Below are 57,671 nucleotides of genomic sequence, written 5' to 3' on the forward strand. Positions count from 1 at the left end.
CAGTCCAAGCATTTAACCGATTAATGACCGCACTTTCATTCTTCCGCTTGTTCTATGAGCAATTCACACTCTATCAAGCTCGGTTAAAGCGTCTTTATGGTTTTATAACAAAAATGGATGAATTAGATAAACAAAACGTTCATCATCCTTTTCATTGTTCTCATCGTGTCACCTTAAAAAACTTTGGTATTAAAGATGAACAAGGTAATGTTCTACTCAATAATTTAAATATTAATTTAGAAAATGGAGATGCCCTATTGATTCAAGGTGCATCTGGAACAGGAAAAACATCGCTGCTAAAAGCAATTGTAGGAATCTATCCCTTTGAAATCGTCGATATTGCAGAGCATCCATGTATGGGAAGTTTATTCCTGCCACAACGACCTTATATGCCACAGGGTACTTTACGAGAAGCAATTTGTTATCCAAATATCAATCCAAGTCACGCAGAATTGGAACAAACAATGAAGGATTGTACGCTTGGAAAATACATACACGCACTTAATGTAAAAAATGACTGGTAAGCGATTTTATCGCCCAGTGAACTTCAAAGAGTGGCGTTTATTCGTATTTTACTCACAAAACCAGATGTCGTATTTCTCGATGAAACGACTTCAGCATTGGATGAAACAACCGAGAATTTACTCTACCAAACAATTAAAGAGCATCTGCCCGAAATGATCATTCTCAGCGTAAGTCACCGTAGTACATTACAGCAATTTCATAACAAACAACTAAAATTAGATGTATGTTTATTATGTGAACATTAGAAGATGGCAAGTTAATATATCAGCCAAATATTTTATTTATTTTGATGATAGTCTGAAGAGCGCCTATAAAATTAAAATAAAACTATAAAAAAAGCCCTCGATATTCGAGGGCTTGATTTTTTACTATCGTAATAAAAATTAGCGACGTAAACCTAAACGAGCGATAGTGCTTTGATATAAAGCAAGATCAGTACGTTTTAAGTAGTCTAAAAGTTTACGACGACGAGAAACCATACGTAATAAACCACGACGACCATGGTGGTCTTTTTTGTGCTCAGCAAAGTGAGCTTGTAAGTGGTTGATTTGTGCAGTTAATAATGCGATTTGAACTTCAGAAGAACCAGTATCTTTCGCATCACGACCAAATTCAGCAACGATTGCTGCTTTTTTTTCAGTACTTAGAGACATTTTTTACTCCTAAAAGGTAGTGTTGTTAATACATCATTCGCCGATCTCTAACTCAGCGATGACAAGGAGCCTGCATTCTAGCGATGAATAGGCTTAAATGCAAGGTTTATTCTGATAAAACCCATCATTCTGATTTGTTTGTCTTGAATCAATTATAAAATTTGAAAGCATATAACTAGAAATTATTACCACTATAGTGAAATTCTATACATTTCATTGGCTATTTCTTTATTATAAACATGATGATCTGTTTCAATAATTTTAATAGTTTCACTCTCTGAAATTTTAATTTGTTTTAACTCATTGATAAATTGATCATACTCTGTAGTGTGAGCAAGAATAAATTTATCAATTCCCATATAACTATTTCTATCTGCTCGTCTAGTTTTGACTTCACTTTCGGAAAGCGTTAAAAGATAACACTTTGCATCTCTATGAACATATTTTGTTGCAACAGCCTCAAGATCAGCTTGTTTCCAACGTTCCCTTAATGACGTTTTAGCACTAATAGTGATGGGCGTTCTACGATTATAGAGGACAATATCAAGAATTACATTTGGTACAAAAGCAAGTTTTGCTTGAACATAAACGGGACCGATTCCTTCCCTAAGTAATGAAAGGACAAGTAATTGCTCAAATACTCCCCCATTTACCGAATTATCTTCTTTATAATCAGATTTATAAATACCCCAATAAGTAGAAATAAATTCACTTGCAGTCCACTCTTTGTTAATAGGACATCCTTCTATTATTTGTTTGATAATAGTGACAACCTTTCGTCCTTTAGTAGTCATATTATTTACCTATGTTTAATTCATTTAATATTTGTTTTGCTGTTGCTTGAATAGCTGGCACAGCAACAGAATTGCCAAATTGTTTATATGCCGAGGCATCTGCAACAGGAATTACATAACTATCAGGAAAACCTTGTAATCTGGCCCATTCTCTTGGAGTCATCTTACGAATCCCCTCTCGATTAACTTCGCCTTTAATCCGAGTTGTTGGGGTAAAATCAGTAATTCGATGATCAATAATCAAATTACGCTCTCTTCCCATGCCGCCAACAACAATTGCATTCGCTATTCCATTATCAGAAATAATTTCATATCCAAAGCCGTTACCTTTACTTTCATGACGAGCTTTATGATTCCGTAATGTATTAATATATTGGGTTGATAAATAATATTTCGTTGCAACTGGTTTATCTTCACGAATATCAATAAAACGCACTGGCTGATTGGTCGGCTTTGGATAATTAAATGAATTCACCCCTGTATCTTTATGAAATCCCACAATATAGATTCGTTCTCTATTTTGTGGCACACCGAAATCTTTAGCATTTACAATTTCAGGATCTGGTACAAAATAACCTAAATCCTCTCTCAATGTGTTTAAAATAGTTTTAAGCGTATGTCCTTTATCGTGATTAATTAATCCTTTTACATTTTCTAAAAAAAAGGCTTTCGGTTGATGACGACGAATAATCTCAGCAACATCAAAAAATAACGTTCCTCTGGTATCTTCAAATCCGCCTCTTTTCCCTGCAATAGAAAAAGCCTGACAAGGAAAGCCTGCACAAAGGATATCGAATTCTTTAGGAATTCTAGCCTTTGTTTCTTCTAAAGTAATATCACCGTAAGGAATATCTCCAAAATTTGCAGCATACGTTTTTTGAGCTTGCTCATCCCATTCACTAGAAAAAACACATTTTCCACCCAAATTTTGCATTGCTAATCTAAAGCCACCAATTCCAGCAAAAAGATCAATAAAGGTAAAACTTACTGTATTCTGCACTAGGTGCTTATTTTCTGAAAACAAATGATATTGTGCTTCAGGTTCTTCAATTATATTTTGCTGTTCTAAAATTTCAGCCATGTACATCTCTAAAAAAGTAGTATTCAGTAAAAATATGTCTAATTATATTTATATAACAACATAAAAAATCGTAGATGCAATATTTACAGAAAATTCTATTTCCTACAGTCTACTCTTTTAATGTCCTAATTTTTTCAATCACATTTGTTGTTGAACAACCATTTTCAAAGTTTAGCACTTTAACATCACCGCCGTTTGCCCAAACTTCTTTACTGCCTGCAATCTCTTCTGGTTTGTAATCGCCGCCTTTTACCAATAAATCCGGTAAAATATCGCCGATTAAACGTTGTGGTGTATCTTCAGTGAATGGCACCAACCAGTCCACGGATGCCAAACCAGCCAGTACCGCCATACGAGTTTCAAGGTTGTTAATTGGGCGACTATCACCTTTTAAGCGTTTAACTGAATCGTCGCTGTTTACTGCAACAATTAGACGATCGCCTAATTTTCGTGCATTTTCTAAATAAGAAACATGCCCTGGATGCAAAATATCGAAACAGCCATTAGTCATCACAATTTTTTCACCGCGCGCTTTAGCTTGTGTGACAGCATCTTTTAATTCAGCTTCACTCATAATGCCAAATCCTGTTTCAGGACGAGCATGAATCGCATTTTCAAGTTCCACGGTCGAAACCGTTGAAGTCCCCAATTTACCCACCACGATCCCAGCGGCCACATTGGCTAGGTAACAAGATTCTTCGAAAGAACGTCCATCTGCTAATGCAGTTGCTAATACGCTAATGACAGTGTCACCAGCTCCCGTCACATCAAATACTTCTTTTGCAACGGTTGGCAAATGATAGGGTTCTTGATTTGGGCGTAATAATGTCATCCCTTTTTCAGAACGCGTCACCAAAAGTGCAGTTAATTCAATATCAGAAATTAATTTTAAACCTTTCTCAATAATCTCCTCTTCTGTATTGCATTTGCCCACGACAGCTTCAAATTCAGACATATTTGGTGTCAATAATGTCGCACCACGATAGCGTTCAAAATCAGTTCCCTTTGGATCAATTAACACAGGCACATTCGCTTTGCGTGCAATTTGAATCATTTTCTGAACATCTTTAAGCGTGCCTTTGCCGTAATCAGAAAGAATCAAAGCACCGTAATTTTTCACCGCACTTTCTAACTTCGCTAATAAATCCTTGCAATCTACATTATTAAAATCTTCTTCAAAATCAAGGCGAAGTAACTGTTGGTGACGAGATAAAATACGTAATTTAGTAATGGTTGGATGGGTCTCTAATGCAACAAAATTACAATCGATTTTTTGTTTTTCTAATAAGAGGGAAAGTGCAGAACCTGTTTCATCTTGTCCAATCAATCCCATTAACTGAACAGGTACATTAAGTGAAGCAATATTCATCGCCACATTTGCTGCACCACCCGCGCGCTCTTCATTTTCCTGTACACGAACCACTGGTACTGGTGCTTCTGGTGAAATACGATTGGTTGCGCCGAACCAATAACGATCAAGCATCACATCGCCTAATACGAGTACTTTTGCTTGCTTAAATTCTGCTGAATATTGAGCCATTTTAAAATCTCTCTATTTGAATAACCAAAATTGTGGTGATTTTACCACAACTCAAATTTACGATAAACTACGCCCCTAACTTACGTGGAAAGAACAATGAAAAACGAAAAACTCCCTCAATTTCAACCGCACTTTTTAGCCCCAAAATACTGGCTGTTTTGGTTAGGCGTGGCAATTTGGCGAAGTATTTTATGTCTTCCCTACCCTATTTTGCGCCATATTGGTAATGGTCTCGGGTGGCTGTTTTCACATTTAAAAGTGGGTAAACGTCGAGCTGCCATTGCACGCCGTAATCTTGAACTTTGTTTCCCTGATATGCCTGAAAACGAGCGTGAGGCAATTTTGCAAGAAAATCTCCGCTCAGTAGGAATGGCAATTATCGAAACTGGCATAGCTTGGTTTTGGTCGGATTCACGTATCAAAAAATGGTCAAAAGTTGAAGGGTTACATTACCTAAAAGAAAATCAAAAAGATGGAATTGTTCTCGTCGGTGTTCATTTCCTAACGCTAGAACTTGGCGCACGCATTCTTGGTTTGCATCATCCCGGCATTGGTGTTTATCGTCCAAATGATAATCCTTTGCTTGATTGGCTACAAACACAAGGCCGTTTACGTTCTAATAAAGATATGCTTGATCGTAAAGATTTACGCGGAATGATCAAAGCTTTACGCAATGAAGAAACGATTTGGTATGCACCTGATCACGATTACGGCAGAAAAAATGCCATTTTTGTACCCTTTTTTGCGGTGCCCGATGCTTGCACAACCACTGGTAGTTATTATTTATTGAAATCCTCACCAAATAGCAAAGTAATTCCATTTGCGCCATTACGCAATAAAGATGGCTCAGGCTATACCGTGAGTATTTCAGCGCCTGTTGATTTTACAGATTTACAAGATGAAACGACGATTGCTGCGCGAATGAATCAAATCGTTGAAAAGGAAATAATGAAGGACATAACAATATACATGTGGCTACATCGCCGTTTTAAAACGCGTCCAGATGAAAATACGCCTAGTTTATACGATTAAAAGTGCGGTCGAATATCACCGCACTTTTTGATAGAATTTTCTCAAATTTAAAAAATTAACGACTTCTAACCATGACAAGCAATTATTCAGCTCAAGAAATTACCGTTCTTAAAGATCTCGAGCCGGTGCAAATTCGCCCCGGTATGTATACAGACACCACTCGTCCGAATCACCTCGCACAAGAAGTTATTGATAACAGCGTGGATGAAGCCCTCGCGGGTTTTGCCACAAAAATTGAAGTAATTTTACACCCAGATCAATCTATTGAAGTCACAGATAATGGTCGCGGTATGCCTGTGGATATTCATCCTACGGAAGGCGTTTCTGGCGTAGAAGTAATCCTGACTAAACTACATGCGGGTGGTAAATTCTCCAATAAAAATTATGAATTTGCCGGTGGTTTACACGGTGTGGGGATTTCTGTGGTGAATGCGCTTTCTGAACGCGTGGATATTCAAGTCAAACGTAATGGTGAAGTGTATAAAATTGCCTTTGAAAACGGCAATAAAGTAGAAGAATTGGAAGTTATTGGGACTTGTGGTAGACGCACAACGGGAACAACAGTTCACTTCAAACCGAATCCAAAATATTTTGACAGCGCAAAATTTTCTGTTAGCCGCCTACGCCATTTATTAAGAGCGAAAGCAGTCCTCTGCTCAGGGCTTGAAATCAAATTCATTGATAAAGTAAACAATACTCAAGATATTTGGTTATATGAAGATGGTCTTTCCGATTACCTTATCGAAGCAGTTAACGGTTTTGAAACCCTTCCGGAAAAACCATTCGTTGGTGAATTTAAAGGAACAAATGAAGCGGTTAGCTGGGCATTACTTTGGTTGCCAGAAGGTGGCGAACTGATTGGCGAAAGCTACGTAAACTTAATTCCGACTATTCAAGGTGGAACACATGTGAATGGCTTACGTCAAGGTTTACTAGATGCCATTCGAGAATTTTGCGAATTTAGAAATCTATTACCACGCGGCGTAAAACTTACCGCTGATGATATTTGGGATCGTTGTTCTTACATTCTTTCCCTTAAAATGCAAGATGCGCAATTCGCAGGGCAGACTAAAGAACGCTTATCATCACGCCAAAGTGCGGTGTTTGTCAGCGGTGTTTTAAAAGATGCGTTCAGTCTATGGCTAAATCAAAATGTACAAGATGCTGAAAAATTAGCAGAAATTGCCATTAGTTCTGCACAACGCCGATTACGCGCAGCAAAAAAAGTGGTACGAAAAAAACTCGTTAGCGGCCCTGCATTACCAGGAAAATTAGCTGATTGTGGCTCACAAGATTTAGAAAAAACAGAATTATTTTTAGTAGAGGGCGACTCTGCGGGCGGCTCAGCAAAACAAGCGCGTGATCGCGAGTATCAAGCGATTTTGCCGTTACGTGGAAAAATCTTAAATACATGGGAAGTTTCACCTGATCAAGTATTAGGTTCAACAGAAATTCACGATATCGCTGTGGCCCTAGGGATCGATCCTGACAGCAATGATTTATCACAACTTCGCTATGGTAAAGTATGTATTCTAGCGGATGCTGATTCCGATGGTCTTCACATTGCCACCCTACTCTGTGCCCTGTTCTTACGTCATTTTCCAAAATTGGTACAAGACGGTCACGTTTATGTGGCTATGCCACCACTTTATCGGATTGACTTAAATAAAGAAGTCTTCTACGCATTAGATGAAAGTGAAAAAGAGGCGATTTTAGATCGGTTGAAAAATAAAAAAGGCAAACCGAATGTTCAACGTTTTAAAGGTTTAGGTGAAATGAATCCATCACAATTACGTGAAACAACAATGGATCCTAATACTCGTCGCCTTGTTCAATTAACTTATGATTTAGAGGAAGACCAAAGCGCGGATACATTAGAACTGATGGATATGTTATTAGCGAAAAAACGTTCCGAAGACCGTAAAAATTGGTTACAAGCAAAAGGCGATCAGGTTGATTTATCTGTTTAGACTAAATTAATCTCAGTAAATCCGAATTTTAATAAATTAAGAATCTATTCAATTAACAGAAACCAAAATGACAAATATCAATTATGAAGGCATTGAGCAAATGCCTCTACGCACCTTCACAGAAAGGGCTTATCTCAACTATTCCATGTATGTCATCATGGATCGTGCGTTACCTTTTATCGGCGATGGTTTAAAACCCGTTCAACGCCGTATCGTATATGCGATGTCTGAACTTGGCTTGAATGCCACGGCAAAATACAAAAAATCTGCCCGTACCGTCGGTGATGTACTCGGTAAATTCCATCCACATGGTGATAGCGCTTGTTATGAAGCAATGGTGTTAATGGCACAACCTTTCTCTTATCGTTATCCGCTTGTAGATGGTCAAGGTAACTGGGGGGCACCAGATGATCCAAAATCCTTCGCAGCCATGCGTTATACGGAATCGCGCCTATCTAAAATCTCTGAAATCTTGTTGAGTGAACTCGGGCAAGGAACAGTAGATTACCAACCAAACTTTGATGGAACCTTGGCTGAACCGCAATATTTACCTGCTCGTTTACCTCATATTTTATTGAACGGCACAACAGGTATTGCGGTGGGGATGGCGACCGATATTCCACCACACAATATTAATGAAATTGCTGATGCGGCAGTAATGTTGCTAGATAATCCTAAAGCGGGATTAGACGATGTACTTGAAATTGTTCAAGGCCCAGATTTTCCAACAGAAGCAGAAATTATTTCGCCAAAATCAGAAATTCGTAAAATTTATGAGCAAGGCCGTGGCTCAATAAAAATGCGTGCAACTTGGAAAAAAGAAGACGGTGAAATTATTATTTCAGCGCTTCCACATCAATCTTCGCCATCCAAAGTTATTGCACAAATAGCCGAACAAATGACGGCAAAAAAACTGCCAATGCTAGAAGATATTCGAGATGAAGCCGATCACGAAAATCCAATTCGCATTGTGCTAGTTCCTCGCTCAAATCGCGTCGATACCGATGCGTTAATGGCACATTTATTTGCTACCACAGATCTTGAAAAAAGCTACCGTGTAAATATGAATATGATCGGACTTGATCATAAACCTGCGGTAAAAGGCTTATTAGAAATCTTAAATGAATGGCTTACCTTCCGTCGCACAACCGTAACTCGTCGCCTTCAATATCGCTTAGATAAAGTACTCTCTCGCTTGCATATTTTAGAAGGTTTGATGATAGCCTTTTTAAATATTGATGAGGTTATCGAAATTATACGTCATGAAGATGATCCAAAAGCAGAGCTTATGACACGCTTTAATTTAAGCGATGAACAAGCTGATGCAATTTTAAATTTACGCTTACGTCATTTAGCGAAATTAGAAGAAAACCAACTCAAAGCTGAACAAGATGAACTTGAAAAAGAGCGGTTAAATTTAGAAGCAATTTTAGGCTCAGAACGCCGTTTGAATACGCTTATCAAAAAAGAAATTCAAGAAGATGCGAAAAAATATGCCAGCCCACGGATGTCTCAACTGGTCGAACGTGAAGAAGCCAAAATGATCTCTGAAAGTGACATGACGCCAGCAGAGCCTGTCACTGTCATCTTATCAGAAATGGGCTGGGTACGTTGTGCTAAAGGACACGATATTGATCCAAAATCATTAAGCTATAAAGCAGGTGATAATTATAGAGCTCACGCTTGTGGCAAGAGTAATCAAGCTGTTGTATTCATTGATAGTACGGGGCGAAGTTATGCACTCGATCCGCTTTCATTACCTTCCGCGCGTTCGCAAGGTGAACCACTCACAGGTAAACTAAATTTACCAGCTGGTGCGACCATTGAATATGTCGTAATGGCGAGTGAACAACAAGAATTATTGATGGCTTCTGATGCGGGTTATGGTTTTATTTGTAAATTTGAAGATTTAATTGCACGCAATAAAGCAGGAAAAGCCTTGATTTCTTTACCGGAAAATGCCAAAGTGATGGAGCCTAAGACGCTGGCGAGTGCCACCGCACTTGTTGTCGCTATGACATCTGCTGGCAGAATGTTGATTTTCTCGGCAAAAGATTTACCGGCATTATCAAAAGGCAAAGGCAATAAAATTGTGACAATTCCTGCCGCAAATGCAAAAGAGCGCAGCGAATTGTTAGTGAAATTATTGCTTATTTCAGATCAAGCAAGTCTTGAATTTCATTCCGGAAAACGAAAAATTGTATTAAAACCGGAAGATCTGCAGAAGTTCCGAGCTGAACGAGGCAGAAAAGGTTCGACATTACCACGTGGATTACATACAAATGTTGAAATAGTGATAATCGAACCGCAACACAACACATAATTTAAACACAACATAGGGAGATCCAATTTATGAGTCATACATTTAGCACGTATGAAACCCTTGCACTAGCAAGCTTAGTCTTGCTCTTGGGTTATTTTCTCGTTAAACGAATCAGCATCTTAAAAACATTCAACATTCCCGAGCCGGTTGTTGGTGGTTTTATTGTTGCTATTGGTCTTTTAATTTGGAATAAAGTAGATGGTACATCCTTTAACTTCGATAAAAATTTGCAAACTACCATGATGTTAGTGTTCTTCACTTCCATTGGTTTAAGCGCAAACTTTTCCCGTTTAATTAAAGGCGGAAAACCACTTATCGTATTTTTGTTCGTCGCTGGTTTACTAATTATTTGCCAAAATATCATCGGTATCGCAGGTTCATTAGCATTAGGTATCCACCCAGCATACGGTTTATTAGCAGGTTCAGTCACATTAACTGGCGGTCATGGTACTGGTGCTGCATGGGCAGATACCTTCGTTCACCAATTTAATCTACAAGGTGCAACTGAAATTGCAATGGCATGTGCAACCTTTGGTTTAGTCTTTGGTGGTATCATCGGTGGCCCTGTTGCACGTTTCTTATTAAATCGTCAAAAACAAGGTGAAAATCCTGAAAATGATGAAGTAGATGATATTCAAGAGGCTTTTGAACATCCAACTTACAAACGTAAAATTACTTCACGTTCGTTAATTGAAACTATTGCAATGATGTCTATCTGTTTGCTTATCGGACAATATTTAGATGCACAAACAAAAGGCACCGCATTCCAATTACCAACATTCGTATGGTGTTTATTTACTGGTGTAATTATCCGCAATATTTTAACCAATATCTTCCGTTTCCAAGTGGCTGATTCAGCTATTGATGTATTAGGTAGCGTTGGTTTATCAATCTTCTTAGCTATCGCCTTAATGTCGTTAAAACTTTGGGAACTTGCAGGCTTAGCGGTAGATGTATTAATCATCCTTGCAGTACAAGTTATCTTTATGGCGATATTTGCTATCTATGTTACTTATCGCGCAATGGGTAAAGATTATGATGCGGTTGTATTAAGCTCTGGTCACTGTGGTTTCGGTTTAGGTGCAACGCCAACAGCCGTTGCAAATATGCAAGCCATTACCAGCCGTTTTGGGCCATCACACAAAGCATTTTTAATCGTTCCTATGGTCGGTGCATTCTTTATCGACTTAATCAACGCTGCGCTATTAAAAGTCTCATTTGCTGTAGTAAATATGCTCGCGTAAAGTGCGGTTGAAATTGACAATGTTTTAGAGAAATGCCTTTATCTTGAATTGATAAAGGCATTTATTTTAAGGAAGAAAAACAAAAGGAAAAACTATGCACGAATTGTCTCTTTGTCAAAATATGCTGGAAATAGTAGAACAACAATGTAAAAGTCACGATATAAAAAAAGTCACGGATCTTTGGCTGGAAATTGGCGCGCTCTCTTGTGTAGAACCTGACGCATTGGAATTTTGTTTTGATATAACCTTTCAAGGTACCGCTGCTGAAGGCTGTAAACTTCATCTCATTCCTATTGCAGCGCAAGCCTGGTGTTGGCAGTGCCAAAAATTAGTTGAGATACAAGCTCCCCATGATTCTTGCCCAAACTGTGGCAGCATACACTTGCAACGACAAAGCGGTGATGAATTGCGTATTAAAGAAATTGCCTTTGAATAAACCGCTCTTTTTAACATTTCAAATATTCTTACCAATATCATATTTCATTAGACACAAAAAAGGACAGGCATAAAGCCTGTCCTAATCATGATAAATATTATAATTAAGCCACAAGTGCGGTTTCTTTTAAGCGTGATTTAAGCTTAGTATATTCAGTTACAACATAGTGCTCAGCCCAACGTTGATCTTCAATTTTTTCGATACGCACCGCGCTGTATTTATATTCCGGAGTACGAGATCCCGGATTTAAATGTTCAGCCGTGAGTTCGTTACATTTTCCGATCCACCATTGGTAAGTCATATAACACGCACCTTTATTAGTACGAGAACTTACATCCGCACGAGATATAACTTTACCACGAGATGAAGAAATCCAAACAAGCTCATTATTCTTAATGCCTAACGCTTTCGCATCTTGGTCGTTCATTTGAACAAATCCTGGTTCGTCTGCCAACGCAGCAAGTGCACGGCAGTTACCCGTCATTGAACGGCAAGAATAATGACCAACTTCACGCACGGTAGAAAGCACTAATGGATATTCTTCAGAGACTTCTTCCATAGGTGGTTCCCAGTCGCAAGCAAAGAACTCTGCTTTACCATTTGGACGGTCAAAAATTTGACCTTTATACAAGTATGTAGTGCCTTGATCTTCAGGGCCTTCATCTGTACATGGCCATTGAATATAACCCAAGCCTTCCATTTTTTCATAAGTTGCACCTTTATAAATTGGGCAAAGCTCACGCAACTCATCCCAAATTTCTTTGGTGTTGTTGTAATGCATTGGATAACCCAAAGCTTGTGCCATAAGACTAATGATTTCCCAGTCGTCTTTCACATCACCAACAGGATCCACCGCTTTATAGAAACGTTGGAAACCACGGTCAGCCGCACTATAAACACCTTCGTGTTCTGCACAAGATGTTGCTGGTAAAATCACATCCGCTTCCGCTGCCGTTTGAGTCATAAAGATATCTTGAACAATAATAAACTCAAGATCTTTAAATGTTTGTTTCATGGCATTCAAATCAGGTTCAGTTTGTAAAGTATCTTCACCCATAATATAGAATGCTTTGAGTTTACCTTCTGCCACAGCATGTGGCACTTCACTCAATGGTACACCTGGTTTGGTTGGAATAGATGGTACGCCCCATGCTTTCGCAAATTTAGCGTTGATTTCTAGATCCGCATAGCTTTGATAACCAGGTAAAGTATTATATAAAGCCCCCATGTCACATGCGCCTTGTACGTTGTTTTGACCACGCACAGGATTTACACCAACATTTGGTTTACCTAAGTTACCAGTAAGCATTGCTAAACTTGCCAACGCACGTACAGTTTCTACACCTTGACGGAATTGGCAAACGCCCATACCCCATAAGATAGTAGCAGTTTCCGCTTTCGCATAAGTGCGGGCAATTTCTCTCAACATTTCAGGCTCAATGCCAGTGATATGTTGAGTTGATTCAGGTGTATAAGCTTTTACAGTTTCATAGAACGCATCGAAATTTTCGGTATGTTCATCAATAAATTTTTGATCTTGTAATCCTTCTTCAAGAATCACGTTCATCATTGCATTCAAAAATGCGACGTTACTACCATTGGCAAGTGGCGCATAAATATCAGCAATACGAGCGGTTTCAATTTTACGAGGGTCACAAACAATAATCTTCGCCCCTTTTGCTTTCGCGTGGTTAATACGACGCGCCACAATAGGATGAGACGTTGAGGCATTATAGCCAAAGATAAATACGCATTTAGTGTCTTCAATCTCAACGATTGAGTTAGACATCGCGCCATTACCCACTGATTTGAGCAGACCTGCTACAGATGGGCCATGTCAGACACGTGCACAACAGTCAATGTTGTTATTGCCTAATACCGCACGAGCAAATTTTTGCATAACGAAATTCACTTCGTTACCTGGTCCACGAGAAGAACCCGTTACCATAATTGACTCGTTGCCATATTTTTCTCTAATTTCTTGTAAACGTTTTGCAGAATAGGAAATTGCTTCTTCCCAGCTCACAGGCGTGAACGGCTCGCCACGTTTGTAGCGAATCATCGGTTGAGTTAGGCGAGGAGTGAGGATTTTTGTGTCATGCACGAAATCCCAGCCATAATATCCTTTCAGGCAAAGCTCCCGTTCGTTTGTTTTACCGTTTGCACCTTCAGCACCCACAATTTTGTTGTTCTCAACCAATAGATTGATCTTACAACCTGAAGCACAATACGGACAGACAGTAATCACTTTTTTAATTGCCATAGTAATGTCCTTATTTTAGATAACCAGAATGAATTACTCATTCCGAGTAATATAATACGCCTAAATAAAGAACATAGGCTTATAAATTCTGTGGATTTTTTGATATAAAACAGGTTTTAGATAATTTTTTAATATTCTGAGAAAACTCAAAGAAAAATGACCGAACTTTTGATAGTGAGGTTATTAGAAGATGTGTATAAAAATTGGTATGAATAATAAGGCTATAAAAATATCAAATTTTATTTATTTTTCTTATTCAAATGAATCTGCTTTTCAACATAATTTATCATCTGTAACGCAATATCAATCCCGCTTGTTTTTTCAATCATTTCTAAACCTGGACTTGCATTTACCTCTAAAACCAATAATCCATTTTTCGAACGAATTAAATCCACGCCAGCCACATCTAAACCGATAGCTTTTGTTGCTTGAATGGCTAGCTGCTTTTCTTCATCGCTTAGGGTAATTTTTTCGGTTTTTCCACCACGATGGCAATTCGCCCGAAACTCACCATCTTGACCAATTCTCTGCATCGTTGCTACAACTTGATCAGCAATTACAAAACAACGAATATCCGCATTGCCCGCTTCTTCAATAAAATCTTGCTGTAGCATAGATATATTGGTTTGCTTAAAAGCTTCCATAATGCTCACCGCACTTTGTGGTTTTTCAGCCAAAATCACCCCAATTCCTTGTGAACCATTTAGTGTTTTTAAAATTGTCGGCGAACTGATATGAGGTATCGTCGTCTGAGCTTGTACTTCACCGCCACTTAAAAGTGAATTGGGAACAGGAACACCAGCCTTCAGCAAAAGTTGCAAACTTTTCCACTTATCACGTGCATTTAAAAATGCCTGGGATGAATTTAAACAAAAAGTCCCTTTGCCTTCAAAATGCTGTAAGACTGAGCATCCAATTTGTGTACTTGTTGTACCAAATCGAGGCAAAACAGCATCATAATCAGGCAATAAATAAGGATCCGATTCTGAAGTTTCTTGATAAAAAATCTGAAAGTGCGGTGTATTTTGCGAGAGTTTTAAGAGGCAACGATTCGGATCTAAAATATCCATCTCATGCCCTTGATGTTCAGCAGCTTCTTTTAAGCGTTGGCAACTGTAAAGACGAGGTTCGCGGCAAAGCATTAGTAATTTCATAATATTTAACTCACTGTCTACGATGTTCCGTATATTACACGAATAAAAACACTTTATGTAGACGATAAAAATCAGGTAGAATTGCCTAGAATTTTTAACTCAAAAAAGGAAATCTTATGTTCGTTGTTATTTTTGGTCGTCCTGGCTGCCCTTACTGTGTGCGTGCAAAAAATCTTGCTGAAAAATTAAAAGGCGAAGTTGCTGATTTTGACTATCGTTATGTGGATATTCACGCAGAAGGCATTACCAAAGAAGATTTATCAAAATCTGTCGGCAAACCAGTAGAAACCGTACCACAAATCTTTATTGATGAAAAACCAATTGGTGGTTGCACTGATTTTGAAGCATTAATGAAAGAACAATTTGGTATCGTTGCTTAATTTTTCTTTTTAATTTATACAAAAAAGCCACTTTCAATTGAAAGTGGCTTTTTTTATAGAAGAGTTTTAACCGTTATAACGTTTAAAAATTAATGTCGCATTTGTACCACCAAAACCGAAGCTATTGGACATCACAGTTTGTAAGCCAGCATTTTCTTTTGTTTCAGTCACGATATTGCAACCTTCAGCTGCTTCGTCTAATGTTTCGATATTAATGCTTGGTGCAATGAAGTCATTGTGTAACATTAATAAGGTATAGATTGCTTCGTGTGCACCTGCTGCACCTAAAGAGTGACCGGTCATTGATTTGGTTGAAGAAATCGCAGGGATTTTGTCACCAAATACATTTTTGATTGCACCTAATTCTTTCACATCACCAACTGGTGTTGATGTACCGTGTACGTTGATGTAATCAATTGGAGTATCTACCGTTGCCATTGCTTGTTTCATACAACGCTCAGCACCTTCACCGCTTGGTGCTACCATGTCGTAACCATCAGAGGTTGCACCGTAGCCCACGATTTCTGCGTAGATTTTTGCACCACGTGCTAATGCGTGTTCTAATTCTTCAACCACTACAACAGCACCACCACCTGCGATAACAAAACCATCACGGTTTGCATCGTAAGCACGAGAAGCTTTTTCTGGGGTATCATTGTATTTAGTTGAAACCGCACCCATTGCATCGAATTCAGTTGCACATTCCCAAGATAATTCTTCTGCACCACCCGCAAAAACGACATCTTGTTTACCTAATTGGATTAATTCAACTGCGTGACCGATACAGTGTGCAGAGGTTGCACAAGCAGAGCTGATTGAGTAGTTCACACCACGGATTTTATAAGGGGTGGCTAAACAAGCGGAAACACTTGAAGCCATAGTTTTCGTTACTGCATAAGGTCCAATTGCTTTTACACCGCGAGGACCACGAGCCGCATCACACGCCACTAATTGATTATGTGCAGACCCCGTGCCAGCACCAATCACTAAACCAGTACGATCATTAGAAACCTGATCTTCTGTTAAACCTGCATCCTCAATCGCTTCACGCATAGAAAGATAAGCATAAGCCGCTGCATCACCCATAAAACGGAACACTTTACGATCAATGTGCTCGCTTGGGTTTAATTTGATTGTTCCGGCAACATGGCTACGCATATTCATCTCTACAAACTCAGGCACAACTTCAATACCTGATTTCCCTGCTTTTAATGAAGCCAATACTTCTTCTTTGTTGTTACCGATACTTGAAATAATCCCAAAGCCTGTAATTACAGCTCTTCTCATTGCTTCTTCCTTATTGTTTTATATGTAAAAATAACGGCTCAAAATTACTACGAAATAAAAATATTTCAAGCAATAATTCATTTGTTCGACCAGTTTAGAAAATCGCGTTATTATACGCAAATTTCATTAGGCAAGGAAGGAATAAAAAATGACCTTTAGCGTGCAACATGCTGAGATTCACTTCAATCAAAACCATATTCCCGTCTCCGATCAATTCGATGATGTCTATTTTTCTAACGAAAATGGATTGGCAGAAACAGATTATATTTTTCTACAAGGTAATCAACTTTGGGAACGTTGGATAAGCCACAACGAGGCTAATTTTGTCATCGCTGAAACAGGATTTGGTACAGGATTAAATTTCTTTGCGGTAACCAAATTGTTCCGTGAATTTCGCCAGCAACACGAGAATCATCCTTTAAAACGCCTTAATTTTATTTCCTTTGAAAAATATCCGCTAAAAATCACCGCACTTTCGCAATCGCATCTTGCCTATCCGCAGTTTGAAAATTTAAGCGCTCATTTGCAACGTTATTGGCCTTCATTGATTCTAGGTTGTCATCGTATTCATTTTGAAGAGACCACGTTAGATTTATGGCTGGGTGATGTATCAGAAAACTTGCCACAACTTGGCGATTATATGAATGAACGTATTGATGCTTGGTTTTTAGATGGCTTTGCGCCAAACAAAAATCCCGAAATGTGGAATGATGATCTATATAACTTGATGTTTCGTTTCACAAAACCCAATGGTTCTTTTGCCACCTTTACCGCAGCAAGCGCGGTCAGAAAAGGACTTGAATCCGCAGGCTTTAATGTGACAAAACGTAAAGGCTTCGGCAAAAAACGAGAATGTTTAAGTGGGCTAAAAATACAATCAAAATCTACCGCACTTTCGACACCTTGGTATCTTGCTCAGCCTGCGAAAATGGAAAAACAAGATGTCGCTATTATCGGCGGTGGTATTGCATCTCTTTGTGCTACCATTTCCTTAGTAAAACGTGGGGCAAAAGTCACCATTTATTGTGAGGATGAAGCGCTCGCACTCAATGCCTCAGGCAATAAACAAGGGGCATTTTATCCGCAACTTAGTGATGATAATGCGCTCACCGTTGATTTTTATCTACACGCTTTCAGTTACGGTCGTCAATTACTTGATTGGGCAATCGCACAAAACATAGCGTTTGAGCACGAATTTTGTGGCGTGGCACTATGTGCTTACAACGAAAAAAGTGCGGTTAAATTAACAAAGATTTCTCAACTTGGTTTACCGAACGAAATCTTCCAAATGCTGAATGCTGAACAACTCAGTGAAAAAGTGGGATTACCGCTTAATTGCGAAGGCGGTTGGATTGAACAAGGGGCTTGGCTTGCACCAAGACAATTTGTTCAAAATGCCTTTTCATTTCTTGAAAAGCAGGGGGTCGTCATTAAAACCTCACAAAAAATTACCGCACTTTCTCAACAAGAAAAAGGTTGGGAACTAGAAAATACGCAAGGTCAAAAATACCGCCATGAAGTCGTCATTCTTGCGAACGGATATAAAATTACTGATTTTGTTCAAACAAAAAAGCTACCGCTCTACCCTATCCGCGGGCAAGTCAGCCAAATTCCAACATCAGAAAACTTACTCAAACTGAAATCTGTACTTTGTTATGATGGTTATCTCACCCCAGCCGATCAATTAAAAACCTCACATTGCATCGGCGCAAGCCATGTTCGTGATAACGTTGATCGCCATTTTAGCGAACAGGAACAACAAGAAAATCAACAAAAAATCCAACAAAATATCGCCCAACCTTGGACTCAAGATGTGGATACATCAGGCAATCTTGCTCGTATAGGCATCCGCTGCTCTGTAAGAGATCTTGCCCCAATGGTTGGAAACGTACCTAATTTTGAACAGCAACAAGCGAATTATTACAATTTATTCAACCTCCGCCGCCGCAAACAACCTATTCAAAGTGCGGCAAATTTTCAGAATCTTTTTTTAACGGCAGCCTTAGGTTCTCGCGGGCTGACCTCCGCCCCACTCTTAGGCGATACCTTAGCTTCAATCATTTATGACGAGCCATTACCAATAAGCGAGGCCATATTACATAACCTTTCAGCTAATCGAGCTTGGGTGAGAAAGTGGTTGAAAGGTTCAAAAGTTGAATAAATTGATAAGATTCAATATCTTACAAAAATAACTTTGAAGTATTAAAATTAAATAAAGCGTAAATATAAGAATGAATACAAAAATGCCATGCAATCAATCAATCAATCAATCAATCAAATTATAGAATTTGTTAAAACTTGCTATAAACCAGAAAAACTGTTTGATTTTCTTAATCAACATTCCATTCCTTTTTCTTATATTGGGGGAATGACCAATCAAAATGTTCTACTTGATATTTCAGGGATGAAGTTTGTATTGCGGATCCCTAACGCTGTTAATTTATCACTTATTAATCGAGAATATGAGGCATTCAATAATGCACAGGCATATCGTGCTGGTTTAAATGTAGAAACTCCCGTATTGGATGCAAAAAGTGGGGTAAAACTGACTCGTTATTTAGACAATAGCAAGCCTTTAAGTCAAACGCAATTAAACGAACAAAGTTGTTTGTCTCTAGTTGCGAATAATTTATATCGTTTACACAACAGTGAATTTATTTTCCGCAATGTGTTTAGTGTATTTGATGAGTTTCGCCAGTATTTTTCATTGTTAGAAAACAAATCCGCTTTTTTTCAAGCAAATCCTAGAATGAATAAACTTTCAACTGTATTCTGGCAGTTTGAAAATATCAATAAAGGCTTAATTTTACGTCCATGTCATAATGATTTAGTCCCTGAAAATATGCTATTGCAAGACAACCAGTTATTTTTTATCGACTGGGAATATTCAGGCTTAAATGATCCGTTATTTGATATAGCGACGATCATTGAGGAAGGTAATTTATCAATAGAAGCTGCTGATTTTCTATTAGAAGTCTATTGCAATCATACAAATAAATACAATTCGACAGAACTTCAAACAGCCCATAACCGATTAAAAATTCATCGTTTTTGCCAAAATGTACTATGGTTTTTATGGACAAAAGTAAAAGAAGAACATGGTGAAGATTTTGGCGATTATGCAATAAAACGCTTGGATGCTGCATTTAAACTTTTAGAGGAATTACTGTGATGCACGGTTATCTATTTGGAATACTATCCGCTATATTTTGGGCATTATCTGGACTTCTGTATAACGAATTACCATTAAGTGGATTCTCTGCGCTGGGAAAAGTAATTTCATTACTCTTTTTAATTGATTTTTTTTCATTGCTTGCAATAGGCATAACATTGTGGCGAAGAGGAGCGGTTAATTTTCAAAAGATTTTTTGGTCCCCCGTATTATCGGGAGTATTCGGCGGGCCATTGGGGATGTCGGCATATTTATTAAGCATCCACTATTTAACAATATATTATGCAGCACCGCTTTCTTCTCTATTCCCAGTTTTAGCCGCACTGATGTCTTATTGGATTCTAAAAGAAAAAATTACCAAAACAGCCCAATTCGGGTTTGCTTTGGCTATTATTTCTTCTTCGTTGCTTGCTATTGAAGTAGGACAAGAAATAACCTTTAATACCATCGGTTTTATTTTTTTAATAATTTGTATATTAGGGTGGTCATCCGAAATAGTAATATCCTCCTATACAATGCGTTATCTCTCTGGACTTCAAGTGTATTTTTTAAGACTATGTGGTTCAACTATTGGTTATTTATTGATTCTATTTATTCTTTCCTTGAAAGATTTCTCACTAGATATACTTAGTTTTAATTATGTACAAATTGCTGGTGTAATAATCTTTGGTGCATTATCTTACTACTGCTATTACCAAGCGATTTATATGTTAAAACCAATCAAAGCAATGGCATTAAATATCACATATTCTGTATGGGCAATTGGACTTGGTTATCTGCTCTATAAACAGCCAATTAAGCCCATTACCTTACTACTCACCTTATTATTAAGTGCAGGAGTGATCGTTACACTTTATTACAAAGGGGAACAAAAATGAATGCAATCATTTTAGCCGCAGGCCTAGGCAGCCGCTTTAAAGAAATCACACAAACCACTCATAAAGCTCTATTAGATATTCATGGAACACCTAACTTAGAACGGACACTCACTTTTCTACGTAAAGCAAATATCGACAATATTGTCATTGTTACAGGGTATTTACATGAACAATTCAATTATCTACAAGAAAAATATAGTTGCACTCTAATTCATAATGAAAAATATAGAGAATACAATAGTATTTATTCCTTCTCTCTAGCTCGAGACTTCTTTAATGATTGTTATGTGATTGATGCGGATGTTGTACTTAATCGAAATATTTTTCTAACTAAGCCATCACACAGCAAATATTTCACGGTTATCCGTTCTAAAACGCATAATGAGTGGCTACCGATTTTAAATAGCAATGGGCAAGTAATACGTATTGATATTGGTTCACTGAATCAACCCAGTTTGTCAGGAATATCATTCTGGACTACACAGGATTGCAATACCATTCTAAATTTAATCAAAGATTACTTAAATGAAGTGCGGTTAAAAAATCCAAAACTTTATTGGGACACAATTCCAATGGAATATATAGAGAAATTGAATATCTATACGGAACAACTTAACAGTGATGATATATTTGAAATGGATAACCTTGATGATTATCGTCATATTTTACAAAAACTTACACCAAACAAGGAAAAATAATGAAAAAATTGACACTTAGAGAACAACAACTCGTTTGTCTAGACATCTTAGATTATTTCCACGCTCTGTGTGAACGATATAAAATTAGCTATTCTCTTGGTGGTGGAACATTAATCGGTGCAATACGCCACAAAGGTTTTATCCCTTGGGATGATGACATTGATGTTTATATGCACCGCGATGAATATCAAAGGTTCGTTGATGTTTGGTTTCAAGAAACTCACGAATACTACAATATTGAAACGGCAGAAGACATACTTGCTCAAAAGACTGGAGAAATGGCAAAAATCTTTGATTGTCGTACTCAAATAACCGAAATTGATGGAAAAAAAAGCGCAATGTTTATAGATATATTCATCTATGATGGGGTGCCAAATGATCCAAAGATCATCTGCTCTTTTATGAAAAAATATAGAAGAACTCATCGCCGTTTCTATTCTTGCAAGAAAAGATGGTTAAGAGAAAAAGAAAATACCTTATGGAAAGCAATACTTAATAAATTGAGCCATTTAATATTTTTCAAAATGCAAAAAAATCTAGAGCAATTTCAAATAACATATCCGATAAAACAATGCGATTATATTGGTCTTGTATTATCTGATTATGACGATTGCGGAGGATGGCAAAAATCTTATATGCCAAAGGAATATTTTAATCACGTTATTTATAAAGAATTTGAAGGACGACAATTTCAAGTAATGAATGGATATCACGAACACTTAACGCAATATTATGGAGAATATATGAAACTTCCACCAGAAGAAGAGCAAAAACCACATCATATTCAAGAAGCGTATATTTTATAAGCGAAAGGGCAGATTTAATTCTGCCCTTTTTCAATTATTACTTAACCTTCCCGCAATTCAAACAATACAAATATTGACCTTTAGGATCATTAAATTTAGTTAATACATTCAATTCTTTTTGTAATTTTTGAATTGGATCCGGCAGACCAAGCCATTTAACTAACTGCTCTTGCGCCCCTTTTTTCGTGTCGCGCAATAAAGTGCTAATTAAACTAACGTTATCATCTGTAAACCATTCCACACTAAAATCTTGCACGGCAGTATCTTGGCGTTGATTCACTAATTGTTCTGCTTTATTGACCGCTTCATTAAAAGAACCAATTTCATCCACTAAACCATTTTGGAATGCATCACTGCCTAACCAAACCTGACCTTGAGCCAGTTTATCTACTTGTGTTTTAGAAAGCTGGCGGCCTTTGCTGACAATCTCTAAAAATCTGTCATAACCATGCTCAATTTCTGTTTGATAAATATCTTGCACTGGTTTTACTAACGGAGAAAATGCGGATGTATTAGCTAATTCAGTGGTTGAAACACCGTCTGCATTCACGCCTATTTTCTTAATGCTATTTTCAAAAGTCGGGAACATCGCGAAAATACCGATAGAGCCCGTAATGGTGTTTGCATCGGCAATAATATAATCCGCAATGGATGAAATCCAATAACCACCAGATGCGGCCATAGCCCCCATAGAAACAATCACTGGCTTACCGATTTTCTGTAAATTTTCAGTCTCTTGTCGGATAATTTCTGAAGCAAAAGCACTACCGCCCGGTGAGTTGACTCGTAAAACAACGGCTTTTACTGAGTTGTCATCGTAAGCTTTACGGAGAATTCGTGCAATAGTATCACCACCAGCATTTTCTTCATCGCTTTCACCATCTACAATCGTTCCCTCAACATTCACGACTGCAATTTTATTCGGTACATTGTAATGTTCTAAACGATCAGGCAGTTGAGTCAAATAATCATCAAGTTCAATGAGATTCGCTTTCCCGTCACTCCCTTTCCCAAAAAGTGCGGTAAGTTTTTTATCTAAATCCAAACGAGTTACAACATCGGTTACTAATCCACGTTGTTGGGCATAAGCGGTACTATTGCCTTTTAATGCTTTAAGATCCGATAAATATTGTTTCGCATTCGGCAAAACGTTATCTTTCTTAATCTTACGATTTTCGCTGACGGATAAAACATAATTATTCCACATTTCACCTAACCAACGCTGCATATTTGCTTTTGCCTCAAGAGACATGTCGTTGCGTAAAAATGGTTCAACTGCTGATTTATACGTTCCCACGCGGAAAATATGTGGTGTAACGGCTAATTTGTCGAGCATTTCTTTGAAATACAAATTCTCTTGCGATAAACCGTGAATATCCACACTTCCAATTGAATTTAAATAAATTTCATCAGCAAAGCTCGCTAAATAATATTGTCCTTGAGAATAATTATCCGCATAGGCGATCACTGGTTTTCCTGCATTTTTAAACTGGCTGATAGCGCCACCAATAAAATCTAATGCGGGTAAATCTGCCCCTTCAAAATAATTAAGATAGAGTACTAATCCTTTAATTTTAGGATCATCTTCCGCTTGTTTAATGGCAAATACCACATCAAACGTCGAAATTTTTCGAGGGACGTGCTCGCCATTCAATTCGCTTAACGCATCTTGCCAACGAAGTGTTTCATTTCGGTTGTCCGCTAGATAGCCATCTAAATTCAGTAATAACGCGCCTTCCCCTGTTAATGTTGTAGATTTTTTTCCTCCGCTTGAAAAGCTAATAATCACCACTAGCAATAGTACAAAGCCTAAAAACACAACATTCATCACAAGATCACGAATGAAACATAGCGCTTTCCAACATAATTTTAATACTCGAAACATACAAATTACCTTTAAAAAATTTGCGCTAGCGTATCACAAAGCTTTGTCAAAAACTATGCTATAATGACCCGCACTTTTACTTATAAGGGATAATAAAATGGATGCGTTAACTCTTTTAACAACAAGAAAATCAAACAAAAAATTGACCGCACCTGCGCCTAATACAGAACAACTTGAACTTATTCTCCAAGCAGCAATGCACGTACCAGATCATGGGAAATTACATCCTTATCATTTTGTTGTAATGGAAAATGATGGATTAAATAAATTGGAAACGCTACTTAAAGCAGCCGTTGTGGAATTTGATTTGGGTGAAGAAAAATTAAATAAAGCTGAAAATTTAGCACATCGAGCGCCTATGGTCATTGGTGTCGTAGCAAAGATAGATCCAACTATTGCTAAAGTACCTGGATGGGAACAAATGTTGAGTGCAGGCTGTGCAACTTATGGATTACAACTGGCTGCACAATCACAAGGGTTTGATAATGTGTGGATTTCAGGGAAATGGGTTAATGGCACTGCATTACGAGAAGCTTTCGGATGTCGTGAACAAGATCGTGTGATTGCGTTAGTCATGATTGGCATAGGCATGGAAAAAGCCGAACGTGAATGTCGTGTTATCGATACAAAAGATTTTGTAACCTATCTATAAAATATTTCTTGCTTTCCTCAAGACTTAGAGGAAAGCAAAATATTGCCTACTCTTCTTCCAATTCATCCGCCATTGCCGCCAATATTTCTCGTGTAAGAAGGGCCAATGCACGATAAAAAGGCAAAGTTGCTTGATTTTCTACTTGAGTTAAAAACTTCGCTGCACAAGGTAATAAAAAAGTTTCAAAGAATTCTTGTTGAGCCACTAAAGAATCCGAATTATCTTCAAGCCAAGAAGCTGTAAGCAATAATAAGGCAAAATGATCCGCACTTTCCACCTCTGGCATATTGCGTACAAGGCGAAAATTCATAAATTCTTCAACATCAATGTCATAAGCTGAAATAGCAGTCATAACTTTACCACTGGTACCAAATAATTTTTGATACTCTTGATTCAATAAATTGAGATCAATTTTAACTTGTAAGCTATTCAGCGCTAATTCACTCTCTTTATCAGTATCTAACGCCCAAACTTGACTCAAACCTTTTTGTTGCAACCAAGTGAACGCGCCTGCAAGTACTTCATCGGTAGGAGAACGATAAAAAAGATTACCGAATAATCGACTAATTAATGAAAAATTATTAATTTGTTTTTCAGACATTACGCTTTTTCCTTTAAAAATGCGGTCAATTTTTCTTGTGTTTTTTGAGCGGCAAGTTCAATCATTGCTTTACGCGCCTCATCATCAATTAAATGAATATCACCGAATAATTCAAACTCAACATTTTCAATGCCACAGTAATTAAACAGTCCATTAATCAAACAATGATTGAGGGACTTATCTACACCAAATTCTTTATATTTATCAACATTACTGCCAATCGTAATAAATTGCTGCATTTGCTTATTTTTGAGCAATCCCACTGATTCGCCGTTTTCCGTTTTATAGGCAAAGCCATGACTTAATACGCGATCTAAATAACCTTTCAATATTGCTGGAAAGCCCATCCACCAAAGGGGATAAACCAACGTAATTAAATCCGCTTGAAGAATAAAATCATGCTCTTGCTGAATATCTTCTGGAATAATACCTTTGTTAGCATTCTGCAATTCTTCATGAGATAAAATTGGATTGAAATTCATTTCATAAAGATCACGAAAAAATACATTTACACCATTTTCTTGACTAATTTGCTCAATACGATTAGCAATCGCTCGCCCAAAACTACGCTTAGAATTAGGATGAGCAAAAATAATTAAGTGGTTCATTTTTCTTACCTATTTGTAGGGAAATAAAACGTGGCAAAAGTCTATCAAAATAGACCGCACTTTGCATATAGAATCACATAAAAAAAGCGGGCATAGCCCGCTCTTTTATTTGCATCATCATTATGCTGCGTTTTTACGTTCTTCTTCCATACATACTGCCGCAGTAAATAATACGTCAGTTGATGAGTTTAATGCGGTTTCAGTTGAGTCTTGTAAAATACCGATAATGAAACCTACACCGATCATTTGTGCTGCTACATCATCAGAAATACCAAATAAGCTACATGCTAATGGGATTAATAATAATGAACCACCTGCCACACCAGATGCACCGCAAGCACAAAGAGAAGCCACGATACTTAATAAAATCGCACTAACAAAAGATACTTCCACACCTAATGTGTGTACTGCAGCTAACGTTAAAATTGTGATCGTGATTGCAGCACCTGCCATATTGATGTTCGCACCCAATGGAATAGAAACAGAATAAGTTTCTTCATCAAGGTTTAAACGTTTTGCTAATTCAATATTTACTGGGATATTTGCCGCAGAACTACGTGTGAAGAATGCAGTTACACCACTTTCGCGTACACAAGTCCATACTAATGGGTACGGATTACGACGAATTTTCCAATAAACTAATGCTGGGTTAATAACAAAAGCAGTAAATAACATTGTACCGATTAATACTGCAAGTAATTGCACATAACCCCCTAATGCGACTAATCCTTTATCAGATAAGGTTTCAGCCACTAAACCGAATACACCAAATGGCGCAAAAGAAATAATGACGTGAACAATTTTTGATACGCCTTCAGCGAAATCAGATAATACGTTCTTAGTTGCATCAGATGCATGACGTAACGCTAAACCTAAACCGATAGACCATGCTAATACACCAATAAAGTTTGCTTTGAAAATTGCATTTAATGGATTGTCCACCACGTTTAAGATAAGGGTAAATAAAACTTGACCAACAGCTTGTGGCGCTGAGCTTGCATCTTCTTTGGTTGCAAGTACAACTTCCGTTGGGAATACGAACCCTACAATAACTGCGACAATCGCCGCTAAGAAGGTGCCTAAAAGGTAAAGCACGATGATTTCTTTCATATTGCTTTTCGTACCAATCTTACGGTTTGCAAGCGCAGCCATAACAAGGAAGAAAATCAAAATTGGCGCAACAGCACGCAATGCTTTAACAAAGATGCTACCTAAAACGCCTACTTTTTCCGCAATATTAAAACCCAAAGCACCTTCAAGTGCAGGTCCAACAAGCGCAATAATGATCCCTAGAACTAAACCAGTTGCAATTCTTTTTACTAAATTGCCCTGGAATAACAGACGAAATAAACGAGATGTGTTCATACTTTTATCTTTCTTTTCAATAAATTTAACTTCAGATTGTTACCAATCCACCTACAAGGGAATTAAAGATAGCGTAAATTCTTATCGAAAGAAAATATTTTTTGTTATTTTTTATCCAATAAGTGAACTTTTTTCTAAATTTGTTAGATATTTTCTAAAAACATACTTATAAAAAAAATTTTTATTTAACCTATTGACACCCTGTATGAAATACCAGTAAACTTTAACTGTACAAAAAAACAAGGTAAAAGGTTATTTATCCATATTATTTAACAGGAGATAAGAGAATGAGCAACCAAACTTTGACTTCACAATATGAAATGGATTTTTCTTATAATCCACTCCCTTTTTTCAGTGATATGGATGACAGCCTTAAATTCAATAAAAAACTAGACTTGAATCTTTATTGCATTAAGCGTCCAAAGCAGACCTGTTTTATTCATGTAACTAATCCAAATATGTTAGCTTGGGGAATTGAAACTGGAGATATGCTAGTCGTCGAAAAAAATGACGATCTTTATTCAGGTGATCTTGTTGTGCTAGAAGAAAATAACGAATTTCATGTCTATGAATTTATGGCGCATAGCGGCAATTACCTTTTCATGGCATTGGATTCCACTACACCAAATATAAATACAAAAGATTGGTCAAATTTACCTATTGTCGGCACAGTAACCAATACGATTCATCAAATGAAACGTCGCGATAAAATGAAATGGGCAGCGTAGTTAAAGGCGAATAAAAAAGTGCCCTAAAATGATCTGCACCTCAAAAGCAGGAGTAAACAAACCCGTAATTAAGGTGCTGATTTTATTATGGATAAACACTACACAATCGCATTTAAATAACAGTTTCTCTAACCAATAACCGTCTAAGATTTAAGTGAGATAAAATTTAATTTTACTTATTTATTACCACTTCTCTAACGCTTCTTTATCGCTTTCTCTTGCTTCAATCCAACGTTCACCTTGATGGGTTTGTTCTTTCTTCCAGAATGGGGCTTTGGATTTTAAGAAGTCCATAATGAATTCATTGGAGTGATAAGCATCACCTCGGTGAGCTGAACTGATACCAACTAAAACAATTTCATCACCAGTATGTAAAAGTCCCACACGATGAATTACAGATACTCGCTGGATATCCCAACGGACTTTCGCCTGTTCTACAATTTCACGTAAGGCTTTTTCTGTCATTGCGGGATAATGTTCCAAATATAAGCTGGATACCTCATCGCCTAAATTAAGATCGCGTACTTTACCCACGAAAATAACCGTTGCGCCAACCGAATGTTGCTCAGAAAGCCATTGGTAAACGACATTTTGATCAAAAGGTTGTTCTTGTACTGAAATTTGAATATCCGTCATTTAGCCTCCTGTTACAGGTGGGAAAAACGCAATTTCATCACCATTTTTGACCGCACTTTCTAATGGCATCAAGGTTTGATTAATGGCGACTAAAAGCTTTCCTTTTTCTAACGCTAACGCCCATCTATCACCTTTTTGAGCAAGATGTTCACGCACCGCTTCTGCTGTCGCAAAATCGCCTTCAAGCTGAATAGAATCTTCCCCGATTAATTCTCGAGTTTGAGCAAAAAATAAAACATTTAACATCTTATTTTTCCTCCGCAATAAAATGACCGGATTTTCCACCACTTTTTTCTAACAGGCGAACGTGCTCAATCACCATGTCTTTTTGTACGGCTTTACACATATCGTAAATGGTTAAGGCAGCCACACTTGCAGCGGTTAATGCTTCCATTTCTACGCCGGTTTTACCGGTTAATTTGCAAAGAGATTGAATACGAACTTGATTGGTTTCAAGTAACGGTTCTAAATTCACTTCTACTTTAGAAAGTAACAATGGATGGCAAAGCGGGATAAGTTCCCAAGTACGTTTTGCCGCTTGAATACCTGCAATACGTGCTGTAGCAAATACATCGCCTTTGTGATGTTTGCCTTCCACGATCATAGCAAGGGTTTCTTTTGACATAGTAACGATGGCTTCAGCACGAGCTTCACGAACGGTCTCTGCTTTTGCAGAAACATCCACCATATTGGCTTCGCCTTGAGAATTGATATGCGTAAATGTAGTCATAATAAAATAAAAGTGCGGTTAAAATATTGAATGTTTTACATGTGTGATGAAAGCAAAATAAGTGAACAGTAAAAGTCACCTATTTTCTTTTAGCCACCGATAGAAGCTAAATGATTTCTTACGCCACTATCACCGATATGCAAATAATGATGTTCACGTTTACCTTGCAATGCAGAAAAAATACGTGCTTGCAAAATATCTTGCTGTTCATGGGATTGCAATAAATCACGTAATTCAATGCCTTCTTCGCCGAATAAACAGAGATGAAGTTTGCCCTTCGCTGACACTCTGAGACGATTACAGCTTGCGCAGAAATTCTTCTCATAAGGCATAATTAAGCCAATTTCGCCAGCATAATCAGGATGCGTGAAGACTTTTGCAGGGCCATCTGTATGGGATTTATGCTGTAATGTCCAACCATTTTTCAACAATTTATCAGCTAAGACTTGTCCAGAAAGATGGTGTTTATCAAAGAAACTATCCATTTCACCCGTTTGCATCAGTTCGATAAAGCGCATTTGAATTGGGCGATCTTTGACCCAAACAAGGAATTGTTCAAACTCTTTGTCATTCAAATTTTTCATCAAAACTGAATTAACTTTGACTTTGTTGTAGCCCACTTCAAACGCACGATCGATACCACGCATCACGTCATCAAATTTATTGATACCCGTAATTTGGTGGAACATTTTTGGATCTAAGCTATCAACACTGACGTTAATAGACGTAATTCCTGCTTTCTTCCAATCAGCCACATCTTTTGCCATGCGATAGCCATTTGTCGTGACAGCTAATTGACGGATTCCATCAATATTAGCAATGCTTTCAGCAATAGAAATAAAATCTTTGCGTAAAGTCGGTTCGCCACCCGTTAAACGGATTTTCTCTGTGCCCATTTCAGCAAACGCTTGAGCAAGGTGGGTAATTTCTTTTAAAGTTAAGAAACTTGGTTTGTTGGCTTCGGGTTGATAACCATCAGGTAAACAATAGGTACAACGAAAGTTACACTGATCGGTAATCGACAGTCGTAGATAATAATATTGGCGTTGGAAAGGATCGACTAAGCGAGACTCTCCTACGTTCTTGATAGGAATGGATTGCATTTTACACCTTTCTAAATACGGAGAGGATAAACCGTTTCCAGCGTATCCCTGAATAACACACGGCGTTATTGGCTTGTCGCCGTATTTCTTGTGAAACTTAGGCTAAACAAGCTCGGAGTTATGCGTTAAATTTAATTTGTCGTCATTCTAAAAGATTTCACTTCATAAAAACAATCAATAATATTGATGAAAATCAGTATTTTCCTAAATTATTAAAAATCAATTATATAAAAAAATACATAATGAATTTAAAGCTGCCTCATTAGTGATAATTAATCTTATTTATGTAAATAACCATAAATTTTGACCTGATTATTATGAGGTATTTTTATTGATTTAAATCATAATTTAATCAATAAATAAATCTCTCTACTTTTCATAATCAGAAAAATATCCTACCATTTTTATCGGATTTATTTTTACTTAATCAATATAGGAGTGATTTATGTCTTTTGCCCAACAAAAACTTAGCGAACTCGCTGTTTCAATTCCAGGTGCAACTAAAATTTTTCGTGAATATGATTTAGATTTTTGCTGCGGAGGTTCTGTATTATTAGAAGTCGCAGCACAAAAAAAGAATCTTAACCTTGCTGAAATTGAAAAACATTTAACTGATTTGCAACAAAGTAAATCAGAAAATAATGATAAAGATTGGACTTCGGCATCTTATGCAGAAATGATCGATCACATTATTACTCGTTTTCATGATCGCCACCGTGAACAACTCCCTGAATTAATTACATTGGCGGAGAAAGTAGAAAATGTACATGGTGATCGTGATGACTGCCCTGTCGGCGTAGCCGCACAGTTAGAAAAAATTTATGCTGAACTTAGCCAGCATTTAATGAAAGAAGAACAAATTTTGTTCCCTATGATCAAAATGGGAAATTATGCTATGGCCTCAATGCCAATTCGTGTAATGGAAATGGAACACGATGAAGCAGGACAAGATGTGGAAGTGATCAAATCGCTTACTAATAACTGCACGCCACCTGCAGATGCTTGTTTCAGTTGGAAAGCCTTATATAGTGGTATTAATGAATTTATTGATGATTTAATGCACCATATTCATTTGGAAAATAATATTTTATTTCCACGTGTATTAAACGAAAAATAATTTAATATTCGTCAAAAAACAACCGCACTTTAATCTATTCCGAAAAATAAACTAAAGTGCGGTCATTTCCAAAAAATTTTGAGTTGGTCGATAAGCCGAGTTCTGTCGTGAACAATCATTCCTCTAGGCGACAAATTACTCTGCCGCTCAAGCAACCTACCCGAATCCTGAGCGGGCCACTCATTGGATTCCTATTTGGTCTTGCTACGAGTGGAGTTTACCCTGCTGCCAACCGTTACCGGAGGCACGGTGCGCTCTTACCGCACCCTTTCACCCTTACCGTTTACACGGCGGTCTGCTCTCTGTTGCACTGGTCGTCGGCTCACGCCGCCCGGACGTTATCCGGCACTCTGCCCTGTGTAGCTCGGACTTTCCTCTCGTTTACTTGTCCCACTAGGTCGTATAAATACGGTTAAGGGCTTCAATAAACCAGCGATTGTCTAACCAACTCGGAGCGTAGTATAGGGGCAATCATTAGTGCGGTCAATAAAATCCCCAATTTTTAGATATTGCTCGTCAATCTTATAAACAATAATGCCTCGCTCACATCGAATTTTTCATTCGTATTTTTTTATGATTCCGCTAAAATAGCGCCAATTTCAACCGGTCTTTTAGGAAGAAGAATGAACTATCTAAAAATTGCACAGGATTCCCTTTCAGTGGAAAGCAACGCACTTTTGCAACTCAGCCAACGTTTAGGCGAGGATTTTAATCAAGTCGTGGATTTAATCCTTGCTTGCGAAGGACGATTAGTCATCGGCGGGATAGGGAAATCTGGTTTAATCGGTAAAAAAATGGTGGCTACCTTTGCCTCTACGGGCACACCAAGTTTCTTTTTACATCCGACTGAAGCCTTCCACGGCGATTTAGGTATGTTGAAACCAATTGATATCGTGATGTTGGTTTCCTATAGCGGTGAAACCGATGATGTCAATAAACTGATTCCAAGTTTAAAAAATTTTGGTAATAAAATTATTGCTGTGACGAGTAACAAAAATTCCACGCTCGCACGCCATGCAGATTATGTTCTAGATATAGCTGTTGAGCGTGAAGTGTGTCCAAATAATCTCGCGCCAACAACATCCGCACTTGTAACGCTTGCACTTGGTGATGCACTCGCCGTGTCGCTCATTACGGCACGCAATTTTCAACCAGCTGACTTTGCTAAATTCCATCCAGGTGGCAGTCTTGGTCGTCGTTTATTATGTAAAGTGAAAGATCAAATGCAAACTCGCCTACCAACAATTTTACCGACCACTAATTTTACTGACTGCCTCACAGTCATGAATGAAGGGCGAATGGGCGTTGCCTTAGTAATGGAAAACGAGCAACTTAAAGGCATTATCACGGATGGCGATATTCGCCGCGCGCTTACAGCCAATGGTGCAGAAACGCTGAATAAAACAGCTAAAGATTTTATGACAAGTTCACCAAAAACTATTCATCAAGACGAATTTTTATCCAAAGCAGAAGACTTTATGAAAGCGAAAAAAATTCACTCGCTAGTCGTTGTTAATGATGAAAATCACGTGGTGGGTTTAGTAGAATTTTCAAGCTAAGGAATCCCAATGCAACAAAAATTAGAAAACATTAAATTTGTTATTACTGATGTAGACGGCGTACTCACCGATGGACAACTTCATTATGATGCCAATGGTGAAGCCATCAAAAGCTTTCATGTTCGCGATGGTTTAGGCATAAAAATGCTGATGGATGCGGGTATTCAAGTGGCAGTGCTTTCTGGTCGCGACTCCCCTATTTTACGCCGTCGCATTGCCGATCTTGGTATTAAATTATTCTTTCTTGGAAAACTTGAAAAAGAAACCGCTTGTTTTGATCTTATGAAACAAGCAGGCGTCACTGCCGAGCAGACCGCTTATATTGGCGATGATAGCGTAGATCTTCCCGCCTTTGCAGCGTGTGGAACTTCTTTTACTGTGGCTGATGCCCCTATTTATGTGAAAAATGCTGTTGATCATGTACTTTCTACCAATGGCGGAAAAGGTGCCTTCCGAGAAATGTCCGATATGATTTTACAGGCACAGGGAAAATCTTCTGTGTTTGATAGCGCCCAAGGGTTCCTAAAATCAGTGAAAAACATGGGGCAGTAATAACTCATTCGTCAATATTATTGCTCAATAAAAAATAAAGTGCGGTTAATTTTTAACGAGTTTTAAAATCTCTCAAAAATCAACCGCACTTTTATATTTATAACGCTCCCATACTCTTTAACAAGACTCTTTCCTAAAATACTCATAGAACTGCGGTAAGAGTTGCGTAATCAAATTCAATTGCTGATACGGTAAACTAAAGACAGCGCGCTCTTCTGCCGTCATCTCTTGTTTTTCTAATTCTTTTAAATGTGTTTCAATACGTTCTTGCTGTTGGTTAAAAATAGCTTCGGATATTTCTTCAATGTGTTCTAAGGTATAGATAATTTTCTTTGCCACAGGATAAAAACCGGATAAAAACTGTGCGGTCTGTTGCAAATTTTTCATTCTGTCGCGATAAGCGCCAAGGGCAGAAATATAGCTTAATAGAGAATAATTAAGCTTGAGCAAATCAAAACCTTTCTGTAAATATGCCTTATATTTCACTGGCTCATTATTCATATTAGAAAGTGTTGTACTCAGTGCGGCTGCATATTGATGCGCATTGCGACGTGCTATGCGATATTTAAGATCGTCGCTTTTACCAAATTGCAATTGGCTAATAATATGCAATAAATATACCGCATCACTACGCAATGCTTGATGACTCACTTTATCAAGCTGCAAATATTTCCAATCCGGCCATAAGTAAGATACTGCAAACCATGAAATCGCGGCACCAAGCAAAGTATCGAGTAAACGAGGCATCAACGCAGCAGCCGTATCGAATCCCATGACATCAAAACTGAGCAATACTTGTAGTGTGATGAAAAAGGTTGAAAAGCTGTAATTATTACTACGGAAGAAAAAGAACAAAGTACTTGTGAGCACCACAAGCCCCAGTTTTAATTCTAAGGTTGAATTTAAATAAGGTAATAGTGACCCCACCACTACGCCTAATATCGTGCCAATAATACGCTGACGTAAACGGACTTTAGTTGCTGAATAGTTTGGCTGACACACAAATACAGTGGTCAATAAAATCCAATAACCAAGATTAAATTGGAAAAACTCAACAATTGCACAACATAAAAATACCACAATGGATAAGCGTACCGCATGACGGAACAACGGCGACTCAAAAGTAAAATGACTAAAAATCACCGCACTTATATTTTTTAACCCTGTGATTTGTTCCGTATGAATTTGAGCTAATTGTTCTGTATCCGTCGTTTCTTGTGCCAATTGGCGAAGTTGCCAGTTGATACTTTGTAGATTATCTAACAAGGTTTGAATCTCAATCAGTTCATCTTGATCATTGAGATGTTGTGCTTTATATAGTTCAAAGGAATGCAAGGTGCCCAAAAGTGCACGTTCGACACGTTCATTAAAATGATAAGGTTTATTTTCACGTAAACTCACCGTGATTTCTTTACAGGATTGTGCTTGTAGCTCTAACAAACGTTGAACACGGAAAATCAAATCTGTATTTTTTAGTTTTTCCGTTATTTGTTGATAATCAAAATGTGTAGAATTGGCGCGCTCATGAATGTCTTGTGCGGCAAAATAGTAACGTAACATTCTCTGGGTACGAGGATGGCGATGTTGCCCTCTAATACGGTAAAAAAGTGCGGTACGCACAATATTAAACGCCGTGACAACATTCGCATTTTTCATTGCAAAATTGAGGTGTTTTTTTTCAATCTCAGCTACTTCGTCAGGATCAAAAAAACAGGATTTAGTATCTAAATATTCGCCCAACGCACAAAACGCTTTAGCGACACTTTCTTGCACGGGACGATTTGGGAAAAACAGGTAAACAATCAGAGTCACCACACTATATAGCAAGGTACCGCATAAAATCATTATGGGATTAATAAACCATACATTTCCTTCAGGCACATAAGTCAGCGTGGTATAAAGAGCAACCACTAATGAACCAAAAGCAATCGTGCTATAACGCTGCCCTACGGCGCCAATCATGGTGAAAATAAATGTCAGCACCGTCATTAACACAATATATTGGATAGGCTTACCTATATGTAACTGCACAATAAAGGATGAAATAGAAAAGGCAATGAGCGTGAAAAATACGTTTTTCAATCGTCCAGTTAAACGGTTATCCAAATCCACTAAACCACCTGCAATAATCCCTAGAATCAAAGGCATTGATTGCGAAGAAATATCAAAAGCCCATATTCCCACTGCCGCAATATTTACAGCAATAAAAACAGGAATCGCAGCGATTACTTTGGCATTTAACCGAATATTCATTTCAAATCCTTATCAAAATAGAAAAGTGAGCAACAAGGCTCACTTTTTATTGTATGAAGTGCGGTAATTATTTATGGGATTTTGCCCAATTTAAGAAACGTGTTTGAGTTTCTTTATCAGCTTGTTGGAACCAATATTGGAGCTGTTGCTCTGCAACGTTTTCACCTTGAACAACCACTTTACCTTTATTCGCTTTTGCATTACTTGCTGGAGTAGCGACCATTGGGCTAGCTGCTGTAGTTGCAGCAAATGCAGCAAATGCAGCAACAGATGCGGTTGCGCCAGACGCATTATATTCAGCAAGATCATTCACCACATTAGCACTTGGAAATAAACCTTCTTGTTTTAACACATCCACTTTTGCTGAAAGCGTATTACCAGATTTTGTTTTTACGCTAATGCTTGGCATTTCATTGAATTTATCACCTTCTGAACGACCACGAATAGCTGGTGCCGAAATAACAAGATCCTCTGCATTGCCTTGAAATGTCACGATTACTGGGTTAGATTCAAAAAGGGTTTGGCTAGATCCAGAACCAATAATTTCACTTAAACGAACAACAACCTGATGGTTTTGGGTGTCATTCACAGCAAAGGTTTTAGCATCCTTTGCAAGAGATTTAGATGCCTTTTGACCATCAATGGCTAAAAGCTCAAGGTTAGATGAAGTAGAAACCATGCCAGCAAAAGTCGCTGTGCTAGCACATAATGTTGCAAGACCTAATACAACAGCACGTAATTTCATAATTACTCCTTTTTATAAATGAAAATGAAATCGTTCCTTATGCTATGCTAAATCAGCAAAAATGAAAATAAAAAAAGTGAGAATTAGTTTAAAAAATCTTTGTTGTAATAGCACAAATAATCACAATATTTTATCATGTTGATGTCTAGACTAGTCACGACTAGTACCAAGCACAATGTAATCTATAAAATATCAATAGGAGTAACAATGTTAAACGATATTTTAACTGGCTATGGAATTTTCATTCTGGAAATTCTAACAATTTTATTACTCATTCTTGCTATTGTTGGTTTGGTGATTTCTTATCGTCAACATAACAAATCTAAAATAGGAGAATTAGAAATTAAAGACTTATCTGAAGAATTTGATCATCAAGTTCGTGTTTTACGTGATTTTAATCTTTCAGAAGAAGAGCTAAAACAGCAAGCTAAAGCAGAGAAAAAAGCTGAAAAACAAAAGGCTAAAAAACGTAAAGAAAAATTAAAAAAAGGTGAAACCTTAGATGACAAAAAGAAAAGCTATGTGTATGTCTTGGATTTTCATGGTGATATTTCAGCATCAGAAACGACCACACTTCGAGAAGAAATTTCAGCAATCTTAAATGTAGCAACACCTGAAGACGAAGTATTATTACGTTTAGAAAGCCCGGGCGGTATTGTTCATGATTATGGGTTTGCAGCCTCTCAGTTGTCTCGTTTGAAACAAAAAGGCATAAAATTAACCATCGCTGTAGATAAGGTTGCAGCAAGTGGCGGTTATATGATGGCTTGTGTAGCAGATAAAATTGTATCTGCGCCTTTTGCTGTTATTGGTTCTATCGGCGTCGTAGCACAAATTCCAAACGTTCATCGTTTATTGAAAAAATATGATGTTGATGTAGATGTTATGACTGCTGGTGAGTTTAAACGCACAGTAACCGTATTAGGTGAGAATACCGAAAAAGGCAAACAAAAATTTCAACAAGAGTTGGAAGAAACCCATCAATTATTTAAACAATTCGTCTCACAAAATCGCCCTTGTGTAGATATTGATAAAATTGCTACTGGGGAACATTGGTTTGGCCAACAAGCAATCAACTTGAAATTAGTCGATGAAATTTCAACCAGTGATGATTTAATTTTGGAAAAAATGAAAGAAAAACATGTAGTAAGTGTGAAGTATCGATTGAAAAAATCCTTGATAAAAAAATTAGGTCGTCAAGCTGAAGAAAGTGCAGTAAATATTATCCATCGTTATACTACAAAGCGAGCAAATGATTTTATACATTAAAAATAGATATCTTTACACTCCTTTACAAAAAAGAGGGATAATTCACTGATTTTATTATTTACAAGACAATTTTTTGCCTTTACTATGTACAGCGGAAGCTTTTACAGTTTTATAATATTTAATTCATGAAGTTTCATCATTCTCTTTCCGAAGAGCTATTGACAAATAAAAGGTAAAAAAAATGAAATTATCCCGCATTTTATTATCAACTGTTGCCATCGCAACTGCTGCAGCTTGTGGTAACTTGAGTAAGGTGACTGACGCTGGTAAACCAGAATATAAAGACGTAAATGGTGAACAAGTACCTCAATTAGTGTGGCCTAAAATTGATTCTGCGACATTTAACCACGATGGTAGCCAATTTGGTACCTGGCCAAATTGGGACAATGTTCGCATAATTGAAGCTGGAATGAATAAAGATCAAATTCGCCAATTAATTGGTAATCCACATTTTACTGAAGGATTGTATGGCGTGTCTGAATGGGATTATGTATTCAATTATCGTGAAAATGGCATTCATAAGATTTGTCAATATAAAGTATTATTTGACAAAAATCATAATGCGCAAAGTTTCTTCTGGTATCCAAACAGTTGTAATGGAAATTCAGCATTTAATTTGAGTGGTGACTTTTTATTTGATTTTAACAAGGATACTTTAACAGCTCAGGGTAAAAAGGTAGTTGATAATGTTGCATCTCAATTAAAATCTGCTGGTGCTAAAAAAGTTAAAGTTGCAGGTTATACAGATCGTTTAGGTTCTGAAACTTACAACTTAGAGCTTTCCCAACATCGTGCAGACAGAGTTAAAGCTCGTTTGATTGAAGATGGAATTACAGCTGAAATCACCGCTGTAGGCTATGGTAAAAACCCTCAAATAAAAGCTTGTGATGGTGTTAATGGACAAGCACTAAAAGATTGCTTACGCCCTAACCGTCGTGTTGAGATAACTGCTTCTGGTTCTGTATTAAAATTACAAGAAGGTGGTCAATCTAACGGTGGTACTCAAGGTCCAGCAAAACTATATCAAAAATAATTGATATTGAGCTTCAAAAATACTCCACTAACATAAATCAAGTAGAGTATTATTAATTTCAAGACTTGCGCATCTAATGGTTTAAATGATTAGATGCGCTTTTTATTCATCTCTCACAAAACGAGAAAATCTCAATTTTCTCTTTACCCTACCCCAAATTTTCTATTGTTATCGCGCCTATAAATGAGGATAATAGCCGACCTATACACAAGGCAGAAAGCAATGACACAATATATTTTATTAATTATCGGTACTGCACTGATTAACAACTTTGTATTGGTGAAATTCTTAGGACTTTGTCCTTTTATGGGCGTATCCAAAAAAATTGAAACCGCAGTGGGAATGGGATTAGCAACAATGTTTGTATTAACTGTCGCCTCCCTTTGCTCGTATTTAGTTGATCATTATATTCTTGTTCCCTTAAATGCTACTTTTTTACGCACATTAGTATTTATTTTGGTTATTGCCGTAGTTGTACAATTTACCGAAATGGTGATAAATAAAACTAGCCCAACACTATATCGTTTACTTGGAATTTTCTTGCCTTTGATAACCACAAACTGCGCAGTTCTCGGTGTCGCATTATTAAATGTAAATCTTGCTCATAATTTAACAGAATCTGTCATTTATGGTTTTGGTGCATCTCTTGGCTTTGCACTTGTATTAGTGCTTTTTGCTGCGCTTCGTGAACGTCTTGTAGCAGCCGATGTACCTTTAACTTTCAAAGGTTCATCTATCGCCCTTATCACCGCTGGTTTGATGTCTCTTGCTTTTATGGGATTCACAGGACTAGTGAAGTAATAAAATGATCTATCTTTTAATGGCTATTACCATTTTGATTTTATTTATTGGGTTCTCTCAGTATTTTTCAGGAAAAAGAAAGAAATAATGACCCTTTTATTCATCATAATCACTTTACTCGCTTTAATTTTCGGTGCGATTTTAGGCTTTGCTTCACTTAAACTCAAAGTTGAGGCCGATCCCATTGTGGAAAAAATCGACTCTATTTTACCACAAAGCCAATGCGGACAATGTGGTTATCCGGGATGCAAACCATACGCTGAGGCTATTTGCAATGGAGATGAAATCACAAAATGTATTCCTGGCGGTCAACCTACCATTGTAAAAATTGCAGAAATTTTAGGTGTTGATGTGCCAGCAATGGACGGTGTAGAAGAACCTATCGAGAAAGTCGCTTTTATTGATGAAAACATGTGCATTGGCTGCACAAAATGTATTCAAGCCTGTCCTGTTGATGCCATTATTGGTACAAATAAATTCATGCATACGATCATTCCAGATCTCTGTACAGGTTGTGAACTTTGCGTAGCACCCTGCCCAACAGATTGTATATCAATGATTCCCGTGAAAAAAAATATCGATAATTGGGATTGGAAGTTTGATGCAAAATTAGTCATTCCAGTAATGAATGTAAATGGCACTGAGAAAAAATTGGTTGTGGGGAAATAAATGGCGGACGTATTATCTCGTTTCAATTCTGGTAAATTATGGGATTTCAAAGGTGGCATTCATCCGCCTGAAATGAAATCACAATCTAATTCACAACCATTACGTCATCACCCTTTAGTTACGGATTTTTATATTCCTCTTAAACAGCACGCAGGAACAATGGGTAACCTTTTAGTAAAGGAAGGCGATTACGTATTAAAAGGTCAACCTTTAACACAAGGTGATGGCTTACGTATGCTACCCGTTCATGCGCCAACTTCAGGTACAATTAAATCGATTAAACCTTATGTCGCTGCACATCCGTCTGGTCTTGATGAAGCTGCAATTCATTTGCAAGCAGATGGCTTAGATCAATGGCTAGAGCGTAATCCTATTGATGATTTTTTAACACTCTCGCCAGAACAACTCATTAACAAAATCTATCAAGCTGGTGTAGCTGGCTTGGGTGGTGCAGTATTTCCGACTGCCGCTAAAATTCAATCAGCAGAGAAAAAAGTTAAACTCTTAATTATCAATGGTGCAGAATGTGAGCCTTATATTACTTGTGATGATCGTCTTATGCGTGAACGCGCCGATGAAATCATAGAAGGCATTCGTATTTTGCGTTATATCCTACGACCTGAAAACGTAGTCATCGCCATTGAAGACAACAAACCTGAAGCAATAGAGGTAATTCGTAAAGCGCTACAAGGAGCAAATGACATTAGCATTCGCGTGATTCCAACAAAATATCCTTCGGGTGCCGCAAAACAGCTTATTTATTTACTTACAGGAATGGAAGTACCAAGTGGCGTGCGTTCTTCTAGTATTGGCGTACTGATGCATAATGTTGGTACAGCCTTTGCAATTAAAAGAGCGGTTATAAATGACGAACCTTTAATTGAACGTGTCGTCACCCTTACTGGTGATAAAATTCCTAAAAAAGGTAATTATTGGGTTCGACTTGGTACACCAATTTATCAAGTATTGACGCACGCTGGTTATCAATTTGATGAACGTTATCCAGTGTTTGCCGGTGGCCCCATGATGGGATTGGAACTTTCCAACCTAAATGCACCGGTGACCAAAATTGTCAACTGCTTGCTTGCACCAGACTATTTTGAATATGCAGAACCAGAGCCTGAACAAGCTTGTATTCGCTGTTCTAGCTGTTCTGATGCCTGCCCAGTCAACTTGATGCCACAGCAACTCTACTGGTTTGCTCGTAGTGAAGATCACAAAAAATCAGAAGAATACGCCCTCAAAGATTGCATCGAGTGCGGGATTTGCGCCTATGTATGCCCAAGCCATATTCCGCTGATTCAGTATTTCCGCCAAGAAAAAGCAAAAATTTGGCAAATAAAAGAAAAACAGAAAAAATCAGATGAAGCCAAAATTCGTTTTGAAGCGAAACAAGCGCGAATGGAACGTGAAGAACAAGAGCGTAAAGCACGTTCACAACGTGCAGCAGAAGCACGTCGAGAAGAATTAGCGCAAACCAAAGGTGAAGATCCTGTTAAAGCAGCGTTAGAACGCTTGAAAGCGAAAAAAGCCAATGAAACAGAATCAATACAAGTTAAAACGATTACCTCAGAAAAAGGGGAAGTTTTACCTGATAACGCTGATTTAATGGCACAACGTAAAGCTCGTCGTCTGGCTCGTCAGCAAGCGGAATCTCAAGTCGAAAACCAAGAACAACAAACTCAACCAACCGATGCAAAAAAAGCAGCAGTTGCAGCCGCACTTGCTCGAGCAAAAGCGAAAAAACTTGCGCAAGCAAATGAAACCGCTGAATCAGTCTCAAATACTCAAACCGTAGAAAGTGCGGTAGAAAAAACAGAAGAAAATTCAACCGCACTCGATCCGAAAAAATCAGCCGTAGCCGCTGCTATTGCTCGTGCAAAAGCAAAAAAACTTGCTCAAGTGAATGGAACTACAGAATCAGTTCCAAGCACTCAAGCGATAGAAAGTGTGGTAGAAAAAACAGAAGAAAATTCAACCGCACTTGATCCGAAAAAAGCAGCCGTAGCCGCTGCTATTGCTCGTGCAAAAGCAAAAAAACTTGCGCAAGTAAATGGAACAACAGAATCAGTTCCAAGCACTCAAGCCATAGAAAGTGTGGTAGAAAAGACAGAAGAAAATTCAAGCGCACTCGATCCGAAAAAAGCAGCCGTAGCCGCTGCGATTGCTCGTGCAAAAGCAAAAAAACTTGCGCAAGTAAATGAAACCACTGAATCAGTCTCAAATACTCAAACCGTAGAAAGTGCGGTAGAAAAAACAGAAGAAAATTCAACCGCACTTGACCCGAAAAAAGCGGCGATAGCTGCGGCTATTGCTCGTGCAAAAGCGAAAAAACTGGCAAAAACACAAGCAACATTAGAAAATTATCAGGAATAAAATAATGTTTAAAATGGTTAGCTCTCCTCATACTCATTCGGGGAAACTCACAGCGCGTATTATGCTTTGGGTAATGTTGGCAATGATGCCAGCTTTTTTCACGCAAATTTATTATTTTGGATTTGGCGTGGTGTTTCAATCCGCATTAGCCATTGGTACAGCAATCATTGCGGAATTTATTGCAATAAAATTACGCGGCAAAAAGCCGTTAAATTATCTTTCAGATTTCAGCGTATCCCTGACTGCTTTAATTTTGGCAATGGCTATTCCACCTTATGCGCCTTATTGGGTCATCATCATTGGAACACTCTGTGCAGTTTTATTAGGTAAACAGATTTATGGTGGTTTAGGACAAAATCCATTCAATCCTGCGATGATTGGCTATGTAATTCTCTTGATTTCATTCCCGTTACAAATGACAACTTGGATGCCACCAATTAATTTATTACAGGAACCACCGACTTTTTTAGATGCATTTTCATTAATATTTTCAGGTTTAACCACTAATGGATTTACCCTTTCACAACTTACACATAACATTGATGGCATCACCCAAGCAACGCCTTTGGATAGCGCAAAAATTTTCTATAAAAGTCACACTCAATTAAATGATTTTTATGAATTAATTAAACTGCCTATCTTTATGGGTAATGGAACAGACTTTGCTCAAGGATGGTGGCAAGTCAACATGGCTTTCTTAACGGGCGGAATTTTCCTTATTTTAAAACGTGTCATTCACTGGCAAATTCCAGTGGCGATGCTTGTCACCTTTTTCTGTTTAGCCACCGCGACCGCTTTTACTGGCTTCACGCATTTAAGTGCGATTAGCCAACTCGTGAGTGGTGCCATGATGTTTGGCGCATTTTTTATTGCGACAGATCCTGTCACGGCCTCCATTACACCACGAGGAAAAATTATTTTTGGCGCATTAGTGGGGTTATTTGTCTATCTCATTCGCTATCACGGAAACTTTCCAGATGGTGTAGCATTCGCAATTTTATTAAGTAATATTTGCGTTCCACTTATCGATCATTACACACGTCCTCGAGTATCTGGTTATCCAACAAAAGGAAAAAAATAATGGGCACAGTAAAAATCACATCGCGTTACGGGATATTGTTAGGCTTTGTCGCCCTACTCTGCACAGCAATTTCTGCGGGTATTTTTTTCCTAACAAAAGATAAAATTGATGCAGTGATGGCGGCACAACAACGAGAATTACTTTTACAGGTCATTCCACAAGATTATTTCAATAATAATTTGCTAGAAAGTGCGGTTATCCCTCAAGATAAAAATTTGGTGGGCATTCAGAAAATTTATTTTGCAAAAAAAGATGGAAATATTTCTGCTTATGCCTATGAAACCACCGCGCCTGATGGCTATTCTGGCGATATTCGTTTGCTTGTGGGATTAGATCCGAAAGGTGAAATTTTAGGCGTACGAGTAATCGAACACCATGAGACTCCTGGCTTAGGCGATAAAATTGAACTCCGTATTTCCAACTGGATTCTAAATTTCACTCATCAATCGATTAATGAGCATAATTTAAGCGAATGGGCAGTAAAAAAAGATAGCGGAAAATTTGATCAATTTTCTGGTGCAACCATTACACCTCGCGCAGTGGTGAATCAAACTAAACGCTCAGCATTAATCATGCTAAATAACCAAGCCTTGTTACAACAGCTTTCAACACAAGTGAAATAATATGACAGATTTAACTGAAAAAAATACCGCACTTGAAGAAGAACAGATAGAAAGTGCGGTTGAAAATCAACAAAAATCCATGTGGAAAGAAATCTTTGCTCAAGGAATTTGGAAAAATAATCCAGCGGTTGTTCAACTTCTCGGGCTTTGTCCGCTTTTAGCGGTGTCTAGCACAGCCACCAACGCACTTGGCTTGGGATTAGCAACAATGCTTGTGCTCACTTGCACAAATACGGTCATTTCGCTTTTCCGTAAATATATTCCGAATGAAATCCGCATTCCAATCTACGTGATGATCATTGCGACCACAGTAACTGTCGTTCAACTTTTAATGAATGCTTATACCTATACGCTTTATCAATCACTTGGGATTTTTATTCCACTTATCGTTACCAACTGTATTGTGATTGGTCGAGCAGAAGCATTCGCCTCAAAAAACAGTTTACTCCATTCAGTTTGGGATGGTTTCTCAATGGGATTAGGAATGGCGCTTAGCTTGACAGTACTTGGCGCATTGCGTGAAATCATTGGACAAGGTACGATTTTTGACGGCATCGAAAATCTATTTGGCGAACAAGCAAAATTTTTAACACTCCATATTTACCATACAGAAAGTAGCTTTTTACTTTTCATTTTGCCTCCAGGCGCATTTATAGGATTAGGCTTGCTCCTTGCAATAAAAAATCGAATTGATAAATAAGATGAATAAATTAAAAAGAATCGAAATATTAACCCGATTAAGAGATCAAAATCCCCACCCGACCACAGAATTACAGTATAATTCGCCCTTCGAATTATTAATTGCGGTAATTCTATCGGCACAAGCAACCGATAAAGGCGTGAATAAAGCAACAGAAAAACTATTTCCTGTTGCAAACACGCCACAAGCGATTTTAGATTTAGGATTAGATGGTTTAAAAAGCTATATTAAAACTATCGGGCTTTTTAATAGCAAAGCAGAAAATATTATCAAAACCTGCCGTGATTTAATTGAAAAGCACAACGGTGAAGTACCCGAAAATCGCGAAGCCTTAGAGGCATTAGCGGGTGTGGGTAGAAAAACAGCCAATGTTGTACTAAATACGGCATTTGGTCATCCAACCATTGCAGTGGATACCCATATTTTCCGTGTATGCAATCGAACTAATTTTGCACCAGGTAAAGATGTTGTAAAAGTAGAAGAAAAACTGCTTAAAGTCGTACCTGATGAATTTAAAGTGGATGTTCACCATTGGTTAATTTTACACGGTCGATACACTTGTATCGCACGTAAACCTCGTTGTGGCTCGTGCATTATTGAAGATCTGTGTGAATATAAAGAAAAAATTGAGTTTTAATTTTTGCGATAAAACACCTTAATTATTTACCGCACTTTTTATTAAAAATAGGAAAACAAATGACAACAAACAACAAACAACGACAAACTTGGTCGAGCCGACTCACTTATGTCATGACTGTCGCAGGCGCAACTGTCGGTTTCGGCGCTACTTGGCGTTTCCCTTACCTTGTGGGCGAAAATGGTGGCGGAGCCTACGTGCTACTTTTCTGTATAGCAATGATCGTAATCGGTATTCCGATGATTCTCGTTGAAAACGTTATTGGCCGTCGCTTACGTGTAAACTCCATTGATGCCTTTGGCGATAAAATTCTAGATAAAGGAAAAGGCATTTCCAAATATTGGAAAATCCTTGGTTATATGGGCTTACTCGGTTCATTCGGTATCATGGCGTATTATATGGTGCTTGGTGGCTGGGTTATTTCTTATATCATCAACCTAATTAGCGGTACATTGGATATTTCAACACCAATTACAAAAGACATTGCCAAAGATTTCTATGAGCTGCATATTGGCAATAGTCCTTATGAAATTATGCTATACACCTTCTTATTTGTTATAGTGAATTACATTATTTTAGCTAAAGGGATCATTGGTGGAATTGAGCGCTCTGTAAAATATTTAATGCCATTGCTATTCATCTTCCTCATTGGAATGGTTATTCGCAACGTAACATTACCTGGCGCAATGGAAGGAATTACATTCTATTTAAAACCTGATTTCAGCAAAATTACGCCACAATTATTTATCTTCGTTTTAGGTCAGGTATTCTTCGCATTAAGCCTTGGTTTTGGCGTATTAATTACCCTTTCCAGTTACTTAAATAAAGAAGAAGACTTAATACAAACTGCAGTTATTACTGGTTTTACCAACACAATTATTGCCGTACTTGCGGGCTTTATGATCTTTCCATCACTTTTCACCTTTGGAATTGAACCAAATGCAGGCCCAACTTTAGTATTCCAAAGTTTACCTATCGTATTCTCTCACTTATGGGCGGGTAAATTCTTTGCAATTATTTTCTTCGGCTTATTATTAATTGCTGCGCTAACTACTTCAATCACAATTTATGAAGTGATCATTACCGCATTACAAGAAAAGCTCAGAATGCGCCGTGGCAAAGCGATTGTCTTAACCCTTACTGGAATTTTTGTCTTAGGCAATATTCCTGCAATTTTAGGTGATAATGTATGGAAAGATTTCACCATTTTCGACAAAAGCATTTTTGATTTCTATGATTATGTTAGTGGAAATATTCTCTTTATGCTGACCGCACTTGGTTGTGCTATTTTCGTTGGTTTCGTGTTAAAAGATGAGGCGAAAAAAGAACTTTCTCCAACACCTCACTCAACATTCACTAAAATCTGGTTTAACTATGTGAAATTCGTTGTGCCAGTGATTATTTTAGTCATCTTTATCAGTAACCTATTCTAAAAAAGAAAAACCGAGTCTTTACTCGGTTTTCTTTTTTAAAGGAAATATCTATAAAAATATTTGTGCCTTTAAGCCAATTCGCGTCCCTTCTTTTATAACATTTTCTAACCGCACTTTAAATCCATGTAATTCCGCAATTCGCATAACAATAGAAAGTCCCAAGCCACTGCCCTTTTCATTTTGTCCAGCTGGGCGATAAAAACGCTGACCAAGTTTTTTCAAATCTTCGGGTTCAACACCACCGCCATTATCTTCAACAATAATCTGAGAAGATGTGATTTTTACTGAAACGGTTGTATCTTCTGGGCAATATTTAATGGCATTATCGAGTAAATTTCTAAGCATCAATGAAACTAAAATTGGTTGCCCTTGTTTTGGCGTTAGTTCAGATTCTTTCTCAAAAGCCAACGTAATTTTACGTTTTTCTGCCACAAAATAACGCTCAGCGATCAGCGATTGAATGATTCCTTCCCAATCAATAGGCTGTAATTCTTCCAATTCTTGTAAATTATCCAGTTTTGAAAGCGTTAAAAGTTGCTCAATTAACTGCGATGCACGATCAATGCCTTGTGTTAAATGCAAAAGTGCTTGTTCTCGTAATTCACTATCATCACCAGCCAGTTGAGCAACTTCAGTTTGAATACGCAATGCCGCCAATGGACTACGCAATTCATGGGCTGCATCAGAGGTAAAACGACGTTCGCGTTGTAACATAGCCGAAGTGCGGTCAAAAAATTGATTTAAATTTTTTACTAAGGGTAAAATTTCAACGGGTAGCCCCTCAGTATTCAGTAATGACACATCACCAGATTTTCTCGTTTGTACTTCTTGGCTCAAACGTTTAATCGGTCGAAGTTCTTTATGAATCAACCATCCTAAAACAATAATCAAAATAGGCAAGCTAGCAAACCAAATCCACATTTGCCCAAAGATCATTTCTTCAATTAAATCTTCACGATAATCTAACTCTTGCCCTACTGCGATAATCAATTTCCCATTCGCTGCCGTACGCCAGAAAATTCGCCAGTTATCGTCATCATCATAAGTATGAGAATTATGAAAACCCATTTTATTATTAAAAATAAAATCTTTTCCATTTCGTCCATCACTGAATAAAAGTTTCCCAGTTTTAGAAAAAATAGCAAAGGCTAAGGCATCATCGTCATAACTTTTTTTTAATGCCGACAGTGAATTTTTATTTAGCGTTGTGCTAGATTCCACCAAAATAGTACTTAAATCTGAATTTGCGAGCCGTTCAGCAAAGAGAACTTGTTGTGCATCAAAAACTTTATTCACATCGTGGCGCACTTGCCACCAAGCGACAAGCGTAGAACCAAGCCAAACAAAAAGTGCGGTTAAACAAAGCACAGAAATAAGACGCAACGTAAGGCTTCTATTTTTCATTTTTCAATTTGTCCTAAAGCATACCCAACACCATGCACCGTGCGAATAAATTGTTTCCCCAATTTTTGGCGTAAATTATAAATATGCACGTCTAATGCGCCGCTGCTAATTTCCTCATCCCAACTTGATAATTTTTCTTCAATCGATGAGCGAGACAATACGCGATCTTTATTCAGCATAAATAATTCAAGCAATTTATATTCACGGCTTGTTAAAGAAATAGGTTGATTATTTAGCCAAACAGAACGCTGATTTGGATCTAGTTTAACGCCTTCGTGCTCAATCACCGAATGATGATGGCCATAACGACGACGAATCAGTGCTTGCAAACGCGCCGCAACTTCAGCCAAAGCAAAAGGCTTGCAAAGGTAATCATCTGCACCACTTTGTAAACCTTTAACACGTTCATCTAATGTATCTCGGGCAGTCAAAATCAATACGGGTATATCTTGATGCTTGGAACGCCATTGTTGTAATACCTCTAATCCATCAAGTTTAGGCAATGTCAAATCCAATACCACCGCATCATAAGGCGCAGACGCTAAGGCATCCATTCCTGTTTTACCATCTGCAAACCAATCCACCGCGAAACCTAGTTTCGTTAAACCAATCTGTAAACCATTGCCGATTAGATTATCGTCCTCTATCAATAAAATTCTCATAAAAATTGACCGCACTTTATAAACAAAAACAGCGAGCTAATGCTCGCTATCTTCAAAGATAATTATTCTGCTTTTTCGATACGCAATACATCAAGTTCTGCTTTCTCAAATACCTCGTTATCCAATTTTCCATAAATTTTAACTTTATCCTTTGAATCTACGTTTAAACCATTCCAAATGCGTTTTTTGATTTCAATCTTGATTTGCCCAGTCCCATCAGTAAACCAAAACTCATCGTCATCAATTTGCTGAGTGATATTCCCCACTAAAGTGATCATTGAATTATCTGCAGCAGATAAAGCTTGTTTTACGCTAATTGCTGAAGGGGTTGCTTGTTGAAAACCGCCTTGAGCATTTCCGCCATTAAAACCTGCGAATGCAGAAGTGGTTGCTAATGCGAAGATTGTTGCTAATGCAAATTTTTTCATAATGTTTCCTTTTTAAGTCAGTTAATTTCAAGCACCATTGCTTGGATGTGCGTATTAAAACAAATAAATCTTAAGAAAAGATTAAGAAATATAAAAAACCTAAATTTTTTTTAATTTAGGTTTCTCATAAATTAAAGTTTATTCAACTGCTCAATAGACGGTGCGTAATAATAAGCGCCCGTTACAGCCTTAGTGAAACCTAAAATGCGGTCAGTTTTTCCATCTTTTTCACCAAACATATTAAGTAACTGTTGTTCAATGTTATAAAGCGTTGCACAGTAAGCAATAAAGAATAATCCGTGTGTACCGCTGGCTGTACCATAAGGTAAGCTTTGACGTAAGATTTTTAATCCCTTGCCATTCTCTTTTAAATCTGTACGACCAACATGAGAAGTATCCGCCTTATCTTCCATTTCTACGCTATCCGTTTTGGTGCGTCCGAACACATTTTCTTGTTTTGCTGTATTTAATTTTTCCCATTTAGCGAGATTATGTTCATAACGTTGAGTAAACACATAACTCCCATCTTTATCATTGCCATTTGAAATTAATGCCACTTCTGCTCGTTGTGCATCCTTTGGATTTTCAGTTCCGTCAATAAACCCCGTGAGATCTCGTTCCTCCACCCAACGGAAACCATGAATTTCTTGCTGAACGTCAATAGCTTGAGCAAAAGCATTAACTGCAGCTTGTGCCACAGAAAAATTAACGTCAGGGCGTAACGATTGAATATGAACTAAAAGATCGGTTTGTGTACTTGGCGCAGTTAAATCACCTTTTCCTAAAGTAACAAAAGGTTTAAGCTCTGGTGCGTCCTGCCCACCAAGGGTTTTCCAAGCTTTATCGCCGAAAGCAACTACCGCCCCCAAACGTGCATCGGGATAAGTTTGTTGAAGCTGTTCTAAGCTAGTAAGGAATTGGCGAGCCGCCGCTGGAATCTGAGAATAATCTGAGATATTTGCTTCTAAAAATACGCCTGCTTTGCAACCATCAAGCAAAATACCAGTTTGTGCTGTCATAAAAATCTCCTAAAAAGGCAATTGGAAAACTCTTGCATTATAACAACAGCCATTAAAAAATCTTAAATATTCAAATAAAACTTGATCTGAGTAACAAAAATTCAAATTTATTGTTGAGATTTTTTCTCATTAGATATATCTTTCAAATAAGAATGGATTTCATTTATAAGGTTATTAGTTATATGCCCTACCTTTTACGTTATATCAGCATATCTTTACTCTTTTTATTTTCTCAAGCAGTCTTTGCCGATAATTATCAAAAATGGGTAGATGACATCACTCAACGCTTGAATCACACCGAACAACTTCTTAAAGAAAACAAAATTGATGATGCCAAAACCGAAGTTCAAATGGCCTATTTTGAGGTATTTGAAAATTTAGAAGGTCCCATTCGCATTAATTTTTCTGCGCAAAAAAGCTATCAAATGGAAGCCACTTTTGGTGAAATCCGCAAAATGATTGGCGAAGGTAAATCAATGAATGAGGTTCAAGCCAAAATCAACGGTTTAAAAAATGAATTACAGCAAGTTTTACCTTCTCTTGTTGAAGGGCATCAACTCAATGCTGATAGTCAGCACGGCGTTTATGATAATCAAGCCATCAAACCTTATTGGCAACAAAGTTTCAAAACCATTGATGATTTTATCGCTCAAGCCATTACCGCTTATGAAAGCGGTGATTTTGCCAATGCTAAAAAAGCATTCCAACAAGCTCAATATGACGGCTACAAAAATTCTGAAATGGAAATGTCGGTCAGAACCAACCGCTCTTCTGAAATTTCAGCCGCAATCAATCAACAATTCTATAATTTGATTCGTTTGAGCGAACAACCTGATCAAATGACGGAAATTGCTTACCAAAGCACTCAACTCTTGCAAGATATTGAAGAACAGCTTCCTAATTTGCCTACCACTCGCGATGAACAAAACGCTCAAGCGACACAATCACAAGCGCAAACTTCAAATAACGTTGCAGAGCAAGATTGGGCAAAAATTACGACCGAAATCAACCAACGTATTCAACAAGCTATCGCCCTTTATGAACAAGGTGATGCGAAAAAAGCCATGCTTGCAGTGCAAGACACTTACTTTGACGTATTTGAAAGTTCTGGCATGGAAAACAAAGTAGGCTCGCGCGATAGCAACTTTAAAGCAGAATTAGAAGGTTATTTCACCCGTTTAGTCAGTCTAATGAAAGCGGGAAATGGCGACAAATTACAGGAACAAGCTGCAGGTTTAAGCCAAAACTTAGCCAAAGCGGTTCAAATATTGCAAGGTGGCGAACAAAGTGATTGGTCTATGTTCTTATATAGCTTGCTTATTATTTTACGTGAAGGCTTAGAAGCGTTATTAATTGTTGCCGCTATTGTGGCTTATATGGTGAAAAACAATCATCATGATAAATTGCCAGTTATTCGCCAATCCGTTTATGTGGCGTTAGGGGCAAGCATAGTTACTGCATTCATCTTCCAACTTATTTTTGAAAACTCAGGCCAAAACCGTGAATTGCTTGAAGGTTTCACGATGATTATCGCGGTCTTTATGCTGTTTAGTATGAGTTACTGGTTGCTTTCTAAAGTCGAAGCACAAAACTGGAAACGCTACCTCGAGGGCAAACTCTCAACGGCATTAACGGCAGGCTCTCTATTCGGCTTATGGCTTACCAGTTTCCTTGCTGTATATCGTGAGGGCGCAGAAACCGTATTGTTCTATTATGCCCTAGTTGGCGATGCGAAAAGTGCGGTCAGTTTAGCCTATCTTTTTGCCGGCTTTATTTGTGGGGTGATTTTACTCGCAATTTGCTACTTTATAATGCGTTACACCGTGGTTAAATTGCCATTAAAACCATTCTTTATGTTTACTGGTTCATTTATGTATTTAATGGCATTTGTGTTTGCTGGCAAATCTGTACTTGAACTTATTGAAGGTAAACTGTTTGAACCAACATTAATTAACGGTGTACCAGAAATCTCGTGGTTAGGTGTTTATCCTTATGTGGAAACCCTTGTGCCACAAGCGATCTTAATTCTTGCTGCTATTTTTGCTTTGTTTGTTATGAAATATCAAAGCAAAAAAGCGGTTTCCAATTAACTCAAAACTCATCTCAGGAGAGAAACTATGAAAAAAGCACTTCTTAGCGCAAGTTTATTAGCAGGAATGTTTGCAGCAACTTCTGCTTACGCATTCCAAGAATATCCAATCGGTGAAGCGGTTACCATGAATGACATGGAAATTGCAGCGGTTTACTTAAAACCAGTGGATATGGAACCTCGCGGCATGGGCTTGCCTGCAGCAAAATCTGACATTCACTTAGAAGCAGACATTCACGCGGTGAAAGGTAACAAAAACGGTTTTGGTGAAGGTGAATGGATGCCTTATTTAACCATCAACTATACTTTAGTCAATACCGATACTGGTGCTAAACAAGAAGGTACCTTCATGCCAATGGTTGCTGGCGATGGCCCACACTATGGCGCAAACATCAAAATGATGGGCGTGGGTAACTACAAATTAACTTATCATATCGATCCGCCACCAAAAGCTGGTATGCACCGCCACACCGATGAAGAAACTGGCGTAGGTCGTTGGTGGAAACCATTTGATGTAAATTATGAATTTAAATTTACTGGTTTAAAATAATAGTGCTGTAGGGTGGGCTTTAGCCCACCAATTAACAATCAGACATGAAAAAACGGTGGGCTAAAGCCCACCCTACCATTTAAAATTCTCTTTCTATGACTTATTTTTTCATTTTTGTTCTGCAATCTCTTTTGCCAATTTCGCTTTTACTCGGTGCATCTTGGGCAATCAAAAAAGGCAACATTTCGCCTAAAACGCTTATTTGGCTAAGTCTTATTGGCTTGGCTTTGGGTGTTGTCCTGCGACTCAATATTCCTAATAGACAAACCAGCAATCTTATTCTAACCATCGGTTTTTTAATTATCTTCTTACTTTTTGCAATCAGCCAATGGAGCAAATCATCAAACCTTGCCGCATTCTGGCAATTTGCATTAATGCTTATAGCAGGAGCAACTTGGGCAAAAGATCCAAACATCACCGCACTCACCAACACAGATGTTATTAACACTGACTTTATTTTAAATATAAGTGCGGTTATTTTTGGCGTAATTTTTAGTTTAGCTTCAAGTGCATGGCTCTATTTCTTACTTAAACAGCAACAAAAAACACAAGGGAAATCCACCGCACTTTTTGCACTCAGCTTTTTACTTTTTGTCGCTTTAATTCTTCCGCTTGTAGCAGAACTACTGCTTACCTTAATGAAATTACAACTCATTGAACTAACCAAAGTGCGGTTAAGTTTTGTGGCAAAATCAGGGGAAATCTCCGCTTGGCTCAATATCATTTGTGTTGTATTAATGCTCGTTGTGTTGTGTATTTTTACCATTCAAACACATTCAATACGTTTAAGAGAAGCAAAAGCCGAAAAAGATCTTATTGAAAAACGCAAAAAATTAGCCTTCGTACAAACATCAAAACGCACTATTTACTGGGGAATACTGGGTATTTTATTTGTTGCCGCAAGCCAACTTTATTGGGAAAAAGTTGCCTCTCAACCGCCACAACTTTCCGAAGCAATTCCAGTACAACTGAATGACAAAAATGAAGTGCATTTAGCACTAGAGCCACTTAAAGACGGTAAACTTCACCGTTTCGTTTGGATTGCTGATGATGGCAAAGCCGTACGCTTTTTCATTATCAATCGCCAACCGAATAAAGTCAGTATGGCGGCAGTATTCGATGCTTGCCTACTCTGTGGCGATCAAGGCTATGTCATGCAAGGCAATCAAGTAGTCTGTGTTGGTTGTGGCGTGCATCTCTTTATTCCATCCATTGGTAAACCAGGCGGTTGCAACCCTGTACCTATTGAAAATTGGCAACAAACTGAAAATGAAATCGTGATTTCTCGTAAAAGCCTTGAAGATGGCTTAAATCTATTCAGTACGATTGTGGAAATTGAAGTGCAAGATCCGATTAGTGGCGCCAAACTCAAAAACACTAAAACTGAATATAAATATAGCCACGAAGGGCATACTTATTTCTTTGAGAACGAAAAAAATCTCGATTTATTCCGCGATAATCCCGATAACTATCTCGGCATTAACAAAAACGAAAATCCAAAAGGGGAATAACAATGCTTGCTCGAATGTTATTTCAATCTTGGCGATTTGGTATCAAACGTAAATTACTCGCCATTATAACTATATTCTTAGCGGCAGGCTTAGTCTCTGCGCTGCTTGCCGTTTCCATTGATATTGGTGACAAAATGGCGAAAGAGCTGAAATCTTACGGTGCCAATATTTTGGTGGAGCCAGCCAGCAATGCGGCATTGCCTGATGAACTCAGCCATAGCGCATCATTATCTAGCCAAGATTTTTTAGATGAAAAAGAACTACCCAACATCAAAGATATTTTCTGGCGAAATAATATCGTGGGGTTTTCCCCGCTGCTTTCAGCAAATGTGCAAGTGACAAAATCTTCACAACATTCCACCGTACTTTCAGCGCCTAAAACGATTAATATTCTTGGTACCTTCTTTGATCATAATATTGCCGTGCCTGATGAAGAAGATTACCACACAGGACAACGAATCATTAGCCCTTATTGGAAAGTAAAAGGGGAATGGGTTGATGATTTAAACAATGACTTTGGCGAAATCGTCCCTGCACTTGCTGGCGAACAACTAGCCAAAAGTAATGATTGGAAAATTGGCGATAAACTTAGCTTAAGCTACACAAACGACAGCGGCGAAAGCCAACAAAGTGTGGTAGAAATTAAAGGTATTTTAAGTACTGGTGGAACAGAAGATAATCAGCTTGTGATACCCCTAAGTGCGGTACAAAATTTGCTTGGTTTAGAAGGCAAAGTGCAATCTGTCCGCGTATCTGCCCTCACCGTGCCAGAAAACGATCTTTCCCGTAAAGCGCGTGCCAATACGGATGCCTTAGATGCGGAAGCCTATGACCGTTGGTATTGCACCGCTTATGTTTCATCAATTTCCCATCAATTAGAAGAAGCAATCTCTGGTGCAATGGTTCGCCCAATTTGGCAAGTCGCCGCGTCTGAAGGTGTCGTCATTGGCAAAATCCAACTCTTACTTGCGGTCGTTACCTTCGCGGCATTAATCGCTGCAGCAATGGGGATTGCTTCCTTAATGAGCGCAGGAATTATCGAACGCTCAAAAGAAATTGGCTTAATGAAAGCCCTAGGTGCCTACCAATGGCAAATCACCTTACTGTTCTACTGTGAAGCGGTGTTGAGTGCATTAGTAGGCGGAATATTTGGCTGTTTAGCTGGATGGGGATTAGCCAAATTTATCGGTGCCGCATTATTCGGTGCGCCTCTTGATTTCGCTTGGATCGTCGTGCCTTGTGTTCTTGTGCTCTCCATTCTTATTGCTGTGATTGGCACTTGGTTCCCTGCACATAAAATCGCTAAACTTTACCCTGTCGAGGTGCTTTATGGCAGAGCATAAAAGCACAAAAACTCAAAGCATGTTCTGGCGATTAATTTTCCGCGCGTTGCGATTACGCCTCCAACGAGTATTCATTATTTTCACCGCTCTTACTGTAGGCGCAAGTATCGTCACTGCAATGGCAGCGGTTTACTTCGACATCAACACCAAAATGAGCCAAGAATTACGTACTTTCGGAGCAAATTTCTACATTGGTTCAGCCGATGGTGGAATGATGAATCAAGCAGAATTAAACGCAATTTTGCAAAAAGCACCCGATAGTTTTATCACGGCAGCCAGTCCTTATCTTTATGGCGTCGCACGCAGTGATTTAGAAAAAATTGTACTGATGGGCGTAAATTTTGATGCCATGCGAATCCTCGCCCCTTACTGGCAAATTACGGGATCAGCAATCAACGTAAATTTTGACGATCGCAATGCGATGATCGGGAAAACCCTTGCTGAACGATTACATGTTAAAGTGGGAGACAGCCTACAACTTTCTAAAAATGCCGTGGAAAAACACAGTTTCAATATTAAAGGAATTGTAGAAGCCGGTGATGCAACTGACAATATGCTCATTGTAAATGTTGAATTTGCACAAAATTGGTTGGATAAAGAAGGCGTAGCAAACAACGCATTACTCAATGTGCAAAATGAGCAAGGTACCAATACAGTTGATCAATTTGCCGAAAAAATCATGCAACAATATCCCGATTTAACCGCACGCCCGATCCGTAAAGTTTCCGCCTCAGAAGGTCAAATTTTAGAAAAAATTAAAGGCTTAATGGGCTTAATTTCCCTTGTGATTTTAGTGCTTGCAACCTTATGTGTGAATACAACCTTAATTGCAATTGTTGGTGAACGATCCAAAGAATTTGCCTTACAGAAAGCACTAGGCGCAAGAAAATTAGACATCATTCGCCAAATCAGCACTGAAATTTTAATTATCGCGTTTTGTGCGATTATTATCGGACTTGGCTTGGGTTATTTATTAGCTCAAGTATTGGGAATAACTGTATTCAAATCTTATATTGATATGCGACTGCCTGTATTGCCAATTACGATTGTACTTTCGTTATTAGTGGCATTTGTAGCTGTTATTATTCCAACACGTCGAGCATTGAGTATTAATGTTGCGAATGTGTTGAAGGGTGAGTAAAAGTGAAATGCTTATAAATAAATAATAAAAGAGAAAAACCATGACCAACTTTGTAATAGAAACCCAACATTTATATAAACGCTTCGGGCAAGTTACCGCTCTTGAAGACATTAATATTCAAATCAAACAAGG

General features: G+C 38.0%; 53 protein-coding genes, 1 other RNA gene, 1 pseudogene and 1 riboswitch (2 of these 56 running past the window's edge). Of the genes and pseudogenes, 33 read left to right on the top strand and 22 right to left on the bottom strand.

From position 1 onward, the window contains the following. A pseudogene (locus AC6H0J_RS07250) lies at nucleotides 1-770 on the top strand (ABC transporter ATP-binding protein/permease) (its annotated part extends 560 nt beyond the left edge of the window); the annotation flags it as partial. Nucleotides 771-908: 138 nt separating this feature from the next. Here the strand turns inward: AC6H0J_RS07250 and rpsO are convergent. The 4 genes from rpsO to hldE all read right to left on the bottom strand — a co-directional run bounded on the left by rpsO (nucleotide 909) and on the right by hldE (nucleotide 4,593). After that, a complete protein-coding gene (rpsO, locus tag AC6H0J_RS07255; protein ID WP_005628925.1) occupies nucleotides 909-1,178 on the bottom strand; it encodes a 30S ribosomal protein S15 in 270 nt (89 codons plus the stop codon). 191 nt (nucleotides 1,179-1,369) lie between these two features. Further along, the gene (locus tag AC6H0J_RS07260) at nucleotides 1,370-1,972 is read right to left on the bottom strand and encodes a PDDEXK family nuclease (RefSeq protein WP_046953268.1); all 603 of its coding nucleotides are present in this window, start codon (nucleotides 1,970-1,972) and stop codon (nucleotides 1,370-1,372) included. A 1-nt stretch (nucleotide 1,973) separates the two neighbouring features. Next, nucleotides 1,974-3,053 (bottom strand): DNA cytosine methyltransferase, encoded by a 1,080-nt coding sequence (locus AC6H0J_RS07265; RefSeq protein WP_005628927.1) that lies wholly within the window; start codon nucleotides 3,051-3,053, stop codon nucleotides 1,974-1,976. A 109-nt stretch (nucleotides 3,054-3,162) separates the two neighbouring features. Beyond that, a complete protein-coding gene (gene hldE, locus AC6H0J_RS07270; protein WP_005628930.1) occupies nucleotides 3,163-4,593 on the bottom strand; it encodes a bifunctional D-glycero-beta-D-manno-heptose-7-phosphate kinase/D-glycero-beta-D-manno-heptose 1-phosphate adenylyltransferase HldE in 1,431 nt (476 codons plus the stop codon). 96 nt (nucleotides 4,594-4,689) lie between these two features. Between hldE and htrB the strand changes: the two genes are divergently transcribed. The 5 genes from htrB to hypA all read left to right on the top strand — a co-directional run bounded on the left by htrB (nucleotide 4,690) and on the right by hypA (nucleotide 11,598). Continuing rightward, a complete protein-coding gene (htrB, locus tag AC6H0J_RS07275) occupies nucleotides 4,690-5,625 on the top strand; it encodes a lipid A biosynthesis lauroyl acyltransferase HtrB (protein WP_046938793.1) in 936 nt (311 codons plus the stop codon). Between the two features lie 71 nt (nucleotides 5,626-5,696). Beyond that, nucleotides 5,697-7,595, top strand: coding sequence for a DNA topoisomerase IV subunit B (gene parE, locus AC6H0J_RS07280; protein ID WP_005628935.1), 1,899 nt, complete (start codon nucleotides 5,697-5,699; stop codon nucleotides 7,593-7,595). A 67-nt stretch (nucleotides 7,596-7,662) separates the two neighbouring features. Continuing rightward, the gene (gene parC, locus AC6H0J_RS07285; RefSeq protein WP_118816831.1) at nucleotides 7,663-9,918 is read left to right on the top strand and encodes a DNA topoisomerase IV subunit A; all 2,256 of its coding nucleotides are present in this window, start codon (nucleotides 7,663-7,665) and stop codon (nucleotides 9,916-9,918) included. A gap of 29 nt (nucleotides 9,919-9,947) precedes the next feature. Then, nucleotides 9,948-11,162, top strand: coding sequence for a sodium/glutamate symporter (gene gltS / locus AC6H0J_RS07290; protein WP_005628939.1), 1,215 nt, complete (start codon nucleotides 9,948-9,950; stop codon nucleotides 11,160-11,162). A 94-nt stretch (nucleotides 11,163-11,256) separates the two neighbouring features. Then, nucleotides 11,257-11,598 carry a hydrogenase maturation nickel metallochaperone HypA gene (gene hypA / locus AC6H0J_RS07295; protein WP_005628941.1) on the top strand — a complete coding sequence of 114 codons (342 nt, stop codon included), beginning with the start codon at nucleotides 11,257-11,259 and terminating at the stop codon, nucleotides 11,596-11,598. A gap of 103 nt (nucleotides 11,599-11,701) precedes the next feature. On the opposite strand, the gene fdhF is transcribed toward hypA, so the two are convergent. Next, nucleotides 11,702-13,861, bottom strand: coding sequence for a formate dehydrogenase subunit alpha (gene fdhF, locus AC6H0J_RS07300; protein ID WP_239994372.1), 2,160 nt, complete (start codon nucleotides 13,859-13,861; stop codon nucleotides 11,702-11,704). Between the two features lie 239 nt (nucleotides 13,862-14,100). Continuing rightward, complete coding sequence (locus tag AC6H0J_RS07305; protein WP_005628948.1) at nucleotides 14,101-15,015, bottom strand: RimK family alpha-L-glutamate ligase; 915 nt, start codon at nucleotides 15,013-15,015, stop codon at nucleotides 14,101-14,103. A gap of 116 nt (nucleotides 15,016-15,131) precedes the next feature. Between AC6H0J_RS07305 and AC6H0J_RS07310 the strand changes: the two genes are divergently transcribed. Next, nucleotides 15,132-15,395 carry a GrxA family glutaredoxin gene (locus AC6H0J_RS07310; RefSeq protein ID WP_005628952.1) on the top strand — a complete coding sequence of 88 codons (264 nt, stop codon included), beginning with the start codon at nucleotides 15,132-15,134 and terminating at the stop codon, nucleotides 15,393-15,395. A 66-nt stretch (nucleotides 15,396-15,461) separates the two neighbouring features. Here AC6H0J_RS07310 and fabB read toward each other — a convergent pair whose 3' ends face one another. Continuing rightward, on the bottom strand, nucleotides 15,462-16,682 hold the full coding sequence (fabB, locus tag AC6H0J_RS07315; RefSeq protein WP_005628954.1) for a beta-ketoacyl-ACP synthase I: 1,221 nt from the start codon (nucleotides 16,680-16,682) through the stop codon (nucleotides 15,462-15,464). A gap of 148 nt (nucleotides 16,683-16,830) precedes the next feature. Here fabB and mnmC point away from each other — a divergent pair, with 148 nt between their 5' ends. The 5 genes from mnmC (at nucleotide 16,831) to AC6H0J_RS07340 (ending at nucleotide 22,236) form a co-directional block, all read left to right on the top strand. Then, nucleotides 16,831-18,843: a bifunctional tRNA (5-methylaminomethyl-2-thiouridine)(34)-methyltransferase MnmC2/FAD-dependent 5-carboxymethylaminomethyl-2-thiouridine(34) oxidoreductase MnmC1 gene (gene mnmC, locus AC6H0J_RS07320; RefSeq protein WP_005628957.1), complete on the top strand. Its 2,013-nt coding sequence runs from the start codon at nucleotides 16,831-16,833 to the stop codon at nucleotides 18,841-18,843. Between the two features lie 87 nt (nucleotides 18,844-18,930). Then, on the top strand, nucleotides 18,931-19,854 hold the full coding sequence (locus AC6H0J_RS07325) for a phosphotransferase (protein WP_497513361.1): 924 nt from the start codon (nucleotides 18,931-18,933) through the stop codon (nucleotides 19,852-19,854). After that, entirely contained in the window at nucleotides 19,854-20,732 is an 879-nt protein-coding gene (locus tag AC6H0J_RS07330) for a DMT family transporter (RefSeq protein ID WP_497513593.1), read from the top strand. The genes AC6H0J_RS07325 and AC6H0J_RS07330 overlap by 1 nt, the downstream gene beginning before the upstream one ends. Continuing rightward, nucleotides 20,729-21,430 carry an NTP transferase domain-containing protein gene (locus AC6H0J_RS07335; protein WP_114892620.1) on the top strand — a complete coding sequence of 234 codons (702 nt, stop codon included), beginning with the start codon at nucleotides 20,729-20,731 and terminating at the stop codon, nucleotides 21,428-21,430. Before AC6H0J_RS07330 ends, AC6H0J_RS07335 begins: the two co-directional genes overlap by 4 nt. Beyond that, nucleotides 21,430-22,236, top strand: a complete 807-nt coding sequence (locus AC6H0J_RS07340) for a LicD family protein (protein WP_497513363.1) — start codon at nucleotides 21,430-21,432, stop codon at nucleotides 22,234-22,236. Before AC6H0J_RS07335 ends, AC6H0J_RS07340 begins: the two co-directional genes overlap by 1 nt. Nucleotides 22,237-22,273: 37 nt before the next feature. Here the strand turns inward: AC6H0J_RS07340 and sppA are convergent, their stop codons facing one another. After that, nucleotides 22,274-24,121: a signal peptide peptidase SppA gene (gene sppA / locus AC6H0J_RS07345; protein WP_497513365.1), complete on the bottom strand. Its 1,848-nt coding sequence runs from the start codon at nucleotides 24,119-24,121 to the stop codon at nucleotides 22,274-22,276. A 97-nt stretch (nucleotides 24,122-24,218) separates the two neighbouring features. On the opposite strand from sppA, the gene AC6H0J_RS07350 reads away from it, so the two are divergent. Then, nucleotides 24,219-24,773, top strand: coding sequence for an NAD(P)H nitroreductase (locus AC6H0J_RS07350; RefSeq protein ID WP_005626570.1), 555 nt, complete (start codon nucleotides 24,219-24,221; stop codon nucleotides 24,771-24,773). A gap of 46 nt (nucleotides 24,774-24,819) precedes the next feature. Here the strand turns inward: AC6H0J_RS07350 and AC6H0J_RS07355 are convergent, their stop codons facing one another. The 3 genes from AC6H0J_RS07355 to sstT all read right to left on the bottom strand — a co-directional run bounded on the left by AC6H0J_RS07355 (nucleotide 24,820) and on the right by sstT (nucleotide 27,347). Next, nucleotides 24,820-25,374: a TorD/DmsD family molecular chaperone gene (locus AC6H0J_RS07355; protein ID WP_046952944.1), complete on the bottom strand. Its 555-nt coding sequence runs from the start codon at nucleotides 25,372-25,374 to the stop codon at nucleotides 24,820-24,822. Further along, nucleotides 25,374-25,982, bottom strand: a complete 609-nt coding sequence (locus tag AC6H0J_RS07360; protein ID WP_046952943.1) for an NAD(P)H-dependent oxidoreductase — start codon at nucleotides 25,980-25,982, stop codon at nucleotides 25,374-25,376. The genes AC6H0J_RS07355 and AC6H0J_RS07360 overlap by 1 nt, the downstream gene beginning before the upstream one ends. A gap of 120 nt (nucleotides 25,983-26,102) precedes the next feature. Beyond that, nucleotides 26,103-27,347, bottom strand: coding sequence for a serine/threonine transporter SstT (sstT, locus tag AC6H0J_RS07365; protein ID WP_005626569.1), 1,245 nt, complete (start codon nucleotides 27,345-27,347; stop codon nucleotides 26,103-26,105). A gap of 287 nt (nucleotides 27,348-27,634) precedes the next feature. Between sstT and AC6H0J_RS07370 the strand changes: the two genes are divergently transcribed. Beyond that, a complete protein-coding gene (locus AC6H0J_RS07370) occupies nucleotides 27,635-28,075 on the top strand; it encodes a LexA family protein (RefSeq protein WP_046952942.1) in 441 nt (146 codons plus the stop codon). A gap of 183 nt (nucleotides 28,076-28,258) precedes the next feature. On the opposite strand, the gene moaE is transcribed toward AC6H0J_RS07370, so the two are convergent. From moaE to moaA, 4 genes are all read right to left on the bottom strand, one after another. Beyond that, on the bottom strand, nucleotides 28,259-28,711 hold the full coding sequence (gene moaE / locus AC6H0J_RS07375; protein WP_005625816.1) for a molybdopterin synthase catalytic subunit MoaE: 453 nt from the start codon (nucleotides 28,709-28,711) through the stop codon (nucleotides 28,259-28,261). After that, nucleotides 28,712-28,957: a molybdopterin synthase sulfur carrier subunit gene (gene moaD / locus AC6H0J_RS07380; RefSeq protein WP_005625813.1), complete on the bottom strand. Its 246-nt coding sequence runs from the start codon at nucleotides 28,955-28,957 to the stop codon at nucleotides 28,712-28,714. Nucleotide 28,958: 1 nt separating this feature from the next. Then, complete coding sequence (gene moaC, locus AC6H0J_RS07385) at nucleotides 28,959-29,441, bottom strand: cyclic pyranopterin monophosphate synthase MoaC (RefSeq protein WP_005625811.1); 483 nt, start codon at nucleotides 29,439-29,441, stop codon at nucleotides 28,959-28,961. 89 nt (nucleotides 29,442-29,530) lie between these two features. Next, entirely contained in the window at nucleotides 29,531-30,544 is a 1,014-nt protein-coding gene (gene moaA, locus AC6H0J_RS07390; RefSeq protein WP_046952941.1) for a GTP 3',8-cyclase MoaA, read from the bottom strand. Continuing rightward, nucleotides 30,533-30,674: riboswitch (molybdenum cofactor riboswitch) on the bottom strand. (Overlaps the previous gene by 12 nt.) A gap of 315 nt (nucleotides 30,675-30,989) precedes the next feature. Between moaA and ytfE the strand changes: the two genes are divergently transcribed. Then, a complete protein-coding gene (gene ytfE, locus AC6H0J_RS07395; protein WP_497513368.1) occupies nucleotides 30,990-31,661 on the top strand; it encodes an iron-sulfur cluster repair protein YtfE in 672 nt (223 codons plus the stop codon). A 75-nt stretch (nucleotides 31,662-31,736) separates the two neighbouring features. Here ytfE and rnpB read toward each other — a convergent pair. Continuing rightward, nucleotides 31,737-32,113: RNase P RNA component class A (gene rnpB, locus AC6H0J_RS07400), an RNA gene on the bottom strand. A gap of 171 nt (nucleotides 32,114-32,284) precedes the next feature. On the opposite strand from rnpB, the gene AC6H0J_RS07405 reads away from it, so the two are divergent. Both AC6H0J_RS07405 and AC6H0J_RS07410 read left to right on the top strand, forming a co-directional pair. Further along, complete coding sequence (locus AC6H0J_RS07405; RefSeq protein WP_192885313.1) at nucleotides 32,285-33,220, top strand: KpsF/GutQ family sugar isomerase; 936 nt, start codon at nucleotides 32,285-32,287, stop codon at nucleotides 33,218-33,220. Nucleotides 33,221-33,229: 9 nt separating this feature from the next. Continuing rightward, complete coding sequence (locus AC6H0J_RS07410) at nucleotides 33,230-33,772, top strand: KdsC family phosphatase (RefSeq protein WP_005625798.1); 543 nt, start codon at nucleotides 33,230-33,232, stop codon at nucleotides 33,770-33,772. A 117-nt stretch (nucleotides 33,773-33,889) separates the two neighbouring features. Here AC6H0J_RS07410 and yccS read toward each other — a convergent pair whose 3' ends face one another. Both yccS and AC6H0J_RS07420 read right to left on the bottom strand, forming a co-directional pair. Then, complete coding sequence (yccS, locus tag AC6H0J_RS07415; RefSeq protein WP_118816829.1) at nucleotides 33,890-36,025, bottom strand: YccS family putative transporter; 2,136 nt, start codon at nucleotides 36,023-36,025, stop codon at nucleotides 33,890-33,892. Between the two features lie 67 nt (nucleotides 36,026-36,092). After that, a complete protein-coding gene (locus AC6H0J_RS07420; protein WP_118816828.1) occupies nucleotides 36,093-36,770 on the bottom strand; it encodes a curli polymerization inhibitor CsgI-related protein in 678 nt (225 codons plus the stop codon). A 207-nt stretch (nucleotides 36,771-36,977) separates the two neighbouring features. Here AC6H0J_RS07420 and sohB point away from each other — a divergent pair, with 207 nt between their 5' ends. The 10 genes from sohB to AC6H0J_RS07470 all read left to right on the top strand — a co-directional run bounded on the left by sohB (nucleotide 36,978) and on the right by AC6H0J_RS07470 (nucleotide 47,392). Continuing rightward, nucleotides 36,978-38,039 (top strand): protease SohB, encoded by a 1,062-nt coding sequence (sohB, locus tag AC6H0J_RS07425; protein WP_118816827.1) that lies wholly within the window; start codon nucleotides 36,978-36,980, stop codon nucleotides 38,037-38,039. 181 nt (nucleotides 38,040-38,220) lie between these two features. After that, complete coding sequence (locus AC6H0J_RS07430) at nucleotides 38,221-39,072, top strand: OmpA family protein (RefSeq protein WP_005626164.1); 852 nt, start codon at nucleotides 38,221-38,223, stop codon at nucleotides 39,070-39,072. 222 nt (nucleotides 39,073-39,294) lie between these two features. Then, nucleotides 39,295-39,873: an electron transport complex subunit RsxA gene (gene rsxA / locus AC6H0J_RS07435; protein WP_032825413.1), complete on the top strand. Its 579-nt coding sequence runs from the start codon at nucleotides 39,295-39,297 to the stop codon at nucleotides 39,871-39,873. 87 nt (nucleotides 39,874-39,960) lie between these two features. Beyond that, complete coding sequence (gene rsxB / locus AC6H0J_RS07440; protein WP_005626168.1) at nucleotides 39,961-40,542, top strand: electron transport complex subunit RsxB; 582 nt, start codon at nucleotides 39,961-39,963, stop codon at nucleotides 40,540-40,542. Next, entirely contained in the window at nucleotides 40,543-42,918 is a 2,376-nt protein-coding gene (rsxC, locus tag AC6H0J_RS07445; protein ID WP_118816825.1) for an electron transport complex subunit RsxC, read from the top strand. It abuts the gene before it with no gap. A gap of 4 nt (nucleotides 42,919-42,922) precedes the next feature. Then, nucleotides 42,923-43,999, top strand: a complete 1,077-nt coding sequence (gene rsxD, locus AC6H0J_RS07450) for an electron transport complex subunit RsxD (protein ID WP_005626172.1) — start codon at nucleotides 42,923-42,925, stop codon at nucleotides 43,997-43,999. After that, nucleotides 43,999-44,622, top strand: a complete 624-nt coding sequence (rsxG, locus tag AC6H0J_RS07455) for an electron transport complex subunit RsxG (RefSeq protein WP_118816824.1) — start codon at nucleotides 43,999-44,001, stop codon at nucleotides 44,620-44,622. Before rsxD ends, rsxG begins: the two co-directional genes overlap by 1 nt. Before the next feature lies 1 nt (nucleotide 44,623). Next, on the top strand, nucleotides 44,624-45,322 hold the full coding sequence (locus AC6H0J_RS07460) for an electron transport complex subunit E (protein ID WP_005626176.1): 699 nt from the start codon (nucleotides 44,624-44,626) through the stop codon (nucleotides 45,320-45,322). A 1-nt stretch (nucleotide 45,323) separates the two neighbouring features. Further along, entirely contained in the window at nucleotides 45,324-45,959 is a 636-nt protein-coding gene (gene nth / locus AC6H0J_RS07465) for an endonuclease III (protein ID WP_005626177.1), read from the top strand. A 59-nt stretch (nucleotides 45,960-46,018) separates the two neighbouring features. Then, complete coding sequence (locus AC6H0J_RS07470; RefSeq protein WP_005626179.1) at nucleotides 46,019-47,392, top strand: sodium-dependent transporter; 1,374 nt, start codon at nucleotides 46,019-46,021, stop codon at nucleotides 47,390-47,392. 48 nt (nucleotides 47,393-47,440) lie between these two features. Here AC6H0J_RS07470 and qseC read toward each other — a convergent pair whose 3' ends face one another. The 4 genes from qseC to AC6H0J_RS07490 form a co-directional block, all read right to left on the bottom strand. Next, nucleotides 47,441-48,796, bottom strand: coding sequence for a quorum sensing histidine kinase QseC (qseC, locus tag AC6H0J_RS07475; RefSeq protein ID WP_118816823.1), 1,356 nt, complete (start codon nucleotides 48,794-48,796; stop codon nucleotides 47,441-47,443). Beyond that, nucleotides 48,793-49,458 (bottom strand): response regulator, encoded by a 666-nt coding sequence (locus AC6H0J_RS07480; protein ID WP_005626184.1) that lies wholly within the window; start codon nucleotides 49,456-49,458, stop codon nucleotides 48,793-48,795. The genes qseC and AC6H0J_RS07480 overlap by 4 nt, the downstream gene beginning before the upstream one ends. A 62-nt stretch (nucleotides 49,459-49,520) precedes the next feature. Next, nucleotides 49,521-49,886, bottom strand: a complete 366-nt coding sequence (locus AC6H0J_RS07485) for a YgiW/YdeI family stress tolerance OB fold protein (RefSeq protein ID WP_005626188.1) — start codon at nucleotides 49,884-49,886, stop codon at nucleotides 49,521-49,523. A gap of 131 nt (nucleotides 49,887-50,017) precedes the next feature. Continuing rightward, nucleotides 50,018-50,905 (bottom strand): Dyp-type peroxidase, encoded by an 888-nt coding sequence (locus AC6H0J_RS07490; protein WP_005626191.1) that lies wholly within the window; start codon nucleotides 50,903-50,905, stop codon nucleotides 50,018-50,020. A 182-nt stretch (nucleotides 50,906-51,087) separates the two neighbouring features. On the opposite strand from AC6H0J_RS07490, the gene AC6H0J_RS07495 reads away from it, so the two are divergent. The 6 genes from AC6H0J_RS07495 to AC6H0J_RS07520 all read left to right on the top strand — a co-directional run. After that, nucleotides 51,088-52,995, top strand: a complete 1,908-nt coding sequence (locus AC6H0J_RS07495; RefSeq protein WP_239994366.1) for an FTR1 family iron permease — start codon at nucleotides 51,088-51,090, stop codon at nucleotides 52,993-52,995. Between the two features lie 27 nt (nucleotides 52,996-53,022). Then, nucleotides 53,023-53,544 carry an iron transporter gene (locus tag AC6H0J_RS07500; RefSeq protein ID WP_005626197.1) on the top strand — a complete coding sequence of 174 codons (522 nt, stop codon included), beginning with the start codon at nucleotides 53,023-53,025 and terminating at the stop codon, nucleotides 53,542-53,544. Between the two features lie 95 nt (nucleotides 53,545-53,639). Beyond that, complete coding sequence (locus AC6H0J_RS07505) at nucleotides 53,640-55,055, top strand: Fe-S-containing protein (protein ID WP_118816821.1); 1,416 nt, start codon at nucleotides 53,640-53,642, stop codon at nucleotides 55,053-55,055. A gap of 2 nt (nucleotides 55,056-55,057) precedes the next feature. Next, nucleotides 55,058-56,398 (top strand): ABC transporter permease, encoded by a 1,341-nt coding sequence (locus tag AC6H0J_RS07510; RefSeq protein WP_005626204.1) that lies wholly within the window; start codon nucleotides 55,058-55,060, stop codon nucleotides 56,396-56,398. After that, entirely contained in the window at nucleotides 56,385-57,539 is a 1,155-nt protein-coding gene (locus tag AC6H0J_RS07515) for an ABC transporter permease (RefSeq protein WP_005626207.1), read from the top strand. The genes AC6H0J_RS07510 and AC6H0J_RS07515 overlap by 14 nt, the downstream gene beginning before the upstream one ends. Before the next feature lie 40 nt (nucleotides 57,540-57,579). Further along, on the top strand, nucleotides 57,580-57,671 hold the 5' portion of the coding sequence (locus AC6H0J_RS07520; protein ID WP_005626210.1) for an ABC transporter ATP-binding protein. 583 nt of this gene lie beyond the right edge of the window; the window shows 92 of its 675 coding nt (coding positions 1-92); it begins with the start codon at nucleotides 57,580-57,582; its stop codon lies beyond the right edge, outside the window.

Source organism: Haemophilus sp. THUN1691 (genome assembly GCF_059704425.1).

Coding starts and splice junctions, on each gene's coding strand:
- rpsO (WP_005628925.1), bottom strand. CDS start 1,178: ATGTCTCTAAGTACTGAAAAAAAAGCAGCAATCGTTGCTGAATTTGGT.
- AC6H0J_RS07260 (WP_046953268.1), bottom strand. CDS start 1,972: ATGACTACTAAAGGACGAAAGGTTGTCACTATTATCAAACAAATAATA.
- AC6H0J_RS07265 (WP_005628927.1), bottom strand. CDS start 3,053: ATGGCTGAAATTTTAGAACAGCAAAATATAATTGAAGAACCTGAAGCA.
- hldE (WP_005628930.1), bottom strand. CDS start 4,593: ATGGCTCAATATTCAGCAGAATTTAAGCAAGCAAAAGTACTCGTATTA.
- htrB (WP_046938793.1), top strand. CDS start 4,690: ATGAAAAACGAAAAACTCCCTCAATTTCAACCGCACTTTTTAGCCCCA.
- parE (WP_005628935.1), top strand. CDS start 5,697: ATGACAAGCAATTATTCAGCTCAAGAAATTACCGTTCTTAAAGATCTC.
- parC (WP_118816831.1), top strand. CDS start 7,663: ATGACAAATATCAATTATGAAGGCATTGAGCAAATGCCTCTACGCACC.
- gltS (WP_005628939.1), top strand. CDS start 9,948: ATGAGTCATACATTTAGCACGTATGAAACCCTTGCACTAGCAAGCTTA.
- hypA (WP_005628941.1), top strand. CDS start 11,257: ATGCACGAATTGTCTCTTTGTCAAAATATGCTGGAAATAGTAGAACAA.
- AC6H0J_RS07305 (WP_005628948.1), bottom strand. CDS start 15,015: ATGAAATTACTAATGCTTTGCCGCGAACCTCGTCTTTACAGTTGCCAA.
- AC6H0J_RS07310 (WP_005628952.1), top strand. CDS start 15,132: ATGTTCGTTGTTATTTTTGGTCGTCCTGGCTGCCCTTACTGTGTGCGT.
- fabB (WP_005628954.1), bottom strand. CDS start 16,682: ATGAGAAGAGCTGTAATTACAGGCTTTGGGATTATTTCAAGTATCGGT.
- mnmC (WP_005628957.1), top strand. CDS start 16,831: ATGACCTTTAGCGTGCAACATGCTGAGATTCACTTCAATCAAAACCAT.
- AC6H0J_RS07325 (WP_497513361.1), top strand. CDS start 18,931: ATGCAATCAATCAATCAATCAATCAATCAAATTATAGAATTTGTTAAA.
- AC6H0J_RS07330 (WP_497513593.1), top strand. CDS start 19,854: ATGCACGGTTATCTATTTGGAATACTATCCGCTATATTTTGGGCATTA.
- AC6H0J_RS07335 (WP_114892620.1), top strand. CDS start 20,729: ATGAATGCAATCATTTTAGCCGCAGGCCTAGGCAGCCGCTTTAAAGAA.
- AC6H0J_RS07340 (WP_497513363.1), top strand. CDS start 21,430: ATGAAAAAATTGACACTTAGAGAACAACAACTCGTTTGTCTAGACATC.
- sppA (WP_497513365.1), bottom strand. CDS start 24,121: ATGTTTCGAGTATTAAAATTATGTTGGAAAGCGCTATGTTTCATTCGT.
- AC6H0J_RS07350 (WP_005626570.1), top strand. CDS start 24,219: ATGGATGCGTTAACTCTTTTAACAACAAGAAAATCAAACAAAAAATTG.
- AC6H0J_RS07355 (WP_046952944.1), bottom strand. CDS start 25,374: ATGTCTGAAAAACAAATTAATAATTTTTCATTAATTAGTCGATTATTC.
- AC6H0J_RS07360 (WP_046952943.1), bottom strand. CDS start 25,982: ATGAACCACTTAATTATTTTTGCTCATCCTAATTCTAAGCGTAGTTTT.
- sstT (WP_005626569.1), bottom strand. CDS start 27,347: ATGAACACATCTCGTTTATTTCGTCTGTTATTCCAGGGCAATTTAGTA.
- AC6H0J_RS07370 (WP_046952942.1), top strand. CDS start 27,635: ATGAGCAACCAAACTTTGACTTCACAATATGAAATGGATTTTTCTTAT.
- moaE (WP_005625816.1), bottom strand. CDS start 28,711: ATGACGGATATTCAAATTTCAGTACAAGAACAACCTTTTGATCAAAAT.
- moaD (WP_005625813.1), bottom strand. CDS start 28,957: ATGTTAAATGTTTTATTTTTTGCTCAAACTCGAGAATTAATCGGGGAA.
- moaC (WP_005625811.1), bottom strand. CDS start 29,441: ATGACTACATTTACGCATATCAATTCTCAAGGCGAAGCCAATATGGTG.
- moaA (WP_046952941.1), bottom strand. CDS start 30,544: ATGCAATCCATTCCTATCAAGAACGTAGGAGAGTCTCGCTTAGTCGAT.
- ytfE (WP_497513368.1), top strand. CDS start 30,990: ATGTCTTTTGCCCAACAAAAACTTAGCGAACTCGCTGTTTCAATTCCA.
- AC6H0J_RS07405 (WP_192885313.1), top strand. CDS start 32,285: ATGAACTATCTAAAAATTGCACAGGATTCCCTTTCAGTGGAAAGCAAC.
- AC6H0J_RS07410 (WP_005625798.1), top strand. CDS start 33,230: ATGCAACAAAAATTAGAAAACATTAAATTTGTTATTACTGATGTAGAC.
- yccS (WP_118816829.1), bottom strand. CDS start 36,025: ATGAATATTCGGTTAAATGCCAAAGTAATCGCTGCGATTCCTGTTTTT.
- AC6H0J_RS07420 (WP_118816828.1), bottom strand. CDS start 36,770: ATGAAATTACGTGCTGTTGTATTAGGTCTTGCAACATTATGTGCTAGC.
- sohB (WP_118816827.1), top strand. CDS start 36,978: ATGTTAAACGATATTTTAACTGGCTATGGAATTTTCATTCTGGAAATT.
- AC6H0J_RS07430 (WP_005626164.1), top strand. CDS start 38,221: ATGAAATTATCCCGCATTTTATTATCAACTGTTGCCATCGCAACTGCT.
- rsxA (WP_032825413.1), top strand. CDS start 39,295: ATGACACAATATATTTTATTAATTATCGGTACTGCACTGATTAACAAC.
- rsxB (WP_005626168.1), top strand. CDS start 39,961: ATGACCCTTTTATTCATCATAATCACTTTACTCGCTTTAATTTTCGGT.
- rsxC (WP_118816825.1), top strand. CDS start 40,543: ATGGCGGACGTATTATCTCGTTTCAATTCTGGTAAATTATGGGATTTC.
- rsxD (WP_005626172.1), top strand. CDS start 42,923: ATGTTTAAAATGGTTAGCTCTCCTCATACTCATTCGGGGAAACTCACA.
- rsxG (WP_118816824.1), top strand. CDS start 43,999: ATGGGCACAGTAAAAATCACATCGCGTTACGGGATATTGTTAGGCTTT.
- AC6H0J_RS07460 (WP_005626176.1), top strand. CDS start 44,624: ATGACAGATTTAACTGAAAAAAATACCGCACTTGAAGAAGAACAGATA.
- nth (WP_005626177.1), top strand. CDS start 45,324: ATGAATAAATTAAAAAGAATCGAAATATTAACCCGATTAAGAGATCAA.
- AC6H0J_RS07470 (WP_005626179.1), top strand. CDS start 46,019: ATGACAACAAACAACAAACAACGACAAACTTGGTCGAGCCGACTCACT.
- qseC (WP_118816823.1), bottom strand. CDS start 48,796: ATGAAAAATAGAAGCCTTACGTTGCGTCTTATTTCTGTGCTTTGTTTA.
- AC6H0J_RS07480 (WP_005626184.1), bottom strand. CDS start 49,458: ATGAGAATTTTATTGATAGAGGACGATAATCTAATCGGCAATGGTTTA.
- AC6H0J_RS07485 (WP_005626188.1), bottom strand. CDS start 49,886: ATGAAAAAATTTGCATTAGCAACAATCTTCGCATTAGCAACCACTTCT.
- AC6H0J_RS07490 (WP_005626191.1), bottom strand. CDS start 50,905: ATGACAGCACAAACTGGTATTTTGCTTGATGGTTGCAAAGCAGGCGTA.
- AC6H0J_RS07495 (WP_239994366.1), top strand. CDS start 51,088: ATGCCCTACCTTTTACGTTATATCAGCATATCTTTACTCTTTTTATTT.
- AC6H0J_RS07500 (WP_005626197.1), top strand. CDS start 53,023: ATGAAAAAAGCACTTCTTAGCGCAAGTTTATTAGCAGGAATGTTTGCA.
- AC6H0J_RS07505 (WP_118816821.1), top strand. CDS start 53,640: ATGACTTATTTTTTCATTTTTGTTCTGCAATCTCTTTTGCCAATTTCG.
- AC6H0J_RS07510 (WP_005626204.1), top strand. CDS start 55,058: ATGCTTGCTCGAATGTTATTTCAATCTTGGCGATTTGGTATCAAACGT.
- AC6H0J_RS07515 (WP_005626207.1), top strand. CDS start 56,385: ATGGCAGAGCATAAAAGCACAAAAACTCAAAGCATGTTCTGGCGATTA.